48 protein-coding genes, 1 tRNA gene, 1 pseudogene and 1 CRISPR repeat array (1 of these 51 running past the window's edge) are annotated in these 57,671 nt (G+C 41.8%); of the genes and pseudogenes, 31 read left to right on the top strand and 19 right to left on the bottom strand.

What is annotated here, in order from left to right; all coding sequences use genetic code 11:
* Positions 1-32, top strand: the 3' end of a protein-coding gene (locus tag NIES593_RS23410) for a hypothetical protein (RefSeq protein ID WP_139253621.1). It extends 151 nt beyond the left edge of the window; 32 of the gene's 183 nt are visible here — the last part of the coding sequence; its start codon lies beyond the left edge, outside the window; the stop codon is at positions 30-32.
* A 126-nt stretch (positions 33-158) separates the two neighbouring features.
* Here the strand turns inward: NIES593_RS23410 and pirA are convergent, their stop codons facing one another.
* A complete protein-coding gene (gene pirA / locus NIES593_RS23905) occupies positions 159-320 on the bottom strand; it encodes an arginine synthesis PII-interacting regulator PirA (RefSeq protein ID WP_483867461.1) in 162 nt (53 codons plus the stop codon).
* Between the two features lie 185 nt (positions 321-505).
* Between pirA and NIES593_RS04175 the strand changes: the two genes are divergently transcribed.
* The gene (locus NIES593_RS04175; protein ID WP_073598525.1) at positions 506-1,303 is read left to right on the top strand and encodes an SAM hydrolase/SAM-dependent halogenase family protein; all 798 of its coding nucleotides are present in this window, start codon (positions 506-508) and stop codon (positions 1,301-1,303) included.
* Here NIES593_RS04175 and NIES593_RS04170 read toward each other — a convergent pair.
* Positions 1,300-1,977, bottom strand: coding sequence for a response regulator transcription factor (locus NIES593_RS04170; protein ID WP_245817274.1), 678 nt, complete (start codon positions 1,975-1,977; stop codon positions 1,300-1,302). The genes NIES593_RS04175 and NIES593_RS04170 overlap by 4 nt on opposite strands.
* A 287-nt stretch (positions 1,978-2,264) precedes the next feature.
* On the opposite strand from NIES593_RS04170, the gene NIES593_RS04165 reads away from it, so the two are divergent.
* Genes NIES593_RS04165 through NIES593_RS04155 form a run of 3 tightly spaced genes read left to right on the top strand, consistent with a single transcriptional unit; the run spans position 2,265 to position 3,804 of the window.
* Entirely contained in the window at positions 2,265-3,086 is an 822-nt protein-coding gene (locus NIES593_RS04165; RefSeq protein WP_073598390.1) for an ABC transporter permease, read from the top strand.
* A gap of 59 nt (positions 3,087-3,145) precedes the next feature.
* Positions 3,146-3,400, top strand: coding sequence for a DUF2281 domain-containing protein (locus NIES593_RS04160; protein WP_073598389.1), 255 nt, complete (start codon positions 3,146-3,148; stop codon positions 3,398-3,400).
* The gene (locus tag NIES593_RS04155; RefSeq protein WP_073598388.1) at positions 3,397-3,804 is read left to right on the top strand and encodes a type II toxin-antitoxin system VapC family toxin; all 408 of its coding nucleotides are present in this window, start codon (positions 3,397-3,399) and stop codon (positions 3,802-3,804) included. The genes NIES593_RS04160 and NIES593_RS04155 overlap by 4 nt, the downstream gene beginning before the upstream one ends.
* A gap of 78 nt (positions 3,805-3,882) precedes the next feature.
* Here NIES593_RS04155 and NIES593_RS04150 read toward each other — a convergent pair whose 3' ends face one another.
* Entirely contained in the window at positions 3,883-4,221 is a 339-nt protein-coding gene (locus NIES593_RS04150; protein WP_073598387.1) for a type II toxin-antitoxin system PemK/MazF family toxin, read from the bottom strand.
* Positions 4,208-4,432: a ribbon-helix-helix domain-containing protein gene (locus NIES593_RS04145; RefSeq protein ID WP_073598386.1), complete on the bottom strand. Its 225-nt coding sequence runs from the start codon at positions 4,430-4,432 to the stop codon at positions 4,208-4,210. The genes NIES593_RS04150 and NIES593_RS04145 overlap by 14 nt, the downstream gene beginning before the upstream one ends.
* Positions 4,433-4,942: 510 nt before the next feature.
* On the opposite strand from NIES593_RS04145, the gene NIES593_RS04140 reads away from it, so the two are divergent.
* From NIES593_RS04140 to NIES593_RS04115, 6 genes are all read left to right on the top strand, one after another.
* Entirely contained in the window at positions 4,943-5,851 is a 909-nt protein-coding gene (locus NIES593_RS04140; protein WP_073598385.1) for a glycosyltransferase family 2 protein, read from the top strand.
* A 73-nt stretch (positions 5,852-5,924) separates the two neighbouring features.
* The gene (locus NIES593_RS04135) at positions 5,925-6,896 is read left to right on the top strand and encodes an IS701 family transposase (RefSeq protein WP_073598384.1); all 972 of its coding nucleotides are present in this window, start codon (positions 5,925-5,927) and stop codon (positions 6,894-6,896) included.
* A 34-nt stretch (positions 6,897-6,930) separates the two neighbouring features.
* The gene (locus tag NIES593_RS04130; protein ID WP_073598383.1) at positions 6,931-8,226 is read left to right on the top strand and encodes a glycosyltransferase family 4 protein; all 1,296 of its coding nucleotides are present in this window, start codon (positions 6,931-6,933) and stop codon (positions 8,224-8,226) included.
* Positions 8,227-8,241: 15 nt separating this feature from the next.
* Entirely contained in the window at positions 8,242-9,420 is a 1,179-nt protein-coding gene (locus NIES593_RS04125) for a glycosyltransferase family 4 protein (RefSeq protein WP_073598382.1), read from the top strand.
* A gap of 201 nt (positions 9,421-9,621) precedes the next feature.
* Entirely contained in the window at positions 9,622-9,975 is a 354-nt protein-coding gene (locus NIES593_RS04120) for a DUF433 domain-containing protein (protein WP_073598381.1), read from the top strand.
* On the top strand, positions 9,950-10,321 hold the full coding sequence (locus tag NIES593_RS04115; RefSeq protein WP_073598380.1) for a DUF5615 family PIN-like protein: 372 nt from the start codon (positions 9,950-9,952) through the stop codon (positions 10,319-10,321). The genes NIES593_RS04120 and NIES593_RS04115 overlap by 26 nt, the downstream gene beginning before the upstream one ends.
* Before the next feature lie 39 nt (positions 10,322-10,360).
* On the opposite strand, the gene NIES593_RS04110 is transcribed toward NIES593_RS04115, so the two are convergent.
* Both NIES593_RS04110 and NIES593_RS04105 read right to left on the bottom strand, forming a co-directional pair.
* Positions 10,361-10,570, bottom strand: coding sequence for a type II toxin-antitoxin system HicA family toxin (locus NIES593_RS04110; RefSeq protein ID WP_073598379.1), 210 nt, complete (start codon positions 10,568-10,570; stop codon positions 10,361-10,363).
* Positions 10,567-10,779, bottom strand: coding sequence for a type II toxin-antitoxin system HicB family antitoxin (locus NIES593_RS04105; RefSeq protein WP_015143817.1), 213 nt, complete (start codon positions 10,777-10,779; stop codon positions 10,567-10,569). Before NIES593_RS04105 ends, NIES593_RS04110 begins: the two co-directional genes overlap by 4 nt.
* A gap of 87 nt (positions 10,780-10,866) precedes the next feature.
* Here NIES593_RS04105 and NIES593_RS04100 point away from each other — a divergent pair, with 87 nt between their 5' ends.
* Entirely contained in the window at positions 10,867-11,655 is a 789-nt protein-coding gene (locus tag NIES593_RS04100) for a WecB/TagA/CpsF family glycosyltransferase (protein WP_073598378.1), read from the top strand.
* A gap of 86 nt (positions 11,656-11,741) precedes the next feature.
* Complete coding sequence (locus tag NIES593_RS04095) at positions 11,742-13,184, top strand: sugar transferase (protein ID WP_073598377.1); 1,443 nt, start codon at positions 11,742-11,744, stop codon at positions 13,182-13,184.
* Between the two features lie 163 nt (positions 13,185-13,347).
* On the opposite strand, the gene NIES593_RS04090 is transcribed toward NIES593_RS04095, so the two are convergent.
* Both NIES593_RS04090 and hslO read right to left on the bottom strand, forming a co-directional pair.
* Entirely contained in the window at positions 13,348-15,282 is a 1,935-nt protein-coding gene (locus NIES593_RS04090; protein WP_073598376.1) for a chromosome segregation ATPase, read from the bottom strand.
* A gap of 271 nt (positions 15,283-15,553) precedes the next feature.
* Positions 15,554-16,453: an Hsp33 family molecular chaperone HslO gene (gene hslO / locus NIES593_RS04085; RefSeq protein WP_073598375.1), complete on the bottom strand. Its 900-nt coding sequence runs from the start codon at positions 16,451-16,453 to the stop codon at positions 15,554-15,556.
* Between the two features lie 487 nt (positions 16,454-16,940).
* On the opposite strand from hslO, the gene NIES593_RS04080 reads away from it, so the two are divergent.
* The 3 genes from NIES593_RS04080 (at position 16,941) to NIES593_RS04070 (ending at position 19,953) form a co-directional block, all read left to right on the top strand.
* Positions 16,941-17,987, top strand: coding sequence for a hypothetical protein (locus tag NIES593_RS04080; protein WP_175561029.1), 1,047 nt, complete (start codon positions 16,941-16,943; stop codon positions 17,985-17,987).
* A 438-nt stretch (positions 17,988-18,425) separates the two neighbouring features.
* Complete coding sequence (gene aroF, locus NIES593_RS04075; protein ID WP_073598374.1) at positions 18,426-19,289, top strand: 3-deoxy-7-phosphoheptulonate synthase; 864 nt, start codon at positions 18,426-18,428, stop codon at positions 19,287-19,289.
* Positions 19,290-19,677: 388 nt separating this feature from the next.
* Positions 19,678-19,953 carry a hypothetical protein gene (locus tag NIES593_RS04070; RefSeq protein ID WP_015143824.1) on the top strand — a complete coding sequence of 92 codons (276 nt, stop codon included), beginning with the start codon at positions 19,678-19,680 and terminating at the stop codon, positions 19,951-19,953.
* A 47-nt stretch (positions 19,954-20,000) separates the two neighbouring features.
* On the opposite strand, the gene cruG is transcribed toward NIES593_RS04070, so the two are convergent.
* A complete protein-coding gene (gene cruG / locus NIES593_RS04065; protein WP_073598523.1) occupies positions 20,001-21,200 on the bottom strand; it encodes a 2'-O-glycosyltransferase CruG in 1,200 nt (399 codons plus the stop codon).
* Positions 21,201-21,208: 8 nt separating this feature from the next.
* A complete protein-coding gene (gene cruF / locus NIES593_RS04060; protein ID WP_073598373.1) occupies positions 21,209-22,144 on the bottom strand; it encodes a gamma-carotene 1'-hydroxylase CruF in 936 nt (311 codons plus the stop codon).
* A gap of 274 nt (positions 22,145-22,418) precedes the next feature.
* Between cruF and NIES593_RS04055 the strand changes: the two genes are divergently transcribed.
* The 3 genes and pseudogenes from NIES593_RS04055 to NIES593_RS25435 all read left to right on the top strand — a co-directional run.
* Complete coding sequence (locus tag NIES593_RS04055; RefSeq protein WP_073598372.1) at positions 22,419-23,690, top strand: GNAT family N-acetyltransferase; 1,272 nt, start codon at positions 22,419-22,421, stop codon at positions 23,688-23,690.
* Positions 23,691-23,703: 13 nt separating this feature from the next.
* Positions 23,704-24,150 (top strand): Holliday junction resolvase RuvX, encoded by a 447-nt coding sequence (gene ruvX / locus NIES593_RS04050; protein ID WP_073598371.1) that lies wholly within the window; start codon positions 23,704-23,706, stop codon positions 24,148-24,150.
* 58 nt (positions 24,151-24,208) lie between these two features.
* Positions 24,209-24,682: pseudogene (locus NIES593_RS25435) on the top strand (transposase); the annotation flags it as partial.
* On the opposite strand, the gene NIES593_RS04040 reads toward NIES593_RS25435, so the two are convergent.
* From NIES593_RS04040 to csx18, 4 genes are all read right to left on the bottom strand, one after another.
* Positions 24,586-25,284: an IS5 family transposase gene (locus NIES593_RS04040; protein WP_073598370.1), complete on the bottom strand. Its 699-nt coding sequence runs from the start codon at positions 25,282-25,284 to the stop codon at positions 24,586-24,588. The pseudogene NIES593_RS25435 and the gene NIES593_RS04040 sit on opposite strands and share 97 nt — an antisense overlap.
* A 10-nt stretch (positions 25,285-25,294) precedes the next feature.
* A CRISPR array of direct repeats spans positions 25,295-35,681; the repeat unit is 36 nt; unit sequence GTTTCCATTCAACTAATTTCTCTAATAAATAGAGAC.
* Positions 35,682-35,876: 195 nt separating this feature from the next.
* Positions 35,877-36,155, bottom strand: a complete 279-nt coding sequence (gene cas2, locus NIES593_RS04035) for a CRISPR-associated endonuclease Cas2 (RefSeq protein WP_073598369.1) — start codon at positions 36,153-36,155, stop codon at positions 35,877-35,879.
* Between the two features lie 7 nt (positions 36,156-36,162).
* Entirely contained in the window at positions 36,163-37,155 is a 993-nt protein-coding gene (gene cas1 / locus NIES593_RS04030; protein WP_073598368.1) for a CRISPR-associated endonuclease Cas1, read from the bottom strand.
* 18 nt (positions 37,156-37,173) lie between these two features.
* Complete coding sequence (gene csx18 / locus NIES593_RS04025) at positions 37,174-37,461, bottom strand: CRISPR-associated protein Csx18 (protein WP_073598367.1); 288 nt, start codon at positions 37,459-37,461, stop codon at positions 37,174-37,176.
* 235 nt (positions 37,462-37,696) lie between these two features.
* Between csx18 and NIES593_RS04020 the strand changes: the two genes are divergently transcribed.
* The 8 genes from NIES593_RS04020 (at position 37,697) to NIES593_RS03985 (ending at position 48,399) form a co-directional block, all read left to right on the top strand.
* The gene (locus NIES593_RS04020) at positions 37,697-38,944 is read left to right on the top strand and encodes a helix-turn-helix transcriptional regulator (RefSeq protein WP_073598366.1); all 1,248 of its coding nucleotides are present in this window, start codon (positions 37,697-37,699) and stop codon (positions 38,942-38,944) included.
* A gap of 146 nt (positions 38,945-39,090) precedes the next feature.
* Positions 39,091-42,093 (top strand): type III-B CRISPR-associated protein Cas10/Cmr2, encoded by a 3,003-nt coding sequence (gene cas10 / locus NIES593_RS04015; protein ID WP_175561027.1) that lies wholly within the window; start codon positions 39,091-39,093, stop codon positions 42,091-42,093.
* A gap of 4 nt (positions 42,094-42,097) precedes the next feature.
* Entirely contained in the window at positions 42,098-42,667 is a 570-nt protein-coding gene (locus NIES593_RS04010; protein WP_073598364.1) for a Uma2 family endonuclease, read from the top strand.
* Between the two features lie 8 nt (positions 42,668-42,675).
* Positions 42,676-43,803: a type III-B CRISPR module-associated Cmr3 family protein gene (locus tag NIES593_RS04005; protein ID WP_073598363.1), complete on the top strand. Its 1,128-nt coding sequence runs from the start codon at positions 42,676-42,678 to the stop codon at positions 43,801-43,803.
* 16 nt (positions 43,804-43,819) lie between these two features.
* A complete protein-coding gene (cmr4, locus tag NIES593_RS04000) occupies positions 43,820-44,617 on the top strand; it encodes a type III-B CRISPR module RAMP protein Cmr4 (protein ID WP_073598362.1) in 798 nt (265 codons plus the stop codon).
* 12 nt (positions 44,618-44,629) lie between these two features.
* Entirely contained in the window at positions 44,630-45,025 is a 396-nt protein-coding gene (locus NIES593_RS03995) for a hypothetical protein (protein ID WP_073598361.1), read from the top strand.
* Positions 45,026-45,099: 74 nt separating this feature from the next.
* Complete coding sequence (locus NIES593_RS03990) at positions 45,100-47,052, top strand: RAMP superfamily CRISPR-associated protein (protein WP_073598360.1); 1,953 nt, start codon at positions 45,100-45,102, stop codon at positions 47,050-47,052.
* Positions 47,053-47,115: 63 nt separating this feature from the next.
* Positions 47,116-48,399, top strand: coding sequence for a hypothetical protein (locus tag NIES593_RS03985; RefSeq protein WP_073598359.1), 1,284 nt, complete (start codon positions 47,116-47,118; stop codon positions 48,397-48,399).
* Positions 48,400-48,683: 284 nt separating this feature from the next.
* Here NIES593_RS03985 and NIES593_RS03980 read toward each other — a convergent pair whose 3' ends face one another.
* The 3 genes from NIES593_RS03980 to NIES593_RS23405 all read right to left on the bottom strand — a co-directional run bounded on the left by NIES593_RS03980 (position 48,684) and on the right by NIES593_RS23405 (position 49,973).
* Positions 48,684-49,073 (bottom strand): alr0857 family protein, encoded by a 390-nt coding sequence (locus NIES593_RS03980; RefSeq protein ID WP_073598358.1) that lies wholly within the window; start codon positions 49,071-49,073, stop codon positions 48,684-48,686.
* A 53-nt stretch (positions 49,074-49,126) separates the two neighbouring features.
* Positions 49,127-49,642, bottom strand: coding sequence for an HNH endonuclease (locus NIES593_RS03975; RefSeq protein WP_175561026.1), 516 nt, complete (start codon positions 49,640-49,642; stop codon positions 49,127-49,129).
* A 79-nt stretch (positions 49,643-49,721) separates the two neighbouring features.
* A complete protein-coding gene (locus NIES593_RS23405; RefSeq protein ID WP_139253619.1) occupies positions 49,722-49,973 on the bottom strand; it encodes a hypothetical protein in 252 nt (83 codons plus the stop codon).
* Positions 49,974-50,061: 88 nt separating this feature from the next.
* Between NIES593_RS23405 and NIES593_RS03970 the strand changes: the two genes are divergently transcribed.
* From NIES593_RS03970 to NIES593_RS03960, 3 genes are all read left to right on the top strand, one after another.
* The gene (locus NIES593_RS03970; protein ID WP_015143855.1) at positions 50,062-50,397 is read left to right on the top strand and encodes a hypothetical protein; all 336 of its coding nucleotides are present in this window, start codon (positions 50,062-50,064) and stop codon (positions 50,395-50,397) included.
* 96 nt (positions 50,398-50,493) lie between these two features.
* Positions 50,494-50,566: transfer RNA gene (locus NIES593_RS03965), tRNA-Arg, on the top strand.
* A gap of 118 nt (positions 50,567-50,684) precedes the next feature.
* Complete coding sequence (locus tag NIES593_RS03960) at positions 50,685-52,253, top strand: B12-binding domain-containing radical SAM protein (protein ID WP_073598357.1); 1,569 nt, start codon at positions 50,685-50,687, stop codon at positions 52,251-52,253.
* 34 nt (positions 52,254-52,287) lie between these two features.
* Here the strand turns inward: NIES593_RS03960 and bchB are convergent, their stop codons facing one another.
* A complete protein-coding gene (bchB, locus tag NIES593_RS03955; RefSeq protein ID WP_073598356.1) occupies positions 52,288-53,814 on the bottom strand; it encodes a ferredoxin:protochlorophyllide reductase (ATP-dependent) subunit B in 1,527 nt (508 codons plus the stop codon).
* Positions 53,815-54,382: 568 nt separating this feature from the next.
* Here bchB and ilvB point away from each other — a divergent pair.
* On the top strand, positions 54,383-56,245 hold the full coding sequence (ilvB, locus tag NIES593_RS03950) for a biosynthetic-type acetolactate synthase large subunit (RefSeq protein WP_073598355.1): 1,863 nt from the start codon (positions 54,383-54,385) through the stop codon (positions 56,243-56,245).
* A gap of 342 nt (positions 56,246-56,587) precedes the next feature.
* Here ilvB and NIES593_RS03945 read toward each other — a convergent pair.
* A partial coding sequence (locus NIES593_RS03945; protein ID WP_175561025.1) for a group II intron reverse transcriptase occupies positions 56,588-57,671 on the bottom strand: 1,084 nt, incomplete at its 5' end.

Here is a 57,671-nt window from a genome sequence, read left to right as displayed (position 1 = left end):
GCTGCCCTTATTTTCTTGGCAAGAGAAAATAATTTTTTACAAACAAGCAATTTAAGTAAACAAGTTTTGGTTAGAATTTAAACAAAATGGAATGTTGCCCTCTTCCTGGCTTGCTCCTCGCACACTTAAATTTGCTGATGGCTATTGCAACAGAAACTTTACTTCAAGTGTAGATAGGCAGCTTCTGCTTCTAGCTGACGGATCAGTTTTTCGTTTCCTTGTGCTCTAGCGACTTCTAAACGGTGTTGTAGATTCTTCCGCAAAGTTTCTCTGTGCGCGATCGCTGCTTCTGTTAATATTTGCTGACGATTTTTGTTCATAATGGACATTTTTTTTAAAGCTAATTGATATAGCCTACACCTCCAACATAACATTTTGGAGAAACCCAGTAGATTTTGTTACTGAAATTTCACAAACCTGACGAAGATTACAATCCTAGCCTTGTGCTCGGCAATGCTATGCTCCTAAGATTTCATTAAAACTTATGTCGCTCCCCGCAGACGTGATGACTGACAATCGAATTATTGCCTTGCTCAGTGACTTTGGCTTGCAGGATGTTTATGTTGGCGTAATGAAAGGCGCGATCGCTCAAATTAATCCTCAGCTAAAAGTAATCGATCTAACCCATCAAATTCCCCCTCAAAACATTGCTGCGGGACGATTTTGTTTGATGAATGCCTTCTCCTACTTCCCTCCTGAAACCGTTTTCGTCGCCGTCGTCGATCCCGGCGTAGGTAGTCAGCGACGAGGAGTCGCAGTACAGTTTGCGGGCGGATATCTCGTCGGTCCCGATAATGGACTGTTTAGCGGCGTTCTCAGCCTGTCTCCAGCTATTGCTGCTGTCGAATTAACCAATTCCGATTATTGGCTTTCTCCCTATCCCAGTTCAACCTTTCACGGTCGAGATATTTTTGCTCCTGTGGGCGCTCATCTCGCTAGTGGCGTGCCTCTCGAAAAACTTGGCTCTCCTATCGATCCGACAAGCCTAGTTGAACTACCGCTAGGATTTTATAAGATGACGGAGAACAGTATTATCGGAGCGATTCAGTATATCGATATATTTGGTAACTTAATTACCAACATTCCCGCAACAGCCGTAGAAGACAAAAGATGGTCGATCGCGATCGCCAATTCGATCGTTCCCTGCGGTCGAACCTACAGCGACGTTAAAGTCGGAGAGATTATCACCCTCGTTGGCAGTCACGGATGGGTAGAAATTGCCGTCAATGGCGGGAGTGCCAAATCCCAATTACAGGTCGATTGGGGAGATTTAGTAGAAGTCGTTTACCAAACCATGTCTTAAAGCATGATCAAACCCTGCCGCAGTCCCAACGTTACGGCTTCCGTGCGACTGGTAGCATTTAGCTTGGCAGAGATGGAACCGATATGGAACTTAACCGTATGTTCCGAAATGCTCAGACGCGAGGCGATCGCTTTATTCCCCAATCCCTGCGCTAGTATTTGTAGCACCTCAACCTCTCGCTGAGTGAGCGCTTCAGTTGGTTCGGCTGGCAGCGCCTGCGTCCGAAACGGATTGACGTTCAGCCAAGACTCGACAAGATTGGGATGCAAGACGATCGGTCCTGCTGCCGCCGCGACAGTGGCGAGAATTTCCTCTGGCGTTGCGGTTCGCGGGAGTACTGCCCGCACTTCCGTTGAGAGGATTTCAATAGCGCGATCGCCCTCAATTCGATCTGTCAAAATAACGATCGCAGGGTCAGAGGTTTCATCCGAAAGCAATGGTTCCCAGAAAAACTCCTCATCCGTTTCCAACCACTCCAGCAGGATTGCATCGGGTTGTCGATCGCGATCGAGCTGCATGAGAGCGTTTAAATCTGAAGAACTCCCAACTATCTCAAAATCGGGCTGAGCGCGAATGATGCTCTCTAATCCCGCCCGCGCGATCGGATTGGTAGCATGTACCAATACCCGCGTCATTTTGCGTTGCTCCCGACAACGACGGTTCGCTCGTAGCACTTGCGATCGCGCAGAAACTCCAGGAGAAAGCAATCGCCAGGTTGGGCATTCCAGAGAAAATAGGCTAGCTCGTTAGGAGTGCGAAAATATCGCCCATTGAGACTAATAATAACATCGCCGAAAGTGACATCGGGTATTTGGGGAGGACAGTACCTAGAAAAATGGCTAGGCGCGATCGCAATATTGTCACGATTATTTCGGAATAACTGTTACTTTAAGAGAGCTTCAGGGAACTCTGTAGCCATAGCCTTCAATAAAATAACCATTTTTATTGCAACTGCGGTTTTATGAACAAAGAATTGATTATCGAAGCAGGTCGCACAGAAAGGCAATATTGGAAGGATCTGTGGCGATATCGAGAGCTATTTTATTTCTTGGCATGGCGCGATATCTTAGTGCGTTACAAACAGACGGCAATTGGTATTGCTTGGGCGCTGATTAGACCTTTTCTAACGATGGTGGTTTTTAGCGTCGTGTTTGGTCAACTAGCAAAGTTACCCTCTGATGGTGCTCCCTATCCCATTCTTGTCTTTTCAGCTATGCTACCTTGGCAGTTCTTTGCCAATGCAATATCCGAATGCAGTAATAGCTTAATTGATAACGCTAATTTAATTTCTAAAGTCTACTTTCCTCGTCTAATCGTGCCAACAAGCGCCGTCATGGTTAGCTTTGTTGATTTTATGATTTCCGGCATGATTTTACTAGCTTTGATGGCTTGGTATAACTTTATTCCTAGCTGGCGCATTTTGACTCTACCTATATTTATTGCGATCGCGTTTGCTGCGGCGATGGGAGGAGGTTTGTGGTTGTCGGCACTCAACGTACAATATCGAGATTTTCGTTATATTGTTCCTTTTATCGTTCAGTTTGGTTTATATATTTCGCCTGTTGGATTCAGTAGTAGTATCGTTCCGCAACAGTGGCGCTGGCTTTATTCTCTTAACCCCATGGTAGGGGTAATTGATGGATTCCGATGGGCAATTTTAGGAGGAGGAGCTACTATTTATTGGCTGGGATTTCTCTTATCTTTAGGATTAGTGATGTTATTACTAATGAGTGGGATTTGGTATTTCCGAAAGACGGAGAGGACGTTTGCTGATGTTATTTGATCTCCGACTACAAGCAAAAAGTTAAGATTGAGATGACAAGCTTTTAGAGATAATTTGCTATGGTTTCCACATCTCAATCGACTATTAGCGATCGCATTATTGAAAAACTCGATCGACTATCACCCTCTCAACAACAGGAAGTATTAGACTACATTGAGTTTCTCATTTACAAAAATCAGCCCCGCAAAACGATTTGGGATAAGATTGATGAAATAGTCAAAAAAGTTCCAGAAGAAGTGTGGGATGAATTACCTCCCGATGGCGCACAAGAACACGACCATTACCTTTACGGAACCCCAAAAAGAGGAATGTGAACGCTGTATTTGTCGATACTTTATATTGGATAGCGATAACGAACCCAAAAGACCAGTGGCATCAAAAAGCGGTTGAGATAAGGGAAAATTATCCAGTCATTCGTCTAGTAACAACAGAAGCTGTCCTCATCGAACTGCTTAACTATTTCAGCTCTTATGGTTCTAGAATGCGTCAAGTAGCAGTAAATATAGTGCGTGCTATCTTGAGTAGTGCCGATATTGAGGTGATTCCTCATACTAATGAACTGTTTTTGTCGAGTTTGGCACTCTACGAACAACGCCTAGACAAAGGTTATAGTATGGTTGATTGCATTTCGATGACGGTTATGAGAGAGCGAGGATTGACTGAAGTGTTAACTCATGACAAACACTTTATGCAAGAAGGATTCAAAATTTTGTTGTAGTTTAAGCAAAGAAGTCAGCGGAGCGATCGCATGTATCTATTGGTTATTTTTATAAGTTGCGATCTTTTAATGGAGAAATTACTCTAGTGCCAAATGAAGCTTTAAAGTTGCATCGACTAACTGCATTAATTCCTCTCTTAATTTTCCTATCATCTCCCCAGTAATTCGCTGTTTAGAAATCGTTCTTACCTGTTGCGCCTGAACTTTAGAAGGCTTGGGCAAACCGCTATCAGATGGCTGAAGAAGAACCTCAAAAGGGTAGACGCGATTGAGATTTGATGTAATCGGTAAAACTGTCACTGTAGAAGCAGCATGGTTATTAATATCATTGCTGACTATCAACACTGGACGGCGTTTAGCTATCTCAGATCCAACAGTGGGGCTAAGATTAGCGTAGTAGATTTCACCACGTTTCATCAGCTAACCCATCCGCAACTGTCAACTCCCAATCTGGATCGATTTCTTGAGAGGCTTCTGTGTAAGCTTCTTCTAATTCTCGTTCTTGTAATAAGGTTAAAGCTTCCTCAATCACTTGAGAGCGAGATTTACATCCTTTGGCAACCCTATAACTCTCAATAAACCTTACTAGGGAAGGTGATAAGGAAATTGATAATTTTTGCGACTGCATAGTATTACTAAAAAGTAAGCAAAAAATTTCCTACTAAACATTCTATCCTACCCCAGATATCTAAATCGAAGAATCGCGATCGCCTTCGTCGAGGACTTTTTAACCCCAATGAGTCGATAACAAATGTATTACTGTATAGAGAATCTGCGATCGCCAAGTAATTAAGGTATTTATCCGCGATCTAGACAGCTTAGCTCGTTCTAGCAACCAAGACCAAAAATTAGCGATCGCTTCAATAGCAAGGTAGTATAAGACTTTTGCTTGCGATCGCGCTGTCTGCCTTACTCATGGAGGATTTCAGTGTCTCGGTTGAAAAAACTGAGAATTTTTTTTTCACAACGCGATCGTTTTTGAGAAGGAAATGGGTAATTTAAATAGCAAGGTAACTCAAAAGAGCAACCAGAGCGATCGCAGGCAGTATGTCAGATCCAATCATTCGGGTTGAAAATCTGGGGAAAAAGTATATTATCGGTCATCAAAGTGAAGGGCGATCGTGCGATCGATTAGTATATGAATGCTGAATCTAAAGAGCCTGTCTATATCATCATTCCGGTTCATAACCGTAAGAGTACCACATTAAAGTGTTTGGAAACTCTTAACCAGCATGGAGATTTACAGAGTTATCACGTTGTCGTCGTGGATGATGGTTCGACAGATGGAACGGCAGAGGCAATACATTGTCTTTATCCAAATATAACCGTCTTAGCTGGCGATGGAAATTTGTGGTGGACGGGTGCAATTAAGAAAGGAATGGAATATGCTTACGAACAAGGCGCTGAATATTTTGTATGGTTGAATGATGATTGCTATCCTCAGAAAGATGCTATTACTAAGTTATTAGATTTGTGTAAATCTGATTCCAAACTAATTGTAGGTGGTCAATCGTTAGATCCAGATACCTTTGAACCTAGTTATGGAGGAATCATAACTAACTTTAGAAAAATTATTCCTATTACTGCACCTAAAAATCAATTAAAAGAATGTGAAGGACTAAATGGTAATTTAGTTTGTTTTTCCAGAACAATTATAGAAATTATCGGTTATCCTAATACTAAGTTGTTTCCTCATTATCATGGAGATACTACTTACACTCATACTGCTAAGAAAAAAGGATGTAAACTTCTAATTTGTGGTGATGCAATCACTTTTTGTAAAAACGATCATTTTCCTGTTTCATGGATGGTAAATGAAGGTTATCTGCTAGATTATTGGAAAGAATATTTTACTATTAAATCTGCATTTTATTGGAAAGCAGAGCTTAATTATTACAGAGAAATGCTTGGATTATTTGGAATTTTATTTTACGCTTATGATCGTTATATAAAATTTGGGTTGATTTTTTTATTAGTTTCTACATTGCCATTAAATTTGCGAATTAAATTAAAACAGATTGGCAGAACCATAACAAAAGTTAGTTAATAATCTTATGCCTTTGTATAACTTCAGGAGTTACGCAGTTGAGAAAAAAGGGGATGTGCGGTAAAACCAAGGAATGAATCCACCAAAGGTAAACGAGTACGATTACATCAACTTTTTGATTGCGGCGCAGAAAACATATAGCTGTAGCGAAGCCGGACGAGTGCAACCAGAGTCCGCTCGGGCTGCCGCTCATGAAGCGATTACTCGGTTGCTGCATCGGATAGAACCGTCGAGCGACCAACTATGGCAAGAAGCACAGCCGCAAGTAAGGTTAAAGCAGGGAATATTGGTAGTCGATGATTCAACCCTTGATAAGTTGTATGCCGAGAACTGGTCTGGGAAGCATGGACGGGTAGTGCAAGGCATCAACCTGATTACCCTGTTGTGGACAGAGGGCGACCGTCACATCCCGTTGGACTATCGGTTTGACGAAAAGTATGTCGATGGAGCAACCAAGAACGACCATTTCCGTGCCATGCTGGCAAGGGCTACAGAACGGGGATTTACTCCCCAATGTGTGGTGTTTGACAGTTGGTACAGCAGCCTCGACAATCTCAAACTGATTCGAGAGTATGGTTGGGTTTGGTTATCTCGGCTCAAGCGGAATCGGCACGTTAACCCAGATAACACTGGGAACCGTCCTGTACACGAGGTTGCCATTGCTGCGACTGGTACTGTAGTACACCTCAAAGGGGATGGGTTCGTCAAAGTCTTCAAGATCGTCACTCCAGACGGTGACATTGATTACTGGGCGACCAATGACCTCAAGTTAGGTCCACTTCAACGGCTACAATTTGCCGAGTTTGCTTGGGCAATTGAGGAGTACCATCGAGGACTTAAGCAGTGTTGTGGAGCCGAACGTGCCCAGGTTCGTTCAACTACCCAGCGCAATCATATTGGTTTATCCATTCGCGCCTTCCTGCGCTTGGAACTGCATTGGTTCGCCACGGGCATCAGTTGGTATGAGGCAAAGTTGGCGATCGTTCGCCATGCCATTCGTGCCTACTTAGCGGCTCCCTCTTTCGTTCTCGTTCCAACTGCGTAACTCCTGAACTTGATATAATTATTTTTTTGCGATCATGAAAATTGCTTATGATATATCGATTTTAGGACAAGGATATATTAATCCAAAAGCCAGAACTGGAATTTTTCGAGTTGTAGAATCTTTATTACTAGAATTAATAAAAAGAGATGACATTAACTTACAAGCAATTGCTCTCAGTCAAAAAGGTAGTATGTGGGAAAACATAAGTGCTGAAATTTACTCCACAAATGTCAATTCTAAGCTAAATTATTATTTTCATTCTTGCTATCGTAGTCGTTTTTATCTTAGTAGTCTTTATACTAAAGCTGTGCAGTTACAGCGTTTACTAATTCAATCTTCTGTCGATCGCCAGATCTTAATATATAAATTTGCTCATGCACTAAAAATTCTTTTTGATTGGCTTGAGAAACTTGATATTACTCTAGACTTTAAGTCAAAAAAATATCAACTTTACCACTCTTCTTATTTTTCTCTTCCTCCACACAATATTTTAGGAAACATTCCCAGAATTTTAACAATTCATGATTTAATTCCAGTTAAATTTCCAAAATTAGTAACCCAAAAAGTTTATTATCAATTTCTTAAAACCCTAAATAGCATTGACAAAAATAATGATTGGATTATCTGTAATTCTGAATATACCAAAAATGATTTTTGTGAATATACACGGATGAATAGCGACCGAGTTTTTATTACTCCTTTAGCTACTGCTAGTTATTTTCATCCAGTAACTGAATCAGAAATTATCAAAACTACTCTTAGACGTTATCAAATTCCAAATACTCCCTATTTACTCAGTCTATGTACACTTGAACCTCGCAAAAATTTAAGTTTTCTAATTCGTTGTTTTTCTCAAATTATTGCTGATAATACCAATCTCGATATTAATCTCGTCCTTGTAGGAGTTGCTGGTTGGAAAAACTCTGAGATTTTTAAATCAGCACAAGAAAATCCAAGACTTAAATCTCGGATTATTTTTACTGGTTACATACCAGATGAAGACTTAAGTGCAATATATAGTAGTGCAACGGCTTTTGTCTATCCCTCCCTTTATGAAGGATTTGGTTTACCGCCTCTAGAAGCAATGCAGTGCGGTACACCTGTGATTACGTCTAATACCAGTTCCTTACCAGAAGTGGTAGGCGATGCCGGAATCACAATCGATCCAAAACAAGAAGATGAACTTTGCGATGCACTTCTCAAAGTGATTAATGACTCAGAGTTAAGAGCAAGCTTATCTCAAAAAGGAATCGAAAGAGTAAGTCAATTTAGTTGGGCAAGATGTGCTGAAGAAACCATTAAAGTTTATCGTGTAGCAGCAAATCAATAAAAACTTACAAAATAAATGCAATTCCTTTACACTTTAACTACTTATCCCCCTGCAATTGGCGGCGCACAACTACATCAACATCTAATCGGACAGCAACTACAAAAGCAATATGAAATACAAGTAGTTAGCCACTGGAGTAAAAATCGAACTGATTGGCTACTAGGAACAACCATAAGAGCGCCAGAATTTAATCATGACTACAGTATTGATGGAATTAAAGTACGTCAATTTGGGCTTTCTCAACAGGAAAAATTAAGCTTACTACCTTATATTCCTATCTATTATCCCTTGATGAGTTTTGCATTACCCAAGATTGCCTCTTGTATAGAAAAACATTTACATCTCTACGCAAAAGAAGCGTCTCTCATTCATAATGTACGTATTGGTCGAGAGGGACTTAGCTATGCTTCTCTACAAGCTGCCCGACACTATAATATCCCCTTCGTTTTTACCCCCGTTCATCATCCTCGTTGGGTTGGATGGCGCTATCGTGCATATCTAAAATTGTACAAATTAGCTGATGCAGTTATTACCTTAACTCAGGCTGAGAAAAAAGTACTAATCGATCTCGGCGTACAAGAAGAACGAATTCATGTTACAGGTCACGGTCCTATCTTGGCAGAGAAGGCAGATGCAGAAGCTTTTAAAAAACGCTATCAAATAAATGAACCAATAGTACTATTTTTAGGACAACATTATCCCTACAAAGGCTATCAACAACTATTAGAAGCAGCATCGATTGTTTGGCAAAAAATACCAGAAGCAAACTTTATCTTTATTGGACCTCCTGTAGCTCAATCTGAGAAAGTTTTTGCAGAAATAACAGACCCACGCATTCACCGTTTAGGTGCAATAGACTTACAAGAAAAAACTAATGCTCTAGCTGCTTGTGCTTTACTCTGCGTTCCCTCAAATCAAGAAAGCTTTGGTGGAGTTTATACAGAAGCTTGGAGTTTTGGAAAACCCGTCATTGGTTGCAATATTCCCGCTGTTTCAGAAGTCGTTACTGATGGCGTTGATGGATATCTTGTTTCCCAAACTTCTAATGAAATTGCAGAATCTATTTGTCAATTATTACTTAATCCCAGCCAAGCACAAGCAATGGGAACAGCAGGCAAGCAGAAAGTAGCATCAAGATTTACATGGGAAAGATTAGCCCAATTAACAGAGCAAGTTTACCAAAAAGTATTATAGGTACTCGGAGCGATTCTACCAGTTATGAGGATGCTTGCGATCGCAGTTTCCCTAGATTACTTCCATTAGCTAGCTACAGTCAAATCTATAAGCGATCGCTGTCACAATAAAAGAGAGAGAAACTTCGCTAACAAAAGTCGAATGCTCCAGCAAATCTGGAAAACTCCTAACCCATCTCTTAATTAAAAGGAGAATAAACCCATGCAACTAGAAGATTACTTTGAGTTTCTTGCTCCCGATGATATTCGAGTAAAAGGTACGAGAGTTGGTATTGAAAGCATTCTTTATGAATATATCTATCGCCAACGTTCTCCAGAGGAAATTGTCAAACATTTTTACACTCTTACCTTAGAACAGGTTTACGCCACAATTCTCTATTACCTGCATAACAAAGAAACAGTTAGTCAATACCTAGCCGACTGGTTAGAGTGGGGACACCAACAACGTAAGGCACAGGCATTAAATCCCCATCCTGCTGCTGCTAGGCTTCAGAAACTCAGAGAAGCAAAAGAAGCTCAAAAAAAAGCTGATGTCTCTAAAATATCTCATGGATGAAAATATAGATCCAGCCTATTTTACTCGACTGCGGCTCAACCTACCCGATCTAATCGTTCGAGTCATTGGTGAACCTAACACTCCTTCAAAAGGCACAAAAGACCCAAAAATTTTACTGTGGTGTGAAGAGTATGATTTTATATTAGTCACAAATAACCGGAGATCGATGCCAGTCCACTTAAGTGAGCATATCGATCGAGGTCATCATGTACCAGGAATTTTTATTCTTAATCCGAATTTAAGTGTTGGTCAAAACATTGATGAGTTAATGCTAATAGCAGAAGGCTCTTTTGATGATGAATATCAAGACCAAATTATTTTTCTACCACTAACCAATATTTCATGATATTTTAAACAATTAGCTAGTAGAGAGTAAGGCGATCGCTTACTCCAAATCTTTTTCAATTAACCTAGCTATTTTCATCAAAGCCTTTAAGGTTCCCATTTTCAAATCTTTATTTCCATGTACGGGAATCGATAAAATTTGCATGGTTCCAGGCTTCTGATAGATATGATGACTCCCAGTAATTTTCTTTAAAATCCAGCCTTTTTTCTCCACTATTTTACATAACTTTTTCCCAGAAACAGCTTTCATATAGCGATTTCAACTACTTTATCCGTATCTTCTCTAGATTGAATGGATTCACTGCTATTAGCTACTTCGAGCCATCCTTCAATCGCATCTTTAAGGCGAGCCATCAACTCTTCCCACGTATCTGCTTCCGTGATACAACCTGGTAATGCAGGGACTTCTGCCCAATAACCGCCTTCCTCAGCCTGATGAACAATAGCTTTAAATTTCATCTTGAGTGTTTTTTGTCGTAATTAGGGAATATTAAAGATTGAAAATATTCTAAACGATTAGCTAGTCAAGAGTAAGGCGATCGCGTCGTGTTAAATCCCGATCTCGAACATAAATTAATTATAGGAACTCGTATCGATGCTACCACTTACGAGGATGCTTGCGATCGCATCCAAACCTGGGCAACTAATCAAACCTCTTGTTATATCGTTGCTGCTAATGTGCATGTCGTCATGACTGGCTACTGGCAGCGAAACTATCAAAAGATTATTAATAATGCCGCATTAGTGACTCCCGATGGAATGCCTTTGGTTTGGGCAATGCGTCTTCTGGGTGTTAAAAGACAATCGCGGGTTTATGGGCCCGATCTCATGTTAGCGTGGTGCGATCGCGCGGCTAAATATGGCATTCCTATTTTCTTATACGGCGGCACCGAGGCGATGCTAGCAAAACTTCAGAACAACCTAGAACGACGCTTTCCTAGACTGACAATCGCTGGCAGTTATGCCCCTCCCTTTCGTCCTCTCACTCCAGAAGAAGAAGCGCTCGATAGAGAGCGCATTCAAGCTACTGGTGCTAAAGTAGTTTTTGTTGGCTTGGGCTGCCCGAAACAGGAAGAATGGATGTCTAGGCAACAAGGAAAACTAAAAGCGGTTATGGTTGGCATTGGCGCAGCTTTTAGTTTTCATAGCGGCGAAGTGGCTCAAGCTCCCAGATGGATGATGAGATTAGGATGGGAGTGGTTGTATCGTCTTGCCAGAGAACCTAAACGATTATGGCGACGATATCTCATTAATAATCCTACCTTCTCGATCTTATTTGGGTTACAGTTGCTCGATCGCTGGATCGGAATTAGAAGCCATCGCCAACAAATTTAATTCTTAGCTGAGCGTTCGACACTATCATCGGGAATTCTCAAGGTAGACGTAAAATTAAATTCAGCATTTAGAATTCTTCCGTCGCTATGGCAAAGCTTCCTGGCGAAACGCGCAAATCTCAATTTGATATTCGAGCGCCCCATCAATTTCGCGTATTCCATCTTGCGAGCTGGCAATGGTATCAAGTTTTGGCATTACTGCTGAGCGATGTGTTAGCGCTAGCAGGTGCTTGGCAGGTTGCCAGATATCTCAATCACTTTTATTCTCCCCTTCCTCCTCAGTTAGTTTGGTGGGTTTGGTTGGGAATGCCGAGTTTGTTTTGGATCTTTGCCGCCATCACGCTCATATTCTTTGCCTATGGGAGATTGTATGGCACTTCCAACCAAAGTCACAACTATGTACGGACGGCTCAGTTAGTCAGCATCGTCTATCTCTTATCTCTGGTTATTTGTTATTTCTACGATCCCAAGCTCGACCCGCCGCGATCGCTCTTTTTTACCGCTTGGATCGGCAGCGTCTTTATGGTAATGGGGTTTCGGCTGTTTATTACCCTCATCTTCGGTCAATTTGTCCAGAAACAGCCGCAGGTATCTGTCTTCCTCATTGCTTCCGCAGGACGGTTAAAGAAATTAGCACAAATTTTAAAACATCGCTCTCGCTATAAAGTCGTCGGCGCAGCACTCGCCTCGACAGCCAATACCACCGCTACGCTTCAGGCAATTCTGCGATCGGGTGCAGCAGAGGTTCTGGCGGCAGATATCCCCCAGACAGAACTCGCCTCAACACTCTACTGGAACTTGCGGCGTGCTGGCATCGCCCTAAGATTGCTGCCATCGAGCCGAGAAATCCTCTACCGTCGGGGAGTACCAGAAATCTTTGCCGGATTGCCGACACTGCGAGTAGAAACGCCCTTGCTAGTTGGCTGGGATTACCGACTCAAGCGCTGGCTGGATATTATCGGTGCTTTCTTTGGGGTAATTTTTTTGTCTCCTTTATTAATAGCAGTCGCGATCGCGATTAAACTCTCTTCGCCGGGACCCGTCTTTTTCTGTCAAGAACGCATCGGGTTGTACGGCAAAGTTTTTCAGATGTGGAAATTCCGCACGATGGTAGTCAATGCAGCCGAACTACAAGCCTCCCTAGAAGCGCAAAATCAGATTCAAGATAAAGTGATGTTCAAACTTAGAAACGATCCCCGCATTACACCTATCGGTCACTTTCTCAGACGCACTAGCATTGACGAACTGCCGCAATTATTTAACGTTCTTTTGGGTCAAATGAGCCTAGTAGGTCCTCGTCCTTTACCTGTAAGGGATGTCGAGCGCTTCGAGCAATGGCATCACATTCGCCATCGCGTTCTTCCAGGAGTAACGGGACTTTGGCAAATCTCCGGGCGATCGGATATAGAAGATTTTAACGACGCTGCTCGGCTAGATCTCTATTACATCGACAATTGGTCGCTGAACTTAGATTTAGATATCTTAGTTGAAACTATTAGAGTCGTTCTGTTTGGGAGGGGAGCCTATTGAGGACGGAGGAGAGGGGACTGGGAATGGGGAGTGTAGGAGGTGTGGGGAGTGTGGGGGGATGGGGAGACAAGGGAGACAAGGGGGAAACAACTAACAACTAACTACTAACTACTAACTACTAACCAATCCAAAATCCAAAATCCTTTCATCGAATCACTGGTTACTATCTAGAACCTGCTCTCGGATTTGGGAAATTGGTTTCCAGCAAAGGTGAGGAGGGTGTTGGGTTGGGAGCGGGGTTTAACATCTGCCGCCATGTCTGAATTTGTGCCCGTGCCGATTCGTAGGCGCTGCTTTCGCTGGGAATCCTTCTGGCTAAACGGATCGCTTCTTCTATTGAGGCTGAGTTTGCCAGGTTTTCAGCCATACTCAACAGTTGATAGCTCCAGCGATTGAGTGCTTGTGCGCTTTCTCCTCCTACATCTGTCGAAGATGGGATTCTCCTCAAAATATTCAATGCTGCTACTAAAGCTTCTGGTGTTCTCGCCTCTGCTACGATTATGGCTTCTTGATAATCTTTTTGCGCTTGAATTTCTTGCTCCCAGTCCCTAATATTGGCGCGTGCTTCTCGATAAAGCGCTCTTCCCCGTCCAATTTTTCGGGCTGCCTCTATAGCAGCTCCATAATCTTTGCTACTGGCTAGAGCGTTTGCTTGGTCTAGAAAGGGTCGGTCTTCTTGTTCCTCAATGATGCTTCTCCACTGACCGATTCTTTCCTGAGCTTTATTGTAGAGAGCGCGATTTTGGCCGATTAAACTTGCTTGAGCGATCGCTGCTTGCAGAGCAGGAACTGTACCGCTCATTGCCAATTCTTCGGCGCGATCTAAAATCGGCTGGTCTTCAATCGTTTGCACCTGACTAACCCAGCGACCGATTTCTTCTCGCGCTTCCCGATAGCGGGGATTGTCCCGTGGGATGAGTTCTGCTTGCGCGATCGCTGCGTTGAGGTTTTCGATTGTCCCCAGTTGTGCTAAGTTCTTTGCCTTTTCTAGAACGGCAACATCTTCAATCTCTAATGTCCAGCGACCGATTAAGTCTTGAGCAACTTGATAGAGAGGACGATTGGGTTCGATCTGTTGGGCGATGACAATCGCTGATTCTAAACTCTCAGCCGTTCCTATCTGCGCATCCGCTCCTGCACTGGCGATCGTCTGCCAGTCATTCGCTTCTTCCTTGAGACCGAGGCTTGCGGGAAGTCGGTCGGTAACGTCTAACAAAGTTTGCCAATCGCGTTTATCGATTAAGCCCTCGATATGCCCGACAATTTTTTCTTTTGCCTTGGCGATTAACTCTCGTGCTTCCTGATAGGCATAGCTGTTAGAGCCAATTTTTTCTGCATCTTCTACAGCTTTCAACCAATTGTCGATGCCGCCCCGACGAAGGGCTACGTAAGCACCATCGAGTTGACGACTTTCTTCTTGGGCGCGTTGGATTTCCTGGGTAAGTTCTCCGTATTTAGTGGTTGCCCAGTATTGATTTTCCAAATAGAGCAATTTGATAGCTTCGCGGAACGCCATATTCCATTCGGATTCTCTCAACCGTTCCTGCGCTGCGGCAAAAATTTTCTCGCCTTCAGACCAGGTAGACTGCCAGCTCTCGATCCGCTCCTCTACGAGGTTGTAGGCTTGGACGTTATTGGGAATTCTACGGGCAGTTTCGATCGCCGCGACCAGGCTACCTTCGTTAAACTCCTTTTCGGCGATGTTTAAGATTTCTTTTGCCCATTGCTCGACATTACTATCAATTTCCGATCGCAAGGGATGATCTTTAGACAGAGCTTCTACTAGGTTAATTGCGGCTAACAAACCGTCTACCGTCCCTTTTTCAGCTTCTAATTGGGCGCAATAAAGGCGCATCGAAGCCGAAGCGACGGGCCAAAAAATCCTCGGACAGTTCGGGGTTTTGGGCAGCTGCAACAACCAAGACGTAGCCGCAAATCCTATTCCTCCCGATGCCAGCACCAACAAAATTGCCCAAACTTGCCAACTCAGCTTGCCAAAAGTGTTTTGAAACAGTTTTCTTACCGGGTTGGCAGGGTTAAGCCGATCGCTTGCATGACGGATTTCTGTAGGTGCCAATTGTTCCCGATCTGTCCTCATGATTTACTCAAAATCTCTAAATTCATCCCACCACTGAGCAAGAATTTTTGCAGTTTCGCTTTTAGAATGAGAAGCTCTAAGAACTTCCAATAATATTTAGGTGGCTTTTTTCCTTTCAGTATAAAACTTAAAGGTTTTGCCACCTATTTATTTAAGTAATTATCCCTAAATTTTCCTAGGGAAGTAGATTGTGTTCGATCTTACCACGACATTTAGCGAAAGCGGTTTGAATTTTCGACTTCTTTACCAGTTAATTGAAGTTAGCGACACTTCAAACGGATTCTGCTCTTAAATCTTCGATCAACTGCGCTAGATGATCCCTACTGGCTTGATAAATCTCGCCACAGAACTGACAGGTGGCTTCTGCTCCATCGTCTTTTTCAATCATATCTTGGAGTTCTGCTTCTCCGAGGATCTTCAAAGCTCCCAAGACTCGGTTGAACGAACAAGGGCAATCAAAGCGTATCATCTGAACCTCTGGCAGGATGACTAGACCGAGGTCGCCCAGCAAGCGATTAAATATGTCAGGTAAAGTTAAACCTTGCTGCATCAGAGGGGTAAATCCCGATAATTGACCGACACGCTCCTCTAGGGTGGCTACTAACGCTTCGTCTCTAGCTGCTTTGGGCATCACTTGCAACAGGATTCCTCCCGATGCCGTCACGCCTTCTGCTCCGACGAAAACCCCGACTATTAAAGCTGATGGGGTTTGTTCTGAGGTGACTAAGTAGTTGGCGATATCATCTCCTACTTCGCCGGACACTAGCTCGACCGTGCTGGAATAGGGATAGCCATAGCCGATATCCCGCACGACATAAACAAATCCCTCGCGACCGAGCGCTCCGCCAACATCTAATTTTCCTTGCTCGTTCGGCGGCAATTCTACGCTGGGATTGTCTACATAGCCGCGTACCGTTCCGTCGAGTCCCGCATCGACTAATAATCCCCCCATCGGTCCGTTGCCTTTGATGCGAATGTTTACTCTCGATCCTTCGCGTTTCATATTAGAAGCGAGTAACAGTCCAGAAGTCATAGCGCGTCCCAAGGCGGCTGTTGCGACGTAGGAAAGTTTGTGTCGCACTCTTGCTTCTTGGGTCAAACGGGTTGAAATCGCTCCCACTGCTCGTATGCCACCATCTGCTGCTGTCGCCCGTATTAGTTGGTCTGCCATAGTTGATTTTTTGCCGATCGTACTTGATATAACTTAACAAATATTTATGCCTCAAAGCGGTCGAGGCACGGTCTCTAACCAAAGTATTAGGGGATGACTGAATCGGGGCGCGATCGCGTCTCAATTCATGCAGATTTAAGCCAATTGAGCTAAGTAGCAATCTTAATCCAAAAATTTCCCGCTCTTGATAATTCCTTTACATTTTCTTGAAAATAACTGACTCTAGTTTAAAGTTTTGATGAATCTAGTAAAAATACGTAGACAGTTACCCACTAAAGTGTTATCTAAGAATTAGAAAAAGATTTTTTTAGTCATTAAAAATACTAGATTTAGCATCTGTTAACTATAAAGATAGTCTGACTTCTTTCCATCTACTTGCTAAATCTTTATTGTCTTACTCGTTATCAATGTAGCATAGCAAAGGAGTTTATCTTTTGCATCAAGTTTACAAAATCAAAATGATTTTAGTCCCAAAATTTAGATAATAATGAGTGAAAAACTGCCTCCCCTAGTTAAAACTAAAAATGTCGAAAATAACATGGTTTTAGAGCTGAAAACTCAGCTAAGCTCAAAACCTTGGTGGAATCGTCCGCTCTGGGGAGATAAGAGTTTATTAGAGAAACTAATATGCAAGTTCAGCAAACCCGAAGTATCCGAAGAGGCGATACATTTACACAATCAAGAACTCTTTAACGCCCAACGCTTTAGCGATCTTGCTAAAGCCATTAATAGGGATAAGTTTGACTCTCAAGAGTTTCTACTTTTTGTCAAGATTAAATACTTACTGACTAGCAATTTAGATGGATATGAAAGATTGTCTGAAAGTGCACAACTTCTTGAAGCAGCACTTAAAACCAAAGATAGCTTAATGGTACTTTATCAAACTGAATTGCGTTATCAAACCTATAAACAACAGCAGTTTTCCAAGTTTGTTGAAGAGCTACTTTCTCAAGAATTAGACACAGAAAAATTTCGAGAGCGAGTTAAAGTTAAATTAACCGAGCTTCTCGGACAAATAAAAACTGAAGAAGATAAAATAGCTTTGCAAGCTTATGTCAAAGAGTTAAATTATCTTTCAAAACATGAGCTTGGATTAAAACTCTTTCTCTTGTTAAAAAGATATTATGCTGTCGATTACTCAATCTTGAGCAAAATCGCCGCAATAATCAACAGTCTTGGACAGAAAGATGTACAAGACCTAAAGAGATTAGTTTCTTTAGTGTTAGTTAATTATGAAGTCTTCAAAAAACTCAGAAAAATTATTGGTCTTTCTGAAGAACAAAACACCCCTGAGACTTATGCTAGATTGATTCAATATATTGAACTCAGTCACAAATATCAACTTACATTTTTGAAATTTCAGGAGTTAGAGTCGGTTCTTTGGCAATGGTGTAAACACTACCAAGCTATTCTCGCTATTCGTCAACAATATCCACCTAGCCAATACAAGCAACCGAAAGATTTTTCTCAAGAAATCCCCGGTTTAAAAATTTATCTAAAGTATAAAAATTGGTTAAGCGATCGCAAAGCTTAACTATTTACATGGGTTTGAATCCCTCACCTAGTCTAAGCAAGAATTTCGAAAGTGTATTGGTATTGACGATCGCATCCTTCTCTGCTAATCTAGGGGCATCGCAGGTAATACTATTAAATGCTTAACAGCAGTACGTCCTATTTTTATTTTTGGTTTATGTCGGTTCGCCAACGGTGAATCCAGTTCCTACTGGCAACCGATGGCGAACCGCAGAGTAAAATCTGCGGTTTTTTATTTTGTCTAAAACGCTCGCTCTCAACTTGAAGAAACGCAAAATGACGCTATTGTCGCACTATTTTTACGGTTTTTACTTTTTTTGGCCCAGACCAGTTCCGGGTAGCTAGAGTCGTGTAGCTAATTTCTTCGATCGCCTTGCCCGGAACCGAAATCGGAACCGGGCTTTTTAATTGCTCATTTTCGTAAAAGGAACTATTAACTATGTTGAATGCTAAAATCGCCCTCAAATCTCATCCCGAACAAAAAACCATCGTTCCCCTGTCCGATACCGTTGCTTTCGGCGGTAGAGAAATCGTCGTCATCGGTGGACCCTGTGCCGTTGAAAGTTTAGAACAGATGGAACGAGTTGCCAGTCGCCTAAAACCTACCCCCATTCAAGGGTTAAGGGGAGGGGTTTACAAACCGAGAACTTCTCCCTACACTTTCCAAGGATTGGGATTGGAAGGACTCAAGATCCTGGCAGACATTAGGCGACGCTATGGAATGCCTGTCGTTACAGAAGTAATGTCAATAGAACAAATAGAAGCGATCGCTGCCCATGTGGATATCTTACAAGTCGGCAGCCGCAATATGCAAAACTACGATTTACTCAAGGCATTAGGACAAGTGAATAAACCCATACTCCTCAAGCGTGGTCTGGCAGCTACCCTTGAGGAGTTTGTTTATGCGGCAGAATATATCTTGAGTCATGGAAATCCAAATGTAGTGCTTTGCGAACGAGGCATTCGCAGTTTTGATTCTTATACTCGTAACGTACTCGATTTAGGGGCAGTAGCTGCCCTCAAACAGATTACTCACTTGCCGATTATCGTCGATCCCTCCCATGCCGTCGGCAAGCGAGAGTTGGTCGCACCAATGGCAAAAGCTGCGATCGCGACTGGTGCAGATGGTTTAATCATCGAGTGTCATCCAGAACCGGAAAAGTCGGTTTCTGATGCCCGTCAAGCCCTTTCCTTGGAAGAAATGGTTGATTTAACCGACAGCTTAGAACCGATTGCAGCAGCTGTAGGACGATGCTTTCCAAAACTCGAACTTCCTGCGATCGCCCTTCGATCGTCGCTTTAAGGGTTAATACTATTTTTCATCCATTAATGACAGAGATGGTCGATCGCCCTCACCTCCAACCCCTCTCCCAAACTGGGAGAGGGGAAAAGAATAATGAATCCTTGGATTATTCTTAATCAACAAAAAAGATAAAAAAAATATAAAAAGGTGCTAAGATTTTGATTATTTAAATTGCATGATTTCAATGATTGGTACGAGTGATTAATCTATTTCTTTTACCTCCTTACTATCTTTATCCCCAGCTAAGGTTGGAGAGAAAATTAGAGATTTTTCTATATCTTGTTTGAAAAATCGTTAAGATGACAGTAGCATAATTATCAGAATTTTTTACTGGTAAAATAATAAGTTACTATAAGTTTAGTACAGCACTGTTTTCTTCATTACAACTATGATCGAATCATCTGTTAATGCAATTGATGAACCACAATTACCACGAGAAGAGAGGGTAATCCAACTAAAAAATGTCATAGAAACCCTACGCATCGCCGATGAAATTGCTACTCAAGGCTATTTAATTACTAGCTCCGAACTGGCAGATTTAATGGATATTAACGCGAGTGCCGTAACCAGTCGCGGCGATAATTGGTCGTGGCGAAATTGGGTTGTCTCGCGAGTAAGACGAGAAGGCAATCAAATCCTCTGGCAACTTGAAAGAGTCGATTAAAAATCGTGCGCGAGAAACAAACGACAGAAATATTTTCCCATGCTCTCTCAATCCCCCAAGCTATAAATTCGCCCTCGCCACTGGGTAGGTTTTTGAAAAGCAGAAATAAAAATCCGCAACACTGCCAACGGATCTGCCAAAGGAGAAAGCCAGAATAGCCATGCAGCAGGCGAGGGTTTTTCGCCTCGGTAGTAAGAAGGAGCGATCGCCCACAGGAGTGCAAAGCGAATGGCAAGTAAAAAAAGGTTCAATCCGACTGCTGCTTTTAAGGTAGGAAAAGAATATCCCAAACCCAGATAAATTAATAGAATCGCAGAAACAAACAGCGGCAATCCCTGCGTCGCCAACAGTAACCACAAATCGCCCCAGAGTTGACTAGAGGAAGCAGCATCTTTAAGATCGAGCGATCGCCCCCACTCCTGCCAAGTTTCCCTCGCCCCCTCATACATTCGCACTCGAATGACTTTAGCACCGTCTAAGAAACCCACTTTGAATCCTTGGGTAGCGGCGTAGCGAGCAAGGGTTACGTCGTCGCAAAACGAACTCGCCGCACTGCTATATCCTCCCAACTTCTCTAAAACCGAACGACGACAGAAAAAACACTGTCCGTTCGCCATGACTCTTTCCGGTGCTGGCTCCCTTACGCCTGCCGAGTCAAAGCGATACAGTAACGTCATCAATAGGGCGGGTTGCAACCACCATTCCCCCGGATGGCGGAGAATAAACTGGGGCGACAGCGAAACGAGATCGTATTCTTCTTCCTCTGCCGCTGCCAGCAAACTCGCCACTAAGCCGGGTTGAGGTTGCGTATCGGCATCGATGCCTAAAATCCATTGACTTTTAGGGGAACTGTTCAAAAAACCCGTATGTAGTGCCCAAGGACGACCGACCCAACCGCGAGGGAGGGGATCGTCCGTCATTAGGCGAAAACGGGGATCTTTTTGGGCGGCTGCTTTAACCCGTTTCTGCGTCCCGTCTTGGGAATGGCTATCGACAACGATAATCTCCCGCACTTCATAGCTTTGCCGACTCAAACCCGCCAGACAAGGATCGATTCGTTCTGCTTCATTGAGGGTAGGAACGATGATGCTGACCGTTCCTAACAGGTCTGGTGTGGGAGTTTTGGGTTCGAGGGGCGGGCGGCGACCGGGACCCCTCAAAAGACGGGAAAGAAGAATTGGGATAGCGGTTCCCTGGAATAGCAACAGTCCAAGGGAAATCGCACCCAGAATTTCTTTGCCCAGCAATCCAGCTATCACTTAGGCATGACTCCTATAGGGACTTTTACGGAGGCGATCTCGGTTATTTCCGTAGCGACCATTTCATCGGAGGATTGCATTGCAGCTTGGCTAGCCCCAGCGCGTGCCAATTGATAAAATGCGATCGCGGGCACTACTCCTAAAATGACCCCTAAGAAGATAGGAATGTAGATCCCAGCAGCCACGCTCATAATGGTGGCAAAGGCAAAGTTGCTGAGATATATAGCTAATGGCAGTCCCAATTGCGTCCGAGGCAGGGTTACGGGTTTTGCTTTCCATAGCAGAGTCGCTACGGTCATAAATACCGTTCCCGTTCCCAACCAACCAGCAAAGTTTTGATAGGGCATGCCAAAGAAAGCGCCCGGTTGCTCCCAAACCCAGAACGGCATAGTGGTTTGACTCATAGCGGGATCGAGAACGAAGTCCCAGGAAGTTAACATGGTTGCACCGAAAGCGATCGCGCCCACATACTGTACCCAATTCGGAATTTGACGGCTTGCCAAGCCCGCACGGGCGAGCAGATAGGCGCTAAATCCCAAATAGAACCAAGATAGGGGAATGGTAAAGGGCACTAAACCCGCCACCTTATAGCCCAAGCCGGTCAGATAGCGGTAGTGACCGAAGGGAAAGCCCGTACTCGTTCCCAACAGTTCGCTGCACAGAGACAGAGCGATCGCCGGCACCATAAACCCCAGCCAGTGCCACAGTCCCAAGGTTCGATAGGCGTAGACGGCAACGGCAGCCGTTGCTAAAAGCATGTAAACTACGCCACCCCCCGCCATCGACCAAGCAAAGGCAGTTTTACCGAATTCTGGCAGGTTGACGACAAATTCAGGATTCGGCAAGACGATTAATAATCCTGCCAAGCCAAAAGCCATCGATAGGATATGACCGATTAGTAAAAAGTGCTCAGCACTGATAATGGGTTTCATTAATTTGATATCTAGCGTTCAAATAGAGAGATGGATTAGTAATAGTTTACAAATCTTTATGAAAATAGGTAACGAAAATCTAAAAATCCTCTTAAAAATCTCGAGAACTAAAGACAACCTATGAAAATATAGACGCTTCGCCTCTTAACAAACGATCTTAGTAGTAAGAACCCAAAAGTGCCGATCGCTACCAAAATCGGTCGCCCCAAAAGTTTTGATAGACTGATAGAAATATAAGATAAAGGCAGTAGGCATTTCACCGAGCCGCGATCTGATGAACTCATTTCTTTCTGACACCGCCAAAATCCTCGTCCGTCCGGCACAGTATCGCGACTTAGAAGCGATCGAGGCTCTAGCCGCCGAGTCTTCCGAAGTCGAACGGTTGAGCGATCGCGCGAACCTAGACGAGCAAGTGCAACAACTCCGACGCTGGTACGGGCCGCTTAAGTTTTTAAGTCTTTTTCCCAATCCGTTTCAGTACCATTTTTGCGTTTACGTTGCCGAGCTAGTAAGTGCAGACAATCGCAACGCACACAAACTGCTGGGTTGGATTCAAGTTGCTCCTTTCAACAAAACTCGCAGCACCTGGCAAGTAGGTCGGGTATCGATCGCGAGATCGGGCGATTGCCCGGTGGTAGATCCGCTAGCAATCGGTTCGCAACTGTTACGCTACTGTTTTGAAACCATTTGGGAAGCAAGAACCTGGGTTCTGGAACTCGATGTCAACGAAAAAGGTGCTTTGGCATTATATCGACACAACGGTTTTCAGCCGTTAGCTCAGATGACCTATTGGTCGCTCGCTCCCGATTTGCTAGCAGAGTTGGCGCAAAACGACCCGGACTTGCCCAATCTGCTGCCAATTAGCAACGCAGATGCTCAATTGCTCTTCCAATTGGATTGTGTTTCGATGCCGCCTCTGTTGCGTCAAGTCTTCGACCGTCACGTCCAGGACTTTAAAACCAGCTTTGTCAACACGCTGCTGACAAAATTCAACCAATGGTGCCATCGTACCGAGACGATTAGCGGCTACGTTTTTGAACCGCAGCGCAAAGCAGCGATCGGCTATTTTCAGTTAAATTTGCAGAAAAATGGTTCTCGTCCCCATCAAGCTAGACTGACCGTTCACCCAGCCTACACCTGGCTCTATCCCAAGTTACTCGCTCAAATGGCACGACTGGTAAAAGATTTACCGTCTCAAGAACTCGAACTGGTATCGGCAGACTACCAGCACGAACGGGAAGAGTATCTAGAAAAATTAGGAGCGCAAAGAATAGCGCATACGTTACTCATGTCTCGTTCTGTATGGCACAAATTAAAAGAGACGAAACCAGAAGGGTTGCAGTTGTCAGAAATGCTTCAGGGATTGCAAGCAATTCCTCGTACTCCAATCCCTAGCAGAATGTCTTGGCAAAAAGTGCCGTTTCAGTCGCCGCCAATCACCTCTCATCATCCAGAAAGTTCGGAAATTCCCTCCAACTCGTCGTCTAAAAATGGGAAAACCTCTGACGGATCTTCAGAGGGATCGGATATCAATCCTCAATTCTGAAAAAGAGTCATTGATGTCAAAAATCTCTGCCTTGGGATTGGATGTGGGTAAAAAGCGGATTGGCGTGGCGGGGTGCGATGGGACGGGGTTAATCGCCACCGGCATAACTACCATCGAGCGAACCTCCTTCGAGCGAGACCTAGAGCAGCTCAGGCAACTCGTCGAGGAACGAGACGTCCAGATCCTGGTCGTCGGTTTGCCCTATTCGATGGATGGCAGTCTGGGATTTCAGGCGCGGCAAGTACAAAAATTTGCTCGGCGACTATCGAAAGCCTTGCAATTACCCGTCGAATACGTTGACGAACGGCTGACCTCTCTAGAAGCCGAACAGCAGTTAAAAGAGCGCAAACAATTTTCTAGCCGCGACAAAGGGGCGATCGATCGCCTGGCTGCTGCGATTATTTTACAGCAGTGGCTCGATAGCCGTCGCTCTAGTCAGTTATCAGTCACTAGAGAATGAGCGCGAGGAAAAAATTACCTTTAATGTCAAAAGAAGGCTGGCACTCTAGCCGACAGGTCACATCCCGTTGGACTATCGGTTTGACGAAAAGTATGTCGATGGAGCAACCAAGAACGACCATTTCCGTGCCATGCTGGCAAGGGCTACAGAACGGGGATTTACTCCCCAATGTGTGGTGTTTGACAGTTGGTACAGCAGCCTCGACAATCTCAAACTGATTCGAGAGTATGGTTGGGTTTGGTTATCTCGGCTCAAGCGGAATCGGCACGTTAACCCAGATAACACTGGGAACCGTCCTGTACACGAGGTTGCCATTGCTGCGACTGGTACTGTAGTACACCTCAAAGGGGATGGGTTCGTCAAAGTCTTCAAGATCGTCACTCCAGACGGTGACATTGATTACTGGGCGACCAATGACCTCAAGTTAGGTCCACTTCAACGGCTACAATTTGCCGAGTTTGCTTGGGCAATTGAGGAGTACCATCGAGGACTTAAGCAGTGTTGTGGAGCCGAACGTGCCCAGGTTCGTTCAACTACCCAGCGCCTCGGCAAAACTTCAAAACCGTTGGCAGAGTCAGAGCATAGAACGGTTTCAAGAACCCAGCCGTATATATCCATCACTAAACGCATAAACCCCTCACCTCGATAACCACTATCGACCCAAATTTTGATGAGACGAGAAAATTTGGTTTTCATTTGATGTCCGAGAGCAAAAACCAATTTAGCCCCTTCTCGTTCTGGCAAGTTAGCTGCAGTGACTACCACGACCATTAACAAGCCCAAAGTATCAACCCAAATATGCCGTTTACGTCCTTTAACTTGTTTACCTGCATCATAGCCAACTTCAAGATGAATCATGGTTGCTGTTTCTACCGATTGGTTATCTAAAACCGCAGCCGATGGGCTTGGATGACGGTCTTCTATGGCTTGTACCCATTGTCGCAACTGTTCATGAATTCGCTCCCAAGCACCATTTATACGCCATTGCCGGAAATAATGGTAGACCGTTTTCCATTTTGGGAAATCATGAGGTAACAATGACCAGGCACATCTAGCTACCAGAACATAGAAGATAGCATTAATTACAGCACGCATATCCACGGTTCTGGGACGACCTCTAAAACCCCGCCCCATAGATACTAATGTTTCCATTCAACTAATTTCTCTAATAAATAGAGACTGATATCCCTGAAATTTACCATGGAACCGCCAAGCGGGGTTTCCATTCAACTAATTTCTCTAATAAATAGAGACAATGGATATTCATTTGAAGGTTGTCAAGAGAACGGCTAGTTTCCATTCAACTAATTTCTCTAATAAATAGAGACCTCCGGAGATGAACTGAGAGACTTACTCCGATTCATGCTAGTTTCCATTCAACTAATTTCTCTAATAAATAGAGACTCCAGCATGCAAAATTTCCTATTGGTAGCATCTAATCGGAAGTTTCCATTCAACTAATTTCTCTAATAAATAGAGACTGGAGAAATCCGCGTGCGCGGAGAGGACTTAATCGATTTACTGTTTCCATTCAACTAATTTCTCTAATAAATAGAGACAACCTATGGCGTTACACTGAAGGACGCCAAAAAGGCTTCGTTTCCATTCAACTAATTTCTCTAATAAATAGAGACTACTACCGGACGACTCAATTAATTATGTATATTCATTGAGTGGTTTCCATTCAACTAATTTCTCTAATAAATAGAGACTTCTTTTGCAGTCGGTGTGCCACCGAACCCTTTCCCTGGTTTCCATTCAACTAATTTCTCTAATAAATAGAGACAAACTAGACTACCTGAAACCCAAGTAGCCTACTTGTTACGGTTTCCATTCAACTAATTTCTCTAATAAATAGAGACTCGATCTTCCATGCACGGTCGATATCGGATATACCACGTTTCCATTCAACTAATTTCTCTAATAAATAGAGACTCAGCAACAGCTAGTTCGTTGACCGTATCAATAAAAGGTTTCCATTCAACTAATTTCTCTAATAAATAGAGACCTATATCAATTGGGGAATCAAATAAGAGAAGTATCTGTTTCCATTCAACTAATTTCTCTAATAAATAGAGACATTTTGACGACTCCACACGGGCATCCTGTGCGATAGGGTGTTTCCATTCAACTAATTTCTCTAATAAATAGAGACACCTCATGGAGTCGTCCTGCGCCGCCGAAGTTAAGGCAGTTTCCATTCAACTAATTTCTCTAATAAATAGAGACGACCAAACGGGACTTTATTCGGAAATATACCCGTATTTCCTTGTTTCCATTCAACTAATTTCTCTAATAAATAGAGACCGCGTTGAACTCCACCGGACATACGCTGGTTGTCCAAGTTTCCATTCAACTAATTTCTCTAATAAATAGAGACGAGCCAAACAAAATGTTAAACATTGTTGAATTACTAGAGTTTCCATTCAACTAATTTCTCTAATAAATAGAGACAGCCCAATTTGGGGGACAATATGGGCTGAACATGCAGAAGTTTCCATTCAACTAATTTCTCTAATAAATAGAGACACGGGGAGAGATTGGAAAATCCCTACATAAGGAAATATCTCAAGTTTCCATTCAACTAATTTCTCTAATAAATAGAGACTCTCTACTGCTTGTAGTTTGTGCCACGTGCATAGATGTTTCCATTCAACTAATTTCTCTAATAAATAGAGACGGAAAAGAAAAACAATGACTACTCAAGCAACTCTATCTAGTTTCCATTCAACTAATTTCTCTAATAAATAGAGACTGAAGGATATTCAATGGACGGTAATACCGTCTACTACGGGGTTTCCATTCAACTAATTTCTCTAATAAATAGAGACGGGGTTGACATTGAGATAGAATAGTCTCTCTCACCCCCAAGTTTCCATTCAACTAATTTCTCTAATAAATAGAGACTCGTTTTATAGAAGCCGATTACGTTAGGTAAGACGTAAGGGGTTTCCATTCAACTAATTTCTCTAATAAATAGAGACAGTTCCTACACCCGAAACCCCGTTACCACTTATGCAGCTACGTTTCCATTCAACTAATTTCTCTAATAAATAGAGACATGACAGCTATTGTACCACATACCGCAGCCGCAATTTCGTTTCCATTCAACTAATTTCTCTAATAAATAGAGACCACCCCGTACTTGGGACCCCGTACTATCGGAAATCTTGTGTTTCCATTCAACTAATTTCTCTAATAAATAGAGACTCGAGACAGCGGATGGTGTAAGGGAAGTGCGATGTCTGTTTCCATTCAACTAATTTCTCTAATAAATAGAGACTAGGATATAAATTCACCACACACGCCGTACCTATTTTACGTTGTTTCCATTCAACTAATTTCTCTAATAAATAGAGACTTCCACCGCGTATGGGCTGGGAATACCCCCCGCCCGCTTGGGGTGAAGTTTCCATTCAACTAATTTCTCTAATAAATAGAGACCTCAAAAACTGTATTCTATTTGTGCCTTAACTTCGGCGGTTTCCATTCAACTAATTTCTCTAATAAATAGAGACTACGTAGTGAATAACGGCGTTCTTTTCTAACCAATCTAATTCAGCTTTGTTTCCATTCAACTAATTTCTCTAATAAATAGAGACGCCGCTGAATCCGCCGAGTCGTTGTACCTTGTGTACGTTTCCATTCAACTAATTTCTCTAATAAATAGAGACGGGACTTCAAGACCACAGAGATTCGTTGGCTGGTTCCCACGTTTCCATTCAACTAATTTCTCTAATAAATAGAGACACGTTCTCTCTAAGGGGTTTATTTCGCGTTCTAGGGCGGTTTCCATTCAACTAATTTCTCTAATAAATAGAGACAGTTGGAGTTAGACCAAAGGTTGATTGACCACCTTGAGTAGTTTCCATTCAACTAATTTCTCTAATAAATAGAGACACCCCGTACTTGGGACCCCGTACTATCGGAAATCTTGTGTTTCCATTCAACTAATTTCTCTAATAAATAGAGACCTGCGGCCGTTCGCCACCAGGGTCAACACCTCGCGCTCGCGGTAGGTTTCCATTCAACTAATTTCTCTAATAAATAGAGACCAACGGATTGTATCTAGGTTCCTTCAGGGTACTTAACGGTTTCCATTCAACTAATTTCTCTAATAAATAGAGACCGTCCGTCGTTGGTATCTTCACAGGAACCAAAGTATCCCGCTGTTTCCATTCAACTAATTTCTCTAATAAATAGAGACGTAATGTCCCCGAAGGGAGTGTTGAGTTACTATCCCGTTTCCATTCAACTAATTTCTCTAATAAATAGAGACACGACGTAGCGGCTCAATTCCAATACACTGAGAATGAGTTTCCATTCAACTAATTTCTCTAATAAATAGAGACATTAATACTCGACTCTATCCTATAACCCCAACAAAACCCCAGTTTCCATTCAACTAATTTCTCTAATAAATAGAGACTGCTGCGGCATGCCTGAGTGAATCAATCTGGTCTCTGTTTCCATTCAACTAATTTCTCTAATAAATAGAGACAACGTACTCCGGCCTTCACCGGTATTGTCGTTCCCTCCGTTTCCATTCAACTAATTTCTCTAATAAATAGAGACCTTCCTGTCACAGTACAAGAAGACGGATCAACCACGAGTTTCCATTCAACTAATTTCTCTAATAAATAGAGACAATAAGGAATCCTTATGTTTTTATTCACTAAGTCAACCATAACGTTTCCATTCAACTAATTTCTCTAATAAATAGAGACAATATTCAATCAATTCTAGAACAAGCGGCTCAATCTAATGAGGTTTCCATTCAACTAATTTCTCTAATAAATAGAGACTACACAAAGCAGGTATTCTCCACGGCGATTTATTTGAAGTTTCCATTCAACTAATTTCTCTAATAAATAGAGACTAAAGACCGTTGAACCTGATACTTTCTATACCAGTAAGTTTCCATTCAACTAATTTCTCTAATAAATAGAGACCACCCCAAGCGGGCGGGGAGTGGTACCGGCCCATACGCGTTTCCATTCAACTAATTTCTCTAATAAATAGAGACTTCAGGTTATTCTTGTCTGTAACAAAATCTGGGAACTTGAATGTTTCCATTCAACTAATTTCTCTAATAAATAGAGACCCGTTGAACCACTGTACCTAGTGTACAATAACCCTAACGACGTTTCCATTCAACTAATTTCTCTAATAAATAGAGACAAGAATTGACTAATCTTTTCCGTACCAGCAGTGTAATTTATAAGTTTCCATTCAACTAATTTCTCTAATAAATAGAGACCCGGCACACAATTGCCCCCTGCCTACCGAAGGAGGGTGCGAGTTTCCATTCAACTAATTTCTCTAATAAATAGAGACCGAAGAGGTTAAGCGCGCTGAAGCTTGGCTAGAATCCCTGTTTCCATTCAACTAATTTCTCTAATAAATAGAGACCGGAGGAAGAGATGGAACGGAAGTCCTACACGAAGGAGTTTAAGTTTCCATTCAACTAATTTCTCTAATAAATAGAGACGATAACGCAGAATTCTTTGATAAGAATACTTACCAAAGTTTCCATTCAACTAATTTCTCTAATAAATAGAGACGTCCCCGCTAGGAGAACTACCAGTTACCGCCTCTCAATGTTTCCATTCAACTAATTTCTCTAATAAATAGAGACGGGGAAGAGTTAAAAGACCTCTTCAGATTCATGCGTTTCCATTCAACTAATTTCTCTAATAAATAGAGACACAACAAAACCGTCTAAGTACATCATGGTTAAAATCCTTGTTTCCATTCAACTAATTTCTCTAATAAATAGAGACGAAGAGAGAGACATAAAGAGTGTGAAGAGAGTGTAAAGAGGTTTCCATTCAACTAATTTCTCTAATAAATAGAGACCACTATCAATCCCATGTTTCAGCCTTACTCAAGTACATGTTTCCATTCAACTAATTTCTCTAATAAATAGAGACAACAACAAATCAAAGGAGATAAACAAATGACTCTTTGCTGTTTCCATTCAACTAATTTCTCTAATAAATAGAGACAACAGCATTAGTGCCATCGAGAGCCAGCCGACAGGGGAATTGCCATTCAAAGTTTCCATTCAACTAATTTCTCTAATAAATAGAGACTCCACTCAACTAGTTGACCGAAATTACTCGGTCATTTTTTATGTTTCCATTCAACTAATTTCTCTAATAAATAGAGACTATATAGGTGAAAAAATGAACATTGACTTCTACTGCTTAGTTTCCATTCAACTAATTTCTCTAATAAATAGAGACCAGGTACTGACTTTCATTGACGAAAGATACGGACTAGTTTCCATTCAACTAATTTCTCTAATAAATAGAGACAAGGTGGATGCTATTCGCACCAGCGATGAATACTCCGTTTCCATTCAACTAATTTCTCTAATAAATAGAGACATAACGGCCCTACCGATTGGGACTATTTATATAAATCACAATTAGGGTTTCCATTCAACTAATTTCTCTAATAAATAGAGACGAGTAGGCTGTTAACTGTTGGTTGACTTGTCTATCGGCTGTTTCCATTCAACTAATTTCTCTAATAAATAGAGACTGTGTGTATTATCCAGCCGCACAAGCGCCTCATTAAGTGTTTCCATTCAACTAATTTCTCTAATAAATAGAGACTTGAAACCTATGGGCAAGGACCCGCCGACGGTCTTGTCTAGTTTCCATTCAACTAATTTCTCTAATAAATAGAGACACCCCCTTAGAGAGAACGTATGGGGGTTGAACACCCCTCAGGTTTCCATTCAACTAATTTCTCTAATAAATAGAGACAGTTGTCCATATAACAGGATAAACTTCTAAGTAAAGCCCGTTTCCATTCAACTAATTTCTCTAATAAATAGAGACAATCTTTCCCTAACCAATTTATCCACGCGATTATGGTATGGGATGGGTTTCCATTCAACTAATTTCTCTAATAAATAGAGACGAATCTTGGTTAGATTCTATCCTCTAGAGTTTAGCCCAAAGTTTCCATTCAACTAATTTCTCTAATAAATAGAGACGCGCTATCCCCGCTTTCGCCGATATGATTCTAAGAGGCTATCCCGTGTTTCCATTCAACTAATTTCTCTAATAAATAGAGACATTAAAAATGCCCGTAGCAGCCTATGAAAGTGAATGTAGTTTCCATTCAACTAATTTCTCTAATAAATAGAGACGATATAAGCAAAAAACAAACAAGGAGACAACAGCAATGAGTTTCCATTCAACTAATTTCTCTAATAAATAGAGACTAAAAGACCTCTTTCGGTTCCTACTAATGGGGGTTGATATTGAGGTTTCCATTCAACTAATTTCTCTAATAAATAGAGACCTTGGGGTACCTTCAGGTTCTTCTTGGTGGAAGTTTCCATTCAACTAATTTCTCTAATAAATAGAGACCCATATCGAGTATATCCTGCGCCGTGCAGGGTATTTCGTGTTTCCATTCAACTAATTTCTCTAATAAATAGAGACACAAGAAGAAATACAAAGAGGCACTTAACTTAATAAGCATCCTTGTTTCCATTCAACTAATTTCTCTAATAAATAGAGACATAAAGGTTTTTAATAACCAACGATAAAATTTCCTTGTTTCCATTCAACTAATTTCTCTAATAAATAGAGACTTAGGCGGGGTCTACACCGCCTGGGATATGGCAAAATGGGTAGGGTTTCCATTCAACTAATTTCTCTAATAAATAGAGACTCGGTAGGTTGTGTATGTTGGTAAATTGCTTGACGCCGTTTCCATTCAACTAATTTCTCTAATAAATAGAGACAAACCAATGACTACTACCTTTACTTCCACCAACACTATGTTTCCATTCAACTAATTTCTCTAATAAATAGAGACAGGACTGGATAGCTTCCGACGGCGGGAAGTCTTTAACCCAGGTTTCCATTCAACTAATTTCTCTAATAAATAGAGACCGGAGATATACTATATAAATATAGAAATAAACAAACCAACGTTTCCATTCAACTAATTTCTCTAATAAATAGAGACTATTCATGGAAAAAGGGCGCAACACTACAAGATGTAGTATCGTTTCCATTCAACTAATTTCTCTAATAAATAGAGACTCGCCAAAAAATGGAAAAAGATTGTGCTTCTCCCAAGTTTCCATTCAACTAATTTCTCTAATAAATAGAGACGGTGCTAAAAGTACCGTACATATCACCGCCCGCATAGTTTCCATTCAACTAATTTCTCTAATAAATAGAGACTTTGGTATTACTCCATAGTACGGGGTGTGATTTGGATCACAGGATTGTTTCCATTCAACTAATTTCTCTAATAAATAGAGACTAACGCAACCGCAGAATTACTGGCGAAAGCTCTCGCCAGGTTTCCATTCAACTAATTTCTCTAATAAATAGAGACTCAAGATTGTTCAGCATCTATCCCCAATATCATTTTTTGTTTCCATTCAACTAATTTCTCTAATAAATAGAGACTTGGGGATTACCAAAGAACGCGTTGCCCAGTTGCATAGGTTTCCATTCAACTAATTTCTCTAATAAATAGAGACCTAGGTAACAAAAAAAACCTACTCGATTGAGTAGGTTGTGAGTTTCCATTCAACTAATTTCTCTAATAAATAGAGACTTTGTCGAGTTCCAAATCGAACAGGAGTTGTCTCTATGTTTCCATTCAACTAATTTCTCTAATAAATAGAGACGTCTAGACGCGGAAGTCACTCTCAAATTAGGAGCACACTGTTTCCATTCAACTAATTTCTCTAATAAATAGAGACCTCACTACCGAACGTTCTACCTACTATTGGAGACTCGTTTCCATTCAACTAATTTCTCTAATAAATAGAGACGGGAAGAACTTAAAACACTCCTATATGAACTAACCCGGTTTCCATTCAACTAATTTCTCTAATAAATAGAGACGGATAGAGTATGGATTTAATCAAGCAGTTTACCGATAAACATGTTTCCATTCAACTAATTTCTCTAATAAATAGAGACCAGGGATATGGCGGAGTGGGTAGGGTCTATCTCCTACGTTTCCATTCAACTAATTTCTCTAATAAATAGAGACCAGACGCAGTCGTCACTAACGCGCCTTCTACGGTCGAGTTTCCATTCAACTAATTTCTCTAATAAATAGAGACTGATTCACTATTTGATAATCCAGTGATTAATCGGATACGCGAGTTTCCATTCAACTAATTTCTCTAATAAATAGAGACTTGAATGGAGAATCGCGTAACGTTACCACATTGATTCCGACGTTTCCATTCAACTAATTTCTCTAATAAATAGAGACAGAGCTTGGAAAACCCCTACATAAGGGAATACCTCAAGTTTCCATTCAACTAATTTCTCTAATAAATAGAGACGTATCGGCGCGAGTTACACCTTCGGAGTACGCGCTACTAGTTTCCATTCAACTAATTTCTCTAATAAATAGAGACGAGTATGAGGTTTCAACGCTGACTCTTGTCAAATACTTACATCGTTTCCATTCAACTAATTTCTCTAATAAATAGAGACTTGTATTGTTTTGTTATTGGGAACAGAATTGTGTATTTCAGTTTCCATTCAACTAATTTCTCTAATAAATAGAGACAATAGTTACAGTGTCGCTAAGCTCTAACGGGAAAAAGGGTTTCCATTCAACTAATTTCTCTAATAAATAGAGACCCCATCGTCGATGGTTTTTGGTCAATCACAAGATCAGTGTTTCCATTCAACTAATTTCTCTAATAAATAGAGACCCAATAAGAAACAATAATAGAAAATTTCCTTTTTTCTATTGAGTTTCCATTCAACTAATTTCTCTAATAAATAGAGACTATCCTACATTCTACGCCGAGCAGGATATTACGTGAATGGGTTTCCATTCAACTAATTTCTCTAATAAATAGAGACGTAGTTCTTATTTGGATCGTGGAATTCAATACCAATGACCGAGTTTCCATTCAACTAATTTCTCTAATAAATAGAGACTCCGCGTACTACCGTATCTACTACAGGCTGAATTACTGTTTCCATTCAACTAATTTCTCTAATAAATAGAGACTAAGCAAAAAAAAGAATTAAGGAGAAAAACAGTGTTCGGTTTCCATTCAACTAATTTCTCTAATAAATAGAGACCAATGAAAGTCAACCTGACCGAGTTGTTTTTGCTAGGTTTCCATTCAACTAATTTCTCTAATAAATAGAGACGCCTTTAGATTAGCCAGCGCACTATCTCGTGGTGTTGGGTTTCCATTCAACTAATTTCTCTAATAAATAGAGACTAATTCCTAGTAGAGGTCGTCCCCTTAGCGGGGGACTCTTGTTTCCATTCAACTAATTTCTCTAATAAATAGAGACTTGACTAGATAGCTATGTAATCTAGTCAGACAATTATCTAACTTATAGGGTTGAGTTTCCATTCAACTAATTTCTCTAATAAATAGAGACGGTAGTCCCAGTCGTTATCATTGTTATACACGAGGTATAGTTTCCATTCAACTAATTTCTCTAATAAATAGAGACTAAACACCTCTACTCAACCCAACAGTGTATAACCTACTGTTTCCATTCAACTAATTTCTCTAATAAATAGAGACTTGGTATTCAGCGTCGCGTTGTTGTTGTAATAACGACGTTTCCATTCAACTAATTTCTCTAATAAATAGAGACATCCCCCGAAATTACGGCTAATGATATCCACTTGCTCTAAGTTTCCATTCAACTAATTTCTCTAATAAATAGAGACTTGAGTATGACTACTCAATCTCTTGAGTATTTCTTTTGCGTTTCCATTCAACTAATTTCTCTAATAAATAGAGACGAAGAACTAAGAACCTTATTTCAATTTATGTTAATGGGTTTCCATTCAACTAATTTCTCTAATAAATAGAGACCCTGACCGAACTCTTTCTGCTTGTACTGGAGCTAGTTTAAGTTTCCATTCAACTAATTTCTCTAATAAATAGAGACAGCGATAGCAGAAGCCACTCAGCAGAGTGTTACTTCTTTATCCACGTTTCCATTCAACTAATTTCTCTAATAAATAGAGACTATAGGTTGATACTTAAGGCATGAGTAAGCTTGATGTTTCCATTCAACTAATTTCTCTAATAAATAGAGACCAGATATGCGCCGGCTGCCATCCCGAGCGACAGCACGTTTCCATTCAACTAATTTCTCTAATAAATAGAGACGAGAATCGTAATCAGAATTCCACCGCTCTATTCACGTTTCCATTCAACTAATTTCTCTAATAAATAGAGACCGCGGGAGTCGAGCCGCGCCGCTTCGTGATGATCTCGGTTTCCATTCAACTAATTTCTCTAATAAATAGAGACTAAACTAATTTATATTGGCGGATATGCCCGCGCCGGTAAGTTTCCATTCAACTAATTTCTCTAATAAATAGAGACGCGCTGTAGAAATAACCACCATCACTAGTCAGTGGAGAAGTTTCCATTCAACTAATTTCTCTAATAAATAGAGACCTGATTTTGGTTTGACCCGCATTCATCGCACCGGCAATCTCAAGTTTCCATTCAACTAATTTCTCTAATAAATAGAGACCCTTCTTCATTGAAACCTATATCCCAACTATTGTCCAGAGGTCAATTGCGAGGGGGTTACACTTAAAAGTCATCTACTCTCCCAAAAAGGAACTTCTAAATCTTGAAACCTTTATGCAGATTAAGTTCGAGGGGCTGAACGAAAAAGGAAGCTTCTAGAGATTTTCCGAGTCCCTCGCTCTCGGGTAAAATCAAATTAGATGATAAGAGAACTAGGAGGTTTGCTTAGAGGAGGTTGTCCCCAAATTTCTACTTGAGCTAAAGTATGACCGGAAAGGGGATAAAATCTGACACTATCTTCTTCTTCTTTAATACGTTTTTTCAATCTTTGGCGCAATTCATCATACTTAGCTTTAGTGAGGATACATTCAAAGACAGAGTATTGTACCCGCTGACCGTATCCCTCTAATAAATCTGCTACTTTTTTGCGCCGCTTGTCGCAAGGAAGATCGTAAACGACTACATAGAAAAGCATCTTTCAGCTAACGAATCAAGAAAGGTTGATAACCCCGAGAAGGTTCATAGATAAACTGCTTAAACAACTTCACCTGCTGTGCGAGCAAATCCCAGCGTGGTTGCTTCTGTTGGGAATTAGTTTGAACTTCCTCTTCCATACGCTGTAAAAAGGCTTTCAAATATTTCTTCCGTCCCGAATTATTGAGATAGCAGCCTCCATTGTTATATTCAAAGTCTTTAGCAGCATCCATCACTTTGCTATTGACCAGCCACAATACCAGAGAATCGACAATTGGTGCGCGAAACTCTTCGATTAAATCTGAGGCTAGAGCGGCATGACGTTCTGTTCCTTGGTGTAAACAAGCTTGATAGGGATCGAGTCCTTGGATTTCGATTAATGCCAAAAGGTGATTCCATAATACCTGATAGCCAAAACTGAGCAAGGCGTTGACAGGATTTCCTGGCGGTCTGCGAGAACGAGCCAGAAAGACAAACTCGCGATTAGTCAAACTTTCGCCAAAAGCGGAGAAATAACTACCACTCCCAGCACCTTCATATCCCATCAATCGCTCTAAATTATCTGCTTGTGTGGCTTTTTGAATCAAATGCTCTAAACTTTGAATGGCAAAAGCGATCGCTTCTGAGTTGTGCCGTCGCTGTTGTCGTAAGAGAATGACGCGGCTATTTTTGAGCTTGGCTCGCACAATTTCCCGTGCTACGAGCAATCGCTCTAGGGAACTAATCTGTTGTTGATAGCGAGTTAGATGGCGATAGCCACGCTCGAGAGGAAGGAGTCGTCCGTAGCAGTATCCCATGCGAGAAAGATAGACAATGGGAATATTGCGCCACAAGCAGGTGCGAATTGCTTGAGTAGTGACCTGAGATTTACCAAAAATCAGAATTTGTTCCAACAGGGGAAGTTGAACTTCAGCTAAAACTTTTCCTTTCTGCTGGACAATTAGGCTTTCTTGTTTGAGAGAAACGTAACAGCCTTGCTGAGATACGTAAAGACTTTTCATGCCTTAGTTACAGCCGAATCAATAGCGTTTTCTTCTGTCAATTGCTCTGGGTTGGGAGAAAGGATTGAATTGTCTGAGTTCTCCACCCCGAGTCAATTGATTGGGAGAGGAAGATTTCAATAGCCAAGCTACGACCAAATCTCCCAAAGTACACACTACAAAGGTAGAAGCCGTAACCATAACAGTGTTAACAATCACTGCTGCCAATCCTAACGGTGCAATCAAGAGCAAAATGAGGGTAATGGCTCCGTTAACTCCAGCAGCAAATACGTTACGCACAAAAGCAGCACGCAGGGAAAGATACATTCGATGCCTCGCTTTTTTTACAGGTCTAATTCTTATTGCTACTTTAGCTGGGTTAAGTCTCGGTAGCGAATTAAAGCCAATATCGAGAGCGATTTTTCTCTTAGCAGAAATGCCTTAGACTTGAGAGTTTTTGCATCGGTATGGGTAAGTTAAAATTAGATTGGCTTTAGCTTGACGAGAATAGCTACCTCAAGCTAAACCTTTACGAGTTTTATCATACTGGCTTAAAAAATGAATGGCTAAACCAGCTAAATCTCATCCTTACGCCGACCCGCAAGCTTTTGACCGTCTGATGTTGTTAATTGCTACTTTGGTTAACTATCCCGGTGTTGGCTATCGGGAAAACGAGCGAGCGGAAATTTCTGAATCAGGTAATCATCACAATGCCCTAGAAGCCTTGAAAAGGCAGTTGAGAGAGTTGGCAGCCGCAGTTGGATTCCAACTTCCAGAGGGTTATCCAGCTACACCTACCTTGCGAAGAGATTTGGAGAAACTGCGCGACTATTACATTCTCGATCGCCGAATGTATCGCTGGGGGTACTATTTGGGCACTGGAGTCATGAATCAAGATGAATTAAAAGTGGCTTTCAATGCTTTAGAATCCCAAGCTATTTACCAAGGCGACCCCAGAATCAGACAAATTTATTACCAACTCCGTAAAAGACTGAGAGGATTTGAATTTAACGAAGTTCAAACCTCCGCCGTTCGACGGGAAAAAGATTACCCGAAACAAGATTTTTTTTATCCGGTTCGACAACATTTAAATCGAGCCATTAATTACACAGATCCTCAAGAAATGATGGAAAAAGGAGAATTTAGGAATACTCTGTTTCATCAAATTGACAAGGTCGAAGGAGCAATCCTTGCAGGACAGGCGATAGAAATTTCTCGCTCCTGCGATTTTTACGGATCTCAAAAAGTCGGTCTGCTTGTAATTTGGCCGCTCCAGTTAATTTATTATGATATTGCCTGGTACTTGCTTTATGAATCTTGTAGTAATGGTTGTTTAGCGATCGCTCGGGTCAATCGTTTTAGTAATTACTGCCAGATTCTGACACCGGGGGGAAGGGGAATAGAAGCCCAAAAACAAAGCCTCAAAAGAGCTTACCGACTTCTCAAGAATGGATGGGGGTTTAAATTGGGCGAGCTTGAAGAACAACAGTTAGAGTTAAGAGGAGAGCTAGAGTTTGTCAAGGTGAAAGTTCGCTTCTTCCCTCCGGTAAGTAGCTTTATCGAAGAAGGAGAACTGCGCCATCCCCATCAAAAGATTCGGCACGGACCCAAAGATAATCAGACGGGCAAGCCTCAGTATGTAGATTACTGCCTCGAATTGCCCCCTCGCTCCTTAGATGAATTTAGTATTTGGGTTCAACGCTATGGCGATCGAGCACAGGTACTATCTCCCCCTCAGTTAGTAGAAAAGCACCGTCAGGCAGCTTTAAATTTAGTCGATAGATACGCACAAGGAAAAGCCAATAATTAAAAATCTCAATCAAAAATCCTAAAACGCCGACTATAGGTTAATTACAGATGCTTTTTAAAAAGTAATTCCGAGATCGTGTTAACTCTAGAATTTAAATGGGAACAATAGCTATAGTTTCAAAAAGCTCTTGTAAGGAACTTTCGATTGTGTCTGAAGCTTACTGGCAAGCCAAAATTTGGGGATTGCTCCACGATCCAGGTTTAAAAGCCCTATCCCACAGTCAAGATTTAGGTAGAGAAGGACAGTGGGAAATCCTTCGATGTATGCAAGGATGGCAGTCTCCAAAAGACGGATCTGCGGTAGGTTCGCTCAATCGTACATGGCTAGACCATGTAGGATTATGTGACTTAATCGCCTCGGCAAGCGATCGCAGTACGATAGGTAGACTCGCTCCTCAATATAGTGCGATTAGCTATCAAGAAAACGGGTTACAAATTCACCATTTACTCTCTGGTAAAGCTCAAAAATTACAAATATGCCAATGGCATGAAAGGTTACAACAAGGTAAGCGTAAAGAATTTTTAGAACAGAAAGAACTAGAAGTTTTAAACTCCATCAAAGACTGGGATAATCCCTCTCAAGTACATTGGTGGTTATGGCGTTGCTATCCCGATTTATTAGCTAAAGATACCCCTGAAGTCTATTTACTGCCTGCCGAAACTCGCCTACCCGATACTTCTCTTTGGAGCCATACTAGCATTACTTCCGCTCTAGCTGGAGGATTAGCAGGCTATTATCGCCAAAAAGAAGATTATCCGGCTAAAGGTCAAAGTTTTACTCGCTCTCGTCCTCATTTAGTTGTATTTACTTTCTCTCCCGTTCAAGAACTAGTAAAAGCTAGTCGGAAAATGCGAGATTTCTGGGCTGGTTCGTGGTTGCTGCATTATCTATCAGCCAAAGTTTGTTGGGAATTAGCCAAAAAATACGGTGCAGATACACTTTTATATCCTTGTTTGTATCAGCAACCTTTAATCGACCATTGGTTATTAGAAGAATATCCCGAATTTAGTCAGTGGATAGAGGAACCGACACCACAACAATTACTTACGGCTGGTTTTCCTAATGTCATTGTCATGATTTTGCCCAACAACGGTAAACAGGGAGATGAGATTAAAGATAATCCCATTTATGCAGCAACTCAATATGCCAAACAAGTTTTAGAAAAAGAGTGGCAAGAATTAGGAACTAAATCATTAGAGTTTCTCCAAAATATGAATCCAGCCTGGAAAGAAATTAACCCCCATACTTGGGATGATTGGCTAAAATCTCAATGGCAAACCTATTGGACGGCTTTACCCATTGGCAATTTAGAGACAGAATTAACTCAATCTCCCAGAAAAGATAATGAATATAAACAGTGGTGCGATTCACAAAATGATTTTACTAATTTAAAAGAAAATTTAGCTTTATTTGAAACCAACGAAGCAGAATTTCTCAAAGCAGTCTTTGGTTTATTAGACAAAGAAACAGAAACTGATTCTAAAGGTTATTCCAGACAACCTAATCTGAATGTCGGTTCTTGGTGGGGCAGTATCTTCGATCGCCTTCGGTATAATCTAACCGCAGTCAAAAATGCCCGTACTTGGTCAATGCCAACCGCTTTTGGTCCTCGTTCGACCATTTCTGGAATCGGTTCGGTAGTCCATCCTATTTACGATGAAACTAAACCAGACTGGGCAACAGAAGGACAAACCAAAAAATTTTGGTCTGAGCGAAGAAATCTGGGTTTATTTGATGGCATTGAAGAATTAAACGCCACTGAAGTTGTTAAGCGAGTTTTACACAGAATACTCCCAAAAATCTTAGATATTAAAGATTTATCCTTAACCTACCCCGATCTCAGTTCTGGGGTTGCTGGTTGGTTAAAACAGGCAGAAATTACTGGAGATCAAGAAGCAATTAAATATTATCAAACTGCTTGTCAAGAAATTTGCGATCGCTTTGATTGGGTAAAAAAAATAACTGAAAACAAAAACAAAAACTCTTGGGGTATCCCTTGGATTAACAAACATTATCCCAAATTACCCAATCCTCGATTATTAAATGCAGGTTGGCTTATTGAAGATGAAAACTTTACTCCTCAAGATGAACTAGAGAAAAAAGCCGAACTCGCTAAACTCAGAGATACCATTACTAAACATTTTCCGCCTGGTAAAAACCCTACTGACTGGTATGTACTCGCTGCTGGCGATGGCGATAGTATGAGCGAATGGTTAAAAGGAAGTAAATTAAAAGAATATCGAGAATATATTCCCCAAGAATTACAAGAAAAAATCGACGGCTTTCCCGACGAAATTAAACAACCAGTAAGCGAATTTCTCAAAGTCAATAAAAGAATGGGACCCGCTACCCATAGTGCCTTGAGTCGTTCTCTACTAGATTTTGCCAATCAATTAGTCCCCTATCTCACCGAATCTAGATATGCTGGCAGACTAATTTATTGCGGTGGCGATGATATTTTAGCCTATACCAATCTCTGGGAATGGGATAGTTGGCTGTGGGATATTCGCCAATGTTTTAAAGGACAAGAAGACCCAGGTAATGAGTTTGTTAGTCAAGGAGATTATTGGCAAATTAGAGAACAGAGAAATAAAGTCTTACCAAATCGTCCTTTATTTACTCTGGGGTCGGCAGCAACTATTAGTTTTGGCATTGTTATCGCCCATCATTCCATTCCTCTAGCTATTGCTTTAGAAAATCTCTGGTCAGCAGAAGAAGAAGCTAAAGAACATTATTGTCTTACTAATAACGAAAAGTATCAAAAAGATGCGGTTCAAGTTCGGGCAATTTATGGCAACGGTAATATTTTAAAAGCCACTGCTAAATTTGATGTCTTTAACTGTTGGCGAAACTTAGTAGAATATGCCCAACAACATAAAGAAATAGACTGGTCAATTTTTGAGAGGGCTGCTGAGATTTGGTTACAACATCCCGCGCCACAACAAGCAATTAGACAATGGACGAAAGCATTTTGTGAGCGAAGGAATGTGTTTAAAAAAGATTCAGGCGATCGCGATATTTTTGCCACAAAACTAAGTGATTTACTAAGTAACTTATTTATTTATAATTCAACAAACGAACAACGAGATCGAGAGATAAGAAACTGGCTTAAATTAGCTGCATTTGTAAAACGTAACCGACAGATTTAAATTAATAACTATGCAATTACTGACGCGAAAATTCACAGTTGAACAGTATCACAAAATGGCTGAAGTGGGAATACTCACAGAAGAGGATCGAGTTGAATTAATTAAGGGCGAAATTGTTGAAATGTCACCGATTGGTTTAAAACACGCAGCCACAGTTAATCGTTTAAATCAACTTTTTTACCGCAAATTAGGCGATCGCGTTTTGATAAGCGTTCAAAATCCGATTCAATTAACTAATAATTCCGAACCTCAACCCGATCTATCTTTATTAAAACCTCGCGCTGATTTTTATGAAACTAAAACACCAGAAGCAAACGATATTTTTTTGATTGTTGAAGTTGCCGATACAACTATTATTTACGATCGCGATATCAAAATTCCTCTCTATGCTGAAAATGGAATTTCTGAAGTGTGGTTAATCGATGTGAATAATCAATCTCTAACCATTTATCGTCAACCAACACCACAAGGTTATCAAGCTATACAAACATTAGATGGTAATCAAAATTTATCTCTCCTAGCATTTCCAGAAATAACTATAAATTTTAGCGAAATTTTAAATATTTCCACTTAAAATAGTTTATGTTTTGGTACACTCTAACTCCTTTAGACGTTCTTCTTTTTCGAGATGCTAAACCTTTTACTCCAGGAGAAAGGGCTTGGGCGGGCAGTGTTTTTCCTCCCAACGGACACGCGATCGCAGGAGCAATGAGAAGTTTATTAAATAGGAAAGAAAACCTAACTCTTAAAGGAACATTTCTTTCCTATAAAAAAGAACTTTATTTTCCCCGTCCTCTCAGTTATGTTAATAACTCTTTACTTCATCCTGTAACTTGGTTAGACGAGCAATCTCCTAATCAACAAATGATTTGGGATCGTCTATCGCCCGCGCCTCTGTTATTAAAAGAAAAAGAATCAGGCAAGGGCAAAGAAAAAGAAAATAAGCTCGAACAAAAACCAAGACAGTATTTACCTTTTTCTATAGTTACCAAACTACTAAATAACGAAATTTTAAATCCTGAAGATTGGTTATGCCAGCAGGAAGAAAGTTCCCAACCCTGGACGGTAGAAACTCGTTCCCATAATGCGATCGCCCCTGATAGTCGTCAAGTAAAAGATGCAGATGGTTATTTTGTCGAGAATGCTATTCGTCTGCATTCAGGTTGGAGTATGGCGATCGCTATAGACAGAAAAATACCCAATGTTCCTACTTCGATGCGATTGGGAGGAGAAGGACATCGGGTATTAGTCGAAGAATGTCCTTCCCTGGGCGAACAATGGCAGCAATTACAACAGCAATCGCAACGCAACTATGAACGAGGAGGTAAATCTTTAGCTTATTTAATCACCCCTGGAGTGTTCGAACGCATCCACAAAGACCAAAAAGCAGTTTGTCAACCCTATCCTTGGGAATGGAAACTAGCCCATACGGTTAATTCCAATCAAAAACCAGGCAACTTAGTTAGCGTAGCAACCGCCCAACCTTTACCGATTAGCGGACGAATTCAAGATGAAAACCCAAATAAACCAACGATTCCTGCCCCTCAAGTGTTTGCTGCCCCTGCTGGTAGCGTTTACTACTTAGATCGACCAGATATTTTGTTTGCTGAAAATCTCAATTCCCAACCAGGTAAAGCGTTAGAAAAAGCCAAACGCTGGCGACAGTTGGGATATTCGGAATTCCTTTGGATTTCTTATCAAGATAATTAAACATCAGACTGAAATTATGATTAACTACGCTTATCTTTATTTACTTTCCCCCTTACATACAGGCGGAACAACTCAAGAAGGAAATTTGTTGGGAATTGCCCGTGAGTCTCATACCAATTTTCCCTATATTCCTTCTAGCAGTATTCGCGGCAGACTACGGGCTAGTGTTAAAGACAAAGACCAGAAATTTAAACTTTTTGGCACAGATTTAGAAAATGCCAGCCAATTAGAACAAGGAACCATTTGGATCGGTGATGCTTCTCTGCTTTGGCTTCCCGTACCTTCTCTCAGTCATGGAGTAGTGTGGGTTAGTTGCCCGATGTTATTAAAACGATGGGCTAGGTTTACAGGTAAGTTGGATCGAATTCCAGTTGAATATAGCTGCAATTTTTTAAATGGTAACTCAGCAGTTTATCTCAAAGATGCCATTCTCAAAGCAGAAGAATTAAAGCAATGGCAAAAGTGGCAAGATTTTCTTCCACAAACTCCTCAAGCTAACACAATTGAAAGAGCAATAGTACTTCCAGACAAACATTATGCCACCTTAATTCAAATGAGTCTGTGGCGACAAGTCAAAATTAAACTTGACGAAAACAAAACTGTCGATGGTGGTTTTCGCTACGAAGAAGCCATTCCTCCTGACACTTTAATGTACTTTACTTGGGGAACTACCTCGGCTGCTAATGGTACGGCATCTCAAATACATCAAGAATTCACTCAGTTACTAGCCAAACAAGAAATCTTACAAATTGGCGGACAAGAAAGCTTAGGAAGAGGCTTTGTTCAACAATGGCTAGCTTCAGCAAGTAAGTAAGGAGAAATAATAATGCAAACCTTTGACCCCCGAACCCTCAGCACTCCCGTATACGAAGCTTTACAAGAATTACGCAACCATAATAGTAACGATAATTCCCGTCTTAAAGAACAAAAAAGTCAAGCAGTCGAACTCTATACCTATCTTGCCACCTGGGGCATGATGCGATTAAAAGCCGAAGAACAAGCTTTAAGCCAAAAAGGTAAACAAGATGTAGTCAAGAAGTACTTTGAATGTCTGCAACTTCTTTCTTCAGTTAAAGATTTAGCTGGTAATAAAGGTTTAGATTCCCTCAAACAACTTAAAGCCGATGATTATTTAGGTTTAACTGGACTTGGATTAAACCTGGCACAAGAATTTAGTTTTTGGGCAAACGCTATTTACCATGATGTCAAAGGCGATGCTTAAAACAAATCTATCTTGTAAGGGCGATTCGCGAATCGCCCCTACGATTACTCATCATTTATTATTTACGATCCAAAATGTCTCCTCAACCTCTTCAACGTCCTCAAAGACCAAATAAACCAGTACCTAAATCACAATCTTCTTGTTCTAATAATCTTCATAAAGGAGGAAACAACAATGGTAATCAGAATAAAGGAAATAACCATAATGGAGGAAATAACCAACCTCCTTCGCCTTGGCTAAACTCCGAGAATGAACCACAACCAAACTCTACAGCTAGCTTTGTCGAATACTTGCGTTGGATGCGCGAACCAGAACGGGAATATAAAGACGCGACTAAAATACAGATATTACAAATGGCACAAGAAAATGCCAATTATCGCGATCGCCTGAAGCAATTAAATCAACGTACCGAACTAATCGCAGGTAAAGAAAACACCTTTACAGTCAAATGTCCCTGGCGTATTCGTGTCGGCGGACATCGCGGACCCGAAAGTATTTTATTGCCAGCTTTTGATGCTTTGGGAATGCCCTATATTCCAGCCAGTACCCTTCGCGGTGTAGCTAGAACTCAGGCGATTAGAGAAATAGTTGCCACCGAAAAGATTAAATGGAAAGATGCAGAACAAAAAATCGCTTCTTACTTTGGTTCGATTGAAACAGATAATCCGCAACATAGTGCGGGTAAAGTAGTTTTTCTCGATGCCTATCCCTTATCCAGTAAAACTGGTGGTTTGAGTATAGATATGGCAAATAATATTTGGAAATGGGAAGGTTCTCAACCTCAATATCAATCTAACCCCAATGTCTTTTTATCTCTACAAAAATCTGACTTCTTGATTGGTTTACGTTTAGCTAATAATTGTCAGGATAAGGAAATTTTAAACAAAGTCAAACAATGGTTAATTTCAGGTTTACAAGCTGGTGTAGGTTCGCAAATTAATACTGGTTATGGACAGTTAGTTATAGGAGATAAAAATAAATCTGAACCTGAATTTTTCCGGGTTAAATTTGCTTTAGAAGGGCAACTAATTCACGGTCATCAAAAGTTTAATAATATCCAACAGCCTTATAAACCTGATAAAAATGGTAATCTAAAACCTTCTACTTCTGCTGTCCCCGAAGTACGTCCAACTGCTTTTAAATCGATGCTGCGCTATTGGTTTCGGGCTTTTGCGTTAGGGGTTCTACCTGCCGAACAAGTAATCAATTGGGAAAGTCAACTTTTTGGTGCGATTAATCCCCAAAAATTAGGTTGGATTAAAGTAAATATTATCGATGGCAAATTAATTCAAAAAGAACCAAGAGATAAACGAGATGATTGTGGCGAACAAGAAGGTATTTTAACCTTATCTTATTCTGTGGCTGCACCTCAAGATAAAAGCCAAGCAATTTCATCTTTATTCAAAAATCTTACTTGGATGATGTTTAATCTTGGTGGCATCGGACAAGGTGCGAGAAGACCCTGTTATTCTCGTCAAAATCGACCATATGCCCCTTGGTTTCGCGGTTCTACTTTCTTTGTTGATGCAGACTTAGAAAACCCTAATTCTTTTTGGTATGCACCAGAATCAGCTAAAAATTTTCAAAAGTTATTTCAAACCAGACTTAAAACTTTTTATACTGCTTTAGAACAATTAATTCCTAATAGCAATATTGCTAAAAATATTAATTCTCCTCTATCTTTCAATAACCCAAGCGATCGCAATTGGTCTGATGCAGTAGATAATCATTGCCGTATTGTAGTTTGTTCGGGACAAGAACAATACGGTAAACCCCATGCTTTAGCTGTTTTACACGGTCAAGATTTGAAAATTACTAACCATAAAGGTCAATTAGATTACGATAGCAATCTTTGCGGACAAACTAATAAGCCTGTCAAACCTTCTCCTGTTTGGATAGCGGATTTAGAAGATTATCAAATAGTTACAGTTTTTGGTGCAACCGTTAATCCTCGTTCTAAATATTTACAAAATCTACGTCAGCGATCGCAGCAGTATTATCAAATATTTCCTTTGACAACCAACTAAACTACATCTCTATCTTCTCTGCTTTTGCTTTTCTAAGAACCTCAAATATCATCGTTATTTAATATGACCAGTATTGTTTTATCTTTTGTCGGCAATCAAGATCCAGGTACGGATAAAAATGACAAAGAAGGATCGATTGTTAGTTTAACCAATCACTTATTAGAACAAAATCAAGAAATTGAGCGCATAATTTTACTATACACTGACGGCACTCAAGAAGCTGCTAATTTTACTAAAGAATGGTTACTTTCAGGTGAAGTTCAGCCATTAAAAATTATTGAAGAAAACATTGAATTAATTCCAGTCAATGAAAAATTATCTCAAGATCCAATCGATTTATTATTAGCAATCCAAGCAGCAAGACAAGCTTTGGAAAAAGCTAAATCTTATTTACGGTCGGGCGATCGATTAGAATTAAATGCTTCTTCTGGTACACCTGCAATGAAATCTGCTTGGAGTATTTTACAAGCTGCTGGTTATGCACCTCAAAGTCGAGTCTGGCAGGTAAGAAATCCTGACAAAATGATACCCGGTCAAAGCAGAGTATTTGAAGCTAATGTCGATACTCTCAAAAGAGAATTTGATTTAAAAGTCATTCAACAGCAAATTAATAACTATAACTACAGTGGGGCTTTGGCTAACTTTAAAGAAAGCGGTTTGAAAGATAACGGGGTAAGCGTTCTTTTAGAATATGGACATTGTCGTTTAGCTTGTGACTTTAAAAAAGCTCGTCAAGCAATTGATCGGTTTCGGAAAATAATCGACCCGAGACTTTCAGAAGAAATCGATCGTTTGGCTAGTCACGATCAAAGGTACTTTATTGTTGAATTATATTTTCATGCTCTCACCAAACTCAAAAATCAAGAGTATTCTAATTTTTTGGTGCTTCTTTTTGCTTTCCAAGAAAGTGTCTTGCGCTTTCAAGTAAGAAAAAGATTGTGTCCCGAACTGCTCAATTATCCTTGGAAAGATGTGAAAGAACAGGTTGAAAAAGCTATTCAACAATACCAGGAAGGACAACTGCACAGCTATTTGCACCGATTACCCAATGGTCGCTTACTACAATTAAATCATCCAAGCCGACCAGTTTTACTAGCTATTTTAGAATACGTTTCCGAGCAACAAAGCTTATTAGAACCACTAAAAAGACTTAACAAGTATTGCAATCAAAGAAACGATTATGTCCATCAATTTGAAGGAGTTTCTTTTATAGAAGATGAAGAACATTTAGTTAGAGATCTACACAAAATTGTTCGTCAAATTACTCAAATACCAGAACAAAATTCTTTTGATATTCTTAATCAACAATTACATTCCTTATTAACTAGGCTCTCTCTAGCTAAATGAAGCATTCTCGCGAAGTAACTGTAATGAGATTTACTAGCAGCTAATACCAATTTTCAGGTTTTCGCGATCGACATTGTTCACCCCTCTCCCAATTTGGTAGAGGGGTTGGGGGTGAGGGCGATCGACTATCTCTGTCATTAATGAATGAAAAATGATATAAGACAACAAAAAATGACAACTTCAATTTTAGCCCTAGAAATCTTATTAGAGCAGGGTTGTCCATTTTTGACCAAACAAACAACAGAAATAGGAACAATAAAATACATTTACTTCTCTGGCTACTATCAGTCATTAACTACAGAAGCCCCAATTTGAACTTCCTGCCACAGTTGGTAGAGGAAAAATTCAGTTCGTTGGCTCATGACAGTAACAAATATTCCCTCTTCGCTATCTGGCACTGAAGCTAGCCAAGTTCCTTGCAGGATAACTTCGACATACTCGCCATCGCAAAAAGATAGTTCGATGCTGTCGCCGTTTTCCTTGTCAACGAGTTTTTCCAGATCGCTCAAGTAGGGCAAATCGGCGGGGAGTAAAAAGGTAGCCGTGCTGGGTTCGGCATAGAAACCCGTCCCAGATCGCAGAGCGAGAATAACTCTGGCAGTTACCCAATCTTCGAGAGATCGATCTAGATGCTCTAAATTAAAGCCATTTTCAGTATAGGTAAGTTTCAGCATCGGTCTGAGTTTCCCAACCAGGGCTAATTAATTGTTTTTAATTCCGAATCCAGTTATTGTTGGCGCCAAAACTGTTCGGCGAAAGCGATCGCGGGGTGAATAGGAGCCTTGGGAATCATTTTCAACAGCATTCCAGCTTCTTGGGGAGTGCGATCGCCTTTACAGGAGTTACACGGCTCGCAAGCGATAACTACATTATCCCAAGTATGTTTTCCACCTTTCGATCGCGGAATTACGTGGTCGATCGTTAAGCGTTTGACACTCCCGCAGTATTGACACTGATGTTTGTCTCGCCGTAGCACCTCGCGCCGACTGACGGGAGGCACTTTCCAGATTCGCTCTCGACTGTGAATTTTGAGACGAATATGGGCGGGGACTTCTAGAATTAGGTTCGGCGAACGAACTTCAAAAATCATCCCATCGGCAAACTCCATTGGTTCGGCTTTGCCAGTCACTAGCAGGCAAATAGCGCGTCGGATATTTACCCGACTAATGGGAAGATAGTTTTTTGAAAACACCACTACCGATCGATCTAATATTTCAGTTGCACTGCTCACGGCTGACACCATTTATAGATTGTTTGGATTGAAAAACCCCCGCTTCTTTAGTTAGAGGCGGGGGTGTAGCAACCTTTATGGTTCTTTTAATTTATTTAGGTACAGTACTGGCTAGTATGCACCTCCCGCGTCCTAAATACAGTTTTACGTTAATACCTTCAAGCTTACCGCCGCAGATATGGCGATAATCTCGATCGCTATTAATTTGAGGTTTAAATCTAATTGCATCGTTCGTATCTCCGAGCTGCCCTAAATATGAAAATACCCCCGCTATTGCCGCAAATTGCCAACTATTTGGGCAGCTGACGGCAAAAATGGAGGTTAGTAAGGAAGACGGAAGCATTGATGAATTTTTTACTCGTGCCAAAAGGGACATTTTAATACTACACTTGTATTACTGAAATGTCTACTACCTGGAGGAAAAAAAAATTATGCGAACGCTGACTCGCACATCTACGACCGAGATGGAAGTTACTAGCATCCGCCTTGAGAGATCCCTCAAAGATAGACTCAAAGAATTGTCTGGCAACCAAGGCTATCAAGCGCTGATCAGAGACATTCTCTGGAACTACGTACAACAGAAGTCGGGAGATTATCGACCGCAGTTTTCGAGAGCCGATATTCGCGCTACGTTAGAAGCAACTGCTAGAAAGGATGAAAGCTGTGTCCTAACCGGAAAGCTAATTCGGGAAAATGAGCCAATGTTACTTGGATTGACAATACACGGAGATTTTGTGCCTTTGAGTTTAGAGAGTTTGGCAGGTTAACCATTGAAGACTGGAGATTGGAGATTGAGGAAAACTGTATCCAATCTCCAGTTATCGTGTAAGATCGTTTTGTTGCGATCGCTTCATCTGGTGCTTGGGAGAGTAGCTCAATGGATAGAGCAACCGCCTTCTAAGCGGTCGGTTGTGGGTTCGAGTCCCGCCTCTCCTGTGCTAGAAGAAAAATGACTGGAAACAATTTTAAGGTAAAGGCTGCTATAGTTTTTTACTACCGACACAGAAGTAACGAACCAATTAGAATGGGGAAAACGCAGTAGGAGTTCAAAACATTGCGGATTTTATTAATCTATCCGGTATTTCCGCCGACTTTCTGGTCGTATAACAAAATTCTTGAATTAGTCAACCGCAAAGTCTTATTGCCGCCTTTGGGGTTAATTACCGTGGCAGCAATTCTGCCCCAAGAGTGGGAATTTAAGCTAGTCGATCGCAACATTCGTCCCGTCACTGAAGAAGAATGGGCATGGGCAGATCTTGTCATTCTCTCGGCAATGATCGTACAAAAGCAGGATTTACTAGAGCAAATCCGAGAGGCAAAACGACGGGGCAAATTAGTCGCCGTCGGCGGTCCCTATGCGACTTCCGTGCCATCCGAACCTCAGGGCGCGGGGGCAGATTTCCTGATTTTAGACGAAGGGGAAATCACCCTGCCGATGTTTGTCGAAGCCTTACAAAAGGGAGAAACCAGCGGGGTTTTCCGCACCATGGAAAAACCCGATGTTACGATAACCCCCGTCCCTCGCTACGATTTGTTGGAGTTGGATGCCTATGACTCGATGTCGATTCAGTTTTCGCGGGGATGTCCCTTCCAGTGCGAATTCTGCGATATCATCGTTCTTTACGGTCGCAAACCGCGAACCAAAACCCCTGCTCAACTTTTAAAAGAATTGGATTATCTCTACGAATTGGGGTGGCGGCGGGGCGTGTTTATGGTAGATGACAATTTTATTGGCAATAAGCGCAATGTCAAGTTATTGCTCAAAGAATTAAAAGTCTGGCAAGCCGAACACCGGTATCCTTTTCGTTTTAATACAGAAGCTTCAGTCGATCTCGCAGACGATCCAGAATTGATGGAGTTAATGGTGGAATGCTACTTTGATGCCGTGTTTTTAGGCATTGAAACGCCAGATGAAGAGAGTTTACAACTCACAAAGAAATTTCAAAATACTCGCAGTTCTCTAGCAGATAGCGTCGATAAGATCGTTCGTGCGGGAATACGCCCAATGGCAGGGTTTATTATCGGTTTTGATGGCGAGAAAAAAGGCGCTGCCTCCCGGATTATTCGCTTTGTCGAACAAGCAGCCATTCCCACCGCCATGTTTGGAATGTTGCAAGCATTGCCTAATACTGCCCTTTGGCATCGCTTGGAAAAAGAGGGGCGTTTGCGCATAAGTGGCAGACAAGATATCAATCAAACCACCCTGATGAACTTTGTCCCCACGCGCCCTATCGAAGATATTGCCAAGGAATACATCGAGGCATTTTGGACGCTGTACGACCCTGAGGTCTTCCTAGATCGTACCTATCGCTGTTTCTTGAAGCTAGGTGCCCCCAAGTGTAAAGCCCCCTTTAAGATGCCTAGCTGGGTGGATTTGCGTGCGCTAGGGATTGTCATTTGGCGGCAAGGTTTCAAACGCAACACTCGTTGGAAATTCTGGCATCATCTCTTTAGCATTCTCAAGAATAATCCAGCGGTCTGGGAACATTATCTAACTGTATGCGCCCATAACGAGCATTTTCTCGAATATCGCCAAATTGTTCGCGACGAGATCGAGGCGCAATTGGCAGAGTTTCAACGACAAGAAGCTAAGCTAGAAAGGGAAAAAGCGATCGCCTCCTAAGACAATCGCTATCATTGCGTGATTTGAGAACTAACTATGCCCCAACAGCTTCTTTCGCAGCGTACATTACCTCAAGGGTAATCTCAGTCAAACCGCGATCGCGAGCAAATTTCTCGGTATTACGCTTTACTTTACCGCGCACGAAACCGGGAACTTTATTTAATTCTGCCAAGGCTTCTTTATTCCAGTTCAAGTCAGAATCGGCAGAAATTCCTTTGTGAATCACTTCCTTGGTATCGTGTCCGCCGAAGATTTCTAGAAGGTGATCTTCCATTCCCAAAGTGAAGGAATTATAGACCAAATCGGCAATCTGATTCGTTCCTTCGTATCCTAAGAAAGGCTTGTATCCGATGGGAAAGTTTTGAATGTGAATCGGTGCTGAGATCACGCCGCAGGGAATGTTTAACCGCTTGCCGACGTGACGTTCCATTTGCGTTCCGAAGATGGCGGCGGGTTCTAGACGCGCGATCGCATCGCCAATTGCTCCGTTATCATCGCTAATAAGGATTTCATCGCAGTAGTCGCTCACTTGCTCCTTGAACCACTCTGCATCGTATTTGCAGTAAGTTCCTGCGAGAACTACATGAATGCCCATTTCTCGCGCCAAAATCTTCGTCAGTGCCGCAGCATGGGTATTATCGCCAAAAACAACCGCTTTTTTGCCCGTTAAGTTCTGACAGTCAATAGAACGGGAGAACCAAGCTGCTTGAGAAACATAGAGAGTTTGGTTTTCGATATACTTTTCGTAGTCAACCTTTGCCCCTCGCTCGTTAATGACTTGCCCAATCTTACGGATGCACCGGGCAGTTTCTACCACGCCCATGGGCGTAATATCTACGTAGGGCATTCCGAATTCTTGTTCGAGGAAACGCGCTGCCATCAAACCGACTTCGCGGTAAGGCACGAGGTTAAACCAAGCGCGAGGCAAATTCTTGAGATTGCGAACGGAAGCGCCTTCGGGGATGACTTCGTTGACTTCAATACCCAAATCTGCCATCAACCGCTTCAATTCCGTGCAGTCGTGTTGATTGTGGAAACCAAGGGTAGTAATGCCGATGATGTTGACTGATGGTTTTTCTGTTTTCCCTTCTGGAATTTCTCCCCGCTTACGAGCTTTTTCAATATAGTATTGGACGATTTGACTGAGGGTTTTGTCTGCCGCTTGCAGTTCGTTAACTCGATAGTGGTTTACGTCCGCCAGCATGACATCGCCCTTAGATTCCATTTGGGCGCGTTCTACAAAATTTTGCAAGTCTTCTTGCAGAATGCTAGAGGTACAAGTAGGAGTAAGAACGATTAGGTCGGGAGTTTCTTCTTGGTCTTTACGGATTATGTTCTCGACGACTTTCTCTTGAGAACCCCGTGCGAGAACGTTGCGGTCAACAATACTAGCGGTTACTGGGGTGAAATCCCTCTCTCGCTCTAACATAGAGCGCATGACGTTGAAATAATCGTCTCCTAGAGGAGCATGCATAATCGCATGGACGTTTTTAAAGGAACTGGCAATGCGCAGCGTGCCAATATGAGCGGGTCCTGCATACATCCAATAGGCTAATTTCATAGAGTTCTCCCTTTTGCTGTCAGAAAGTGAAGAGGATAAGTAGAAGACAAGAATAAGTGGCTTTTAAAACTCTATTTGATTGTCTCAGACTTAGAGACCTTTACAAGCAGGCACTCATAAGAGTTTACATAAAGAGCGATCGCTCTATTGTTTGTGCTGACTAGGATTGAACATAGCACTTCAACAACAAAAACGTTGTTTAGGTGCCATAAAACTTCACCTTAAGGCACCACAGAGAGCGGAAGTGGAAACGATCGACCCTTAACCAATCACAAAAGACTAAGGACAAAATGACTATTCTGTAAAGTAATGTAATAAACCCAGGGATCTTGTCAGGAAACGCTCAACATGCAAACCTTTAGCTTTGATTCACCATGTCGGAGCTTGCTTGTCGCTCTTAGCCACTAGCTTTTCAATCTAAGAGCAAAAGCCCTCTCGACAGTATTTACACCTTAGCTTAAACTATTAAACTTAAAGTATAACAGCATAACAATGCTGTTACTGTCCTTGTTGCATCAAAAACAACAAAATTACAAAAAAGAATAAACAAGTTAGAGTAGGTTGCCCTGTGGTTTCTTCAAGCGTTCCCCCGACAACAAATCTGCTAAAGATAATTCCCCAACGCCGGACTGGCGCTTTTATCTTAATCGATAGCCTCGTGCGCCATGGTGTTAGACATATTTTCGGCTATCCTGGCGGTGCGATCCTGCCGATTTATGACGAATTATACCGAGCCGAAGCGAGAGGAGAGGTTGAGCATATTCTGGTCAGACACGAACAAGGTGCGGCACACGCAGCTGATGGCTATGCTCGCGCGACAGGTCGAGTCGGAGTCTGCTTTGGAACTTCTGGTCCCGGGGCGACGAACTTGGTAACGGGAATTGCTACCGCCCATATGGATTCTATCCCAATGGTGGTGGTGACGGGTCAGGTTCCTCGTCCGGCGATCGGTACTGATGCCTTCCAGGAAACCGATATTTACGGAATTACCTTACCGATTGTCAAGCACTCCTATGTCGTTCGCCAAGCCAGCGACATGGCAAGGATTGTAGCAGAAGCTTTCCATATTGCCAGTACGGGTCGTCCGGGTCCGGTGCTAATCGACGTTCCCAAAGACGTGGGTTTAGAAGAGTGCGACTACGTGCCAATCGAACCCGGAGATGTGAGGTTGCCCGGTTATCGTCCCACCGTAAAAGGCAATCCCCGTCAGATTAACGCAGCTTTGCAGCTCATTGAAGAATCCAGACGACCGCTGCTGTACGTCGGGGGCGGTGCGATCGCGTCTAACGCCCACGCTCAAATCCACGAATTGGCAGAACGCTTTCAGTTACCCGTAACCACAACTTTGATGGGGCTAGGAGCCTTTGACGAGAATCATCCTCTCTCTGTCGGCATGTTGGGGATGCACGGGACAGCCTATGCTAACTTTGCCGTCACCGATTGCGATTTGTTGATTGCAGTTGGGGCGAGATTTGACGATCGCGTTACGGGTAAGTTAGACGAGTTTGCCTCCCGCGCTAAAGTCATTCACATCGATATCGATCCGGCTGAAGTCGGCAAAAACCGCACTCCCGAAGTTCCTATCGTGGGCGACGTGCGCCAAGTTCTAGAACAGATCCTACAACGGGCAAAAGAACTGAATTTCCCCTCTCGCTTGGGACGCACACAAGAATGGCTGCAACGCATCCAACGCTGGCGCGAGGATTATCCTTTAATCGTTCCTCGCCACAGCGATAGCATGTCTCCCCAAGAAGTGATCGTAGAAGTCGGTCGTCAGGCTCCCTATGCTTACTATACCACCGATGTCGGACAGCATCAGATGTGGGCGGCTCAGTTCCTTAAGACAGGTCCCCGTCGCTGGATTTCCAGCGCTGGCTTGGGAACGATGGGCTATGGCATGCCCGCAGCGATGGGAGCCAAGCTAGCCGTACCAGACCAAGAGGTCATCTGTATCAGCGGCGATGCCAGCTTCCAGATGAACCTTCAAGAATTAGCCACCCTAGCACAATATGGCATTAATGTCAAGACAGTCATCATCAATAACGGTTGGCAAGGCATGGTACGCCAGTGGCAGCAGGCTTTCTACGGCGAGCGTTATTCTTGCTCGAACATGCAGACCGGAATGCCCGATTTCGAGCTATTAGCGAAAGCCTTTGGCATCAAAGGTATCACAATTCGCGATCGCTCCGAACTTGTCGATGGCATTGCTGCCATGCTTGCCCACGACGGTCCTGTTCTTGTCGATGCCCACGTCACTAAGGATGAAAACTGCTATCCAATGGTTGCTCCCGGTAAGAGCAATGCGCAAATGGTGGGACTGCCAGAGCCTAAAACTCCTCGCCCGGAAAACGAGCCAATCGTTTGCACCAATTGCGGAGCCAAAAATCCTCCCAGCAATAAATTCTGTCCCGACTGCGGCACCAAGTTGTAAGGTTTTAGTCGAGTCTGTTAGCAGTTAGCTAAGTACAAGAGTTGATTATTTTTCTTCCCCTTTTCTAATTTTGGAGAGGGGAATTTTTCTTTGGCACGATGAGAGAAGAACTGTCAATGCTGTTTGCTGCTGGCGGGTTGCAAGAAGGCTCATATTCCCTTAGATAGCTCATTGCACTCTCAATCGCTCCCTCGCGCATATTTCGTTGTTCTGGGGGGAATCGTTCTAATATCAGCTTAAGAACTAATTGAACCTCCCGCCGCTAAACAGCTATCGCTGCTGTAGCGGGGGATTCCCTGTTCACCGACCCGCGCCTCCTAGAATTACTCCTACTTGGTTAAACTAAGCGACTCCCTCACGAGAATTGCTCGTCTTCAGAACGCAGCATGAGGCTTTCGCTTCACTGCGCTCCTCTCCTACTTGACTCTTGTCATGAGTACCTTTCGTGTGAGAACCGTCTGTTTTTGTTTTTTGGTCGTGGCAGTGGGCGTGTAATAGTTGAAGATTCTTGTGGGAGTTTGACCCGCCTGTTGTTTTGGGTACAATGTGGTCTACTTCCCATACGTCTCCATCCTTGAACGTTCCATTGCAGTAGTTGCATTTGCCGTTTTGCTTCTTAAGTAGGGTGGCTTCAATTTTACTCAGTTCTGTGCTTCTTCCTAATCTGGCTGCCCAATAGGTACTATCTCCATCAAAGGGTGATTGATTACCTTTAACTTTGATATGACGTATTATTGGGGTGTCTGAGTGGACGATTAGGGTTTGTTTTCCTTCCTTGAATACCCAGTTTCTCCTTCCTAGTTGGGAGGGTGTGGAGTGGTAGTATTTGTCGTTGACCCAGGTTCTTGATTTGTTAGGGTGACGACGTTTGCACCATCTTTTCAGTAGTCCATATATTAGGTTGTCTAATTTAGAGAAAGTCTCTTTACTTACTACTGATGAGTGATAGTTACACCATCCTCTGATAATCGGGTTAAGCAGCTTTATCAGGTTTTCCTGTTTAGCTGTTTTCTTGTTTTTGACTACTTCGGCTATTGCCTCGTAATGTTTCTTAACTGATTTCTTGGAAGGTTTAATGAGTGTTTTGAAGCCACTTTTTGTATTGTTGACTTTGTATTGTCGGATATTGCATCCGAGAAAATCAAAGCCTGGTTTTTCGCCTTGCAGTGTGTGTATTATTTGAGTTTTTTCGGGTTTTATTGTTAGTCCAATTGGTCTTAGAAATGTTTCGAGGATTTCTCTGGCGTTTTCTATTACTTCTTTGGATTCGTGTATACAGACGAAATCATCTGCATATCTAATGAACGAAAAGGATTTTGCGTTTTTGCTTTTGTTTCCTTTCCAGGTTCTAACCCATTCTGTTAAAACCGTTTCCATCCCGTGAAGGGCTATGTTTGCCAGTAGTGGGCTGATTACCCCTCCCTGA

This window comes from Hydrococcus rivularis NIES-593, assembly GCF_001904635.1.
GTDB classification, from domain to species: domain Bacteria; phylum Cyanobacteriota; class Cyanobacteriia; order Cyanobacteriales; family Microcystaceae; genus Hydrococcus; species Hydrococcus rivularis.
This window is presented reverse-complemented; position numbering and strand designations above follow the sequence as displayed.

What these genes read in the sequence shown, in the direction of transcription:
- pirA (WP_483867461.1), bottom strand. Translation starts at nt 320, where the DNA reads ATGAACAAAAATCGTCAGCAAATATTAACAGAAGCAGCGATCGCGCAC.
- NIES593_RS04175 (WP_073598525.1), top strand. Translation starts at nt 506, where the DNA reads ATGACTGACAATCGAATTATTGCCTTGCTCAGTGACTTTGGCTTGCAG.
- NIES593_RS04165 (WP_073598390.1), top strand. Translation starts at nt 2,265, where the DNA reads ATGAACAAAGAATTGATTATCGAAGCAGGTCGCACAGAAAGGCAATAT.
- NIES593_RS04160 (WP_073598389.1), top strand. Translation starts at nt 3,146, where the DNA reads ATGGTTTCCACATCTCAATCGACTATTAGCGATCGCATTATTGAAAAA.
- NIES593_RS04150 (WP_073598387.1), bottom strand. Translation starts at nt 4,221, where the DNA reads ATGAAACGTGGTGAAATCTACTACGCTAATCTTAGCCCCACTGTTGGA.
- NIES593_RS04145 (WP_073598386.1), bottom strand. Translation starts at nt 4,432, where the DNA reads ATGCAGTCGCAAAAATTATCAATTTCCTTATCACCTTCCCTAGTAAGG.
- NIES593_RS04140 (WP_073598385.1), top strand. Translation starts at nt 4,943, where the DNA reads ATGAATGCTGAATCTAAAGAGCCTGTCTATATCATCATTCCGGTTCAT.
- NIES593_RS04135 (WP_073598384.1), top strand. Translation starts at nt 5,925, where the DNA reads ATGAATCCACCAAAGGTAAACGAGTACGATTACATCAACTTTTTGATT.
- NIES593_RS04130 (WP_073598383.1), top strand. Translation starts at nt 6,931, where the DNA reads ATGAAAATTGCTTATGATATATCGATTTTAGGACAAGGATATATTAAT.
- NIES593_RS04125 (WP_073598382.1), top strand. Translation starts at nt 8,242, where the DNA reads ATGCAATTCCTTTACACTTTAACTACTTATCCCCCTGCAATTGGCGGC.
- NIES593_RS04120 (WP_073598381.1), top strand. Translation starts at nt 9,622, where the DNA reads ATGCAACTAGAAGATTACTTTGAGTTTCTTGCTCCCGATGATATTCGA.
- NIES593_RS04115 (WP_073598380.1), top strand. Translation starts at nt 9,950, where the DNA reads ATGTCTCTAAAATATCTCATGGATGAAAATATAGATCCAGCCTATTTT.
- NIES593_RS04110 (WP_073598379.1), bottom strand. Translation starts at nt 10,570, where the DNA reads ATGAAAGCTGTTTCTGGGAAAAAGTTATGTAAAATAGTGGAGAAAAAA.
- NIES593_RS04105 (WP_015143817.1), bottom strand. Translation starts at nt 10,779, where the DNA reads ATGAAATTTAAAGCTATTGTTCATCAGGCTGAGGAAGGCGGTTATTGG.
- NIES593_RS04095 (WP_073598377.1), top strand. Translation starts at nt 11,742, where the DNA reads ATGGCAAAGCTTCCTGGCGAAACGCGCAAATCTCAATTTGATATTCGA.
- NIES593_RS04090 (WP_073598376.1), bottom strand. Translation starts at nt 15,282, where the DNA reads ATGAGGACAGATCGGGAACAATTGGCACCTACAGAAATCCGTCATGCA.
- hslO (WP_073598375.1), bottom strand. Translation starts at nt 16,453, where the DNA reads ATGGCAGACCAACTAATACGGGCGACAGCAGCAGATGGTGGCATACGA.
- NIES593_RS04080 (WP_175561029.1), top strand. Translation starts at nt 16,941, where the DNA reads ATGAGTGAAAAACTGCCTCCCCTAGTTAAAACTAAAAATGTCGAAAAT.
- aroF (WP_073598374.1), top strand. Translation starts at nt 18,426, where the DNA reads ATGTTGAATGCTAAAATCGCCCTCAAATCTCATCCCGAACAAAAAACC.
- NIES593_RS04070 (WP_015143824.1), top strand. Translation starts at nt 19,678, where the DNA reads ATGATCGAATCATCTGTTAATGCAATTGATGAACCACAATTACCACGA.
- cruF (WP_073598373.1), bottom strand. Translation starts at nt 22,144, where the DNA reads ATGAAACCCATTATCAGTGCTGAGCACTTTTTACTAATCGGTCATATC.
- NIES593_RS04055 (WP_073598372.1), top strand. Translation starts at nt 22,419, where the DNA reads ATGAACTCATTTCTTTCTGACACCGCCAAAATCCTCGTCCGTCCGGCA.
- ruvX (WP_073598371.1), top strand. Translation starts at nt 23,704, where the DNA reads ATGTCAAAAATCTCTGCCTTGGGATTGGATGTGGGTAAAAAGCGGATT.
- NIES593_RS04040 (WP_073598370.1), bottom strand. Translation starts at nt 25,284, where the DNA reads ATGGGGCGGGGTTTTAGAGGTCGTCCCAGAACCGTGGATATGCGTGCT.
- cas2 (WP_073598369.1), bottom strand. Translation starts at nt 36,155, where the DNA reads ATGCTTTTCTATGTAGTCGTTTACGATCTTCCTTGCGACAAGCGGCGC.
- cas1 (WP_073598368.1), bottom strand. Translation starts at nt 37,155, where the DNA reads ATGAAAAGTCTTTACGTATCTCAGCAAGGCTGTTACGTTTCTCTCAAA.
- csx18 (WP_073598367.1), bottom strand. Translation starts at nt 37,461, where the DNA reads ATGTATCTTTCCCTGCGTGCTGCTTTTGTGCGTAACGTATTTGCTGCT.
- NIES593_RS04020 (WP_073598366.1), top strand. Translation starts at nt 37,697, where the DNA reads ATGGCTAAACCAGCTAAATCTCATCCTTACGCCGACCCGCAAGCTTTT.
- NIES593_RS04005 (WP_073598363.1), top strand. Translation starts at nt 42,676, where the DNA reads ATGTTTTGGTACACTCTAACTCCTTTAGACGTTCTTCTTTTTCGAGAT.
- cmr4 (WP_073598362.1), top strand. Translation starts at nt 43,820, where the DNA reads ATGATTAACTACGCTTATCTTTATTTACTTTCCCCCTTACATACAGGC.
- NIES593_RS03995 (WP_073598361.1), top strand. Translation starts at nt 44,630, where the DNA reads ATGCAAACCTTTGACCCCCGAACCCTCAGCACTCCCGTATACGAAGCT.
- NIES593_RS03990 (WP_073598360.1), top strand. Translation starts at nt 45,100, where the DNA reads ATGTCTCCTCAACCTCTTCAACGTCCTCAAAGACCAAATAAACCAGTA.
- NIES593_RS03985 (WP_073598359.1), top strand. Translation starts at nt 47,116, where the DNA reads ATGACCAGTATTGTTTTATCTTTTGTCGGCAATCAAGATCCAGGTACG.
- NIES593_RS03980 (WP_073598358.1), bottom strand. Translation starts at nt 49,073, where the DNA reads ATGCTGAAACTTACCTATACTGAAAATGGCTTTAATTTAGAGCATCTA.
- NIES593_RS03975 (WP_175561026.1), bottom strand. Translation starts at nt 49,642, where the DNA reads ATGGTGTCAGCCGTGAGCAGTGCAACTGAAATATTAGATCGATCGGTA.
- NIES593_RS23405 (WP_139253619.1), bottom strand. Translation starts at nt 49,973, where the DNA reads ATGCTTCCGTCTTCCTTACTAACCTCCATTTTTGCCGTCAGCTGCCCA.
- NIES593_RS03970 (WP_015143855.1), top strand. Translation starts at nt 50,062, where the DNA reads ATGCGAACGCTGACTCGCACATCTACGACCGAGATGGAAGTTACTAGC.
- bchB (WP_073598356.1), bottom strand. Translation starts at nt 53,814, where the DNA reads ATGAAATTAGCCTATTGGATGTATGCAGGACCCGCTCATATTGGCACG.